We start from the raw sequence: 57,671 nt of genomic DNA on the forward strand, positions 1-57,671 counted from the left end.
TCAACTTGACTGGTGATTTTCTGTAGCTCTAAATCCAATATACCTTGCTGAGTAGAGAATAGAGAACGCTGAGCATCAAGTACGTCTAGATAGTTATCAAGACCGGCTTTGAAGCGGGCATCAGCAATTTGATAAGTCTGTTCAAAGTTATCTTGCAAGCGATACTGCGACTGTAGCTGCTCACCCAAAGTAGCACGCGTAGCCAGTACGTCTGACACTTCACGGAAGGCGGTCTGAATAGCACCCTCATAATTTGCCAATGTTTGCTTGCGTTCGATTTGGGCGACATCATAATTGGCATCCAAGCGACCAGCATCAAAAATAGGCACGCTAATGTTAGGACCAAATGACCAACCAACCGCGCTGTTTTTGAACAAATCGCTCAGGCTGCTACTACTCACACCGACACTACTGGCAAGGCTGATCGAAGGATAATAAGCAGCACGAGCCGCTTCGATATTGGCACCAGCTGCTTTTAGGTTATATTCTGCTTGTAGCACATCAGGACGATAGCGTAACAGCTCGCTTGGCAGTCCTGCGCTAAATATCTTTTGAGTAGTGATATTGCTGACCGCAGGCGTTGGGATCAGCTCATTTGGTATAGCGCCGCCCACCAAGTACTGCAAGGCATTACGTGATTGCAGAATACTGCTTTGCGCGCGTAGTACCGCTAGCTTAGCATTCTCAAGTGACGCACTGGCTTGTAGTGATGGTAGCTTGGGATCAATACCTGCTTCAAAGCGCTTATTAGCGATAAACAGTGACTGCTCACGGCTCTGTACGGTGGCTTCAGCCAATTTTAACTGTGCCAGACTGTAGCTGAGATTGGCATAGCTTTGGGCAATATTACTAATCAGGCTGATCTGGGTGGCATCTTTGGCAGCAGTGGTTGCCAAGAAGCTTTGCAGCGCTTGATCTTTTAGGCTGGCTATTCGGCCCCAAAAGTCTAGCTCGTAGCTGGCAAGACCAAGCTGTACGTTATAGCTGCTGTTTGGACTAGTGCTGACACGGTTTTGCGCCTGACGAGTATAGCCTGCGCTGCCGTTGATGGCTGGGGCGTCATTGATATCGGTGATTTGATATTGTGCACGTGCTTTTTCAATTGCCAAACGCGCACTTTCAAAGTCTTTGTTTTTCTCAAGGCCTAACGCAATCAGTCCTTTTAAGCGCTCATCGCTATAAAAGTTCTGCCAACGCTGGGCAGCAATACTTGGCTGCTCAGGAGTGCTGATTGTTTCCTCATCGAACGCACCGTAGGTTTGCTCCATGGGGATATTTGGCTCTGCTAGGACAGGACTCATATCCGCTTTTGGGATAGTGTTACAAGCTGCCATGCTCATTGCTAAGGCAGTCAGACCTAATAGGCGACTACCATTTTTGCGCAAGCGTGAGATAGCTGGCTGTGCAGCAGATACTGGTACTGCTGCTGAGTTGGTGATAAACATATTTTGAGCACTCATTATCTATTGTCTCCAAGGCTTGCAGGCTGATAGTTATCAGAAGGCATTGGGTTGTGCGAGTCAGGCGTACCGTTGCCATCATCTCTATCGTTTGGCTTATTGTTCTCATATTTGTGCGGGAACGCGCTACGCACCCAGATATAGAACATAGGAATAAAGAAGATGCCTAATAATGTGGCAGTGATAACACCACCGACAACACTGGTACCGATAGCGTTCTGACTGCCTGAACCTGGACCATTTGCCAAGAATAATGGCACAACACCCAGTCCAAAGGCAAGTGAGGTCATAATAATCGGACGCAGACGTTGACGCGCGGCTGTCATGACGGCCTCTCTGAGACTATAACCTTCCTCTTGGTGTTCTTTGGCAAACTCGATAATCAAGATGGCATTTTTGGCGGACAAACCAACGACGGTGAGTAGACCCACTTGCAAGTAAATATCGTTGGCAAAACCACGTAGCCACGTAAATATCACCGCGCCCAATACCCCAAGTGGAATAACCAATAGGACAGAGAAGGGGATAGACCAGCTCTCATATAGTGCCGCCAAGCACAAGAATACGACGAGGATTGAAAGCGCATAAAGCATCGGCGCTTGGGCACCTGATTTTTGCTCTTCCAATGACATACCCGTCCACTCGTAACTGATGCCTTCAGGTAATTTGTCTATCATGGCTTCCATTGAGCTCATGGCTTCACCAGTACTTAAGCCTGGCGCTGCGCTACCTTGGATATTCATTGATGGCAAGCTGTTATAACGAGTAAGACGTGGCGAACCTGACTGCCATTCACTGCTAGAGAATGCGTCGAATGAAATCATATCATTCGTCTCATTTCGTACATACCACTTACCAATGTCATCAGGGTTGGTACGGCTACTGGCTTCACCTTGTACATAGACACGTTTGATACGGCCGCGATCGATGAAATCGTTGACGTAGCTTGAGCCCCATGCAGTCGAGATGACGCTATTGATGTTACTCAATGATAGGCCATAAGCGGCCGCTTGCTCTTGGTTAATGTTGACTTTGAGCTGTGGTGAATCTTCTTGACCGTTAGGACGCACACCAGATACTTGATCATTCTGTGCTGCCATCCCTAAGAGCATATTACGGGCTTCAAGTAACCCGTCGTGCCCAAGGTTACCACTGTCCTGAAGCATCAAATCAAAACCACTAGCATTACCAAGCTCAGTAATTGCTGGCGGTACAATAGCGAATACTTGTGCTTCATTTATTTGAGTAAAGAAATACCCCATTGCACGACCAGCAACGGCTTGCGCTGTGTTTTCATCACCAGAACGCTCCTCCCAATCTGACAATCGAACGAATGCCAGACCCATGTTTTGACCTTGGCCGGCAAAACTAAAGCCAGCAATGGTAAAGACAGACGCAATGTTGTCAGTCTCTTGAGTATCATAATAGTTTCTAACTTTATCCAGTACGTCTTGCGTCTCATCTAATGTAGAGCCCGCAGGAAGCTGAACCAAGGTAAACATAATGCCCTGATCTTCTTCTGGTAAAAATGAGCCTGGAATACGTAAGAATACGACCGCCATGATACCGATGATGGCTGCATAGCCAATCATGTAAAGCCATTTAAAACGAATACTTTTGCCGACAAAGTTTTCATAAGAGCGGCTAAGTTTAAAGAAGCCACGGTTAAACCAACCAAAGAAACCCTTTTGCTTTTCGGTACTGCCTTTTTCGTGACTCTTACCACGTTTTAGTAAGGTGACACATAGCGCAGGAGTAAAAATAAGCGCGACCATGGCTGATAGCACCATGCTGGTAATCAGTGTGATAGAGAACTGGCGATAAATCACCCCTGTTGAGCCACCAAAGAACGCCATTGGTATGAATACGGCAGACAAAATAAGCGCGATACCAATAACGATCTTACTGATTTCACCCATCGACTGGGTAGTCGCGTCTTTGATAGAGATATGAGGATCTTCTTCCAAGATACGCTCGACGTTCTCTACCACAACGATCGCATCATCGACCAGCAGACCGATGGAGAGTACCATAGCAAACATGGTCAATACGTTGATACTAAAGCCTGCAACGTATAGCACCGCAAAGGTACCTAATAGGACAACAGGTACGGCAAGCGTTGGAATGATGGTTGCACGCCAGTTCTGTAAGAAAATGAACATGACGATAAAGACCAGCACGATCGCTTCGATAAGCGTATGCACGACTTGCTCGATAGAAAGCTTCACGAATGGCGTTGTGTCATAGGGAACAACTGATGCTAAACCTGCCGGGAAGTTTTGTTCCAGCTCTGCCATACGTGCACCAACAGCCTCACGAGTTTCAAGTGCGTTGGCACCACTAGCAAGTGAGATACCTAAACCAGCTGCTTCTTGTCCATTATATAAAGACAAAATACTATAGTTTTCACTACCGATTTCGACGTCTGCTACATCGCCCAAACGTACTTGCGCACCAGAGACATCTGTTTTCAGCAGAATATTTTTAAACTCTTCAGGCGTTTGTAGATAGCTTTGAACAGTAACGGTTGCGTTGATAACCTGTTGATCTGTATCAGCAGGTGCCTGTCCTAACTGACCAGCAGATACCTGAGCATTTTGCGCTCGTATCGCATTGACGATATCAGATGGCACCATGTTATAACTGCGTAGGCGTGAAGGGTCAAGCCAAACGCGCATGGCATAGGTAGAACCAAAGACCTGAACTTCACCCACACCTTCGACACGACTGATCGAATCGAGAACATTTGAGTTGATATAATCGGCAATATCGGCCCGATCCATACTGCCGTCTTCAGAGATGAACGCCTGCACCATCATAAAACTGCTGGATGACTTATTGACGTTAACACCTTGACGCTGTACCGATTCCGGTAGCGCACTCATCGCCGCTTGCAGTTTGTTCTGTACTTGTACCTGTGCTGTATCAGAGTCGGTACCATTTTCAAAGGTGAGCGTGACTGATGCACCACCATTCGAAGAGCTCGATGATGACATGTACATCAGGCCATCTAGACCTTTCATACGCTGTTCAATGACCTGTACAACGGAGTTTTCAACGGTTTGAGCATTAGCACCAGGATAGCTTGCACTGACCGAAATCGTCGGTGGCGCAATACGTGGATACTGTTCAATCGGTAGATTAAGAACCGATAACACCCCAATGAGCATGACCAAAACAGCCAGCACCCAAGCAAAAATAGGGCGATTAATAAAAAAACGTGACATAGTATATCCCTAAGTCTTCCTGTCTTTGAATGGAATTAGTTAGCAGCGGCTTCTGTTGATTTTTCACTAGAAGTGGCATTGCTAGCTGGCTTTTTATCCATTGTTTTTGCAGCTTGCTGCGGCGTCTTAGCATTAGGTGCACTTTGTGCAGATGGCGCTGGATTTGCGCTCTCTAGTGGCTTGGCAACCACCTCTTGCTCAGGCTTAACTTTGGCACCGCCTATCACAACTACTTTGTCACCTGCTTTTAAGCCATCAGTGACAACCCACTGACCATCATAAGTACCGTTGATAGTGACTGGACGTACTTGAATCTTGTTATTTTCATCAACAATATAAACTTGTGTCTCGCTCTTAGGCGTACGCGTGACAGCGCTTTGAGGAACTAGTGCTGCATTGGTAATGACACTTTGAGTTAAGCGAGCCGTCACGTACATACCTGGTAGCAAAATATTGTTGCTGTTTGGGAAAATCGCACGCAAGGTAACTGCACCTGTTGATTCATCCACTTTTGCTTCAGACAAAGCAAGCTTGCCACGCACGGGATAGACTGAACCATCCTCTAGCACCAACTCAACTGAGTTCATGCCTGGCTGAGCTGAGCCGTCTGCTATTTGCTGACGTAGCTTGAGCAGCTCAGAAGAAGACTGACTGATATCAACGTAGATAGGGTCTAAGCGCGAAATGGTGACCAAAGGATCCGCTTGACCGGCGCTCACTAGCGTACCAGCAGTCACGCTTGAGCGATCAGTACGACCGGTAAGAGGCGCGCGTACGATAGTACGGTTCAGATCCAATGTGCTAGCATCAAGACCAGCTTGCGCGGTTTGAATGCCTGCTTTTGCGCTTTCGATACCCGCTTGTGTCTGACCGACAGCAGCTGCGGCACTTTGCACCGCTGCCTGTGCGGTACGTACGGCAGTCTGAGCTTGCTCATACTGCTGCTGTGAGATGGCGTTGATGCTGACCAAGCCTTGCAGACGTTGCAAGTCATTTTGCGCCTGAGCCAATGACGCTTGGCGGCTGACTAGCTCAGCTTTTGCATTGGCATTATTTGCCAATGCTGTTTGATAGTTCGCCTGTGATTGCTGTACAGCTGCCTCACCACTGCTTACCGAAGAGGCATAGTTATCAGTATTAATGCGATAAAGTGGTTGACCTTTTTTGACATTGCTTCCCTCACGGAACAACACTTCGTCAATGACGCCATTTACTTGTGGGCGGACGTCGGCAGTTTGATAAGCTGCAGTACGTCCAGAAAAAGTCTGTACTTGGGGGACGGTGTCGAGAGTGACAGTCTGAACGTTGACAACTGCAGGCGGCATTTGTTGCTGTGCGGCTTGCTCACCAGCGGCGTCATCGTTTTTGTCACAGCCAACCAGTACAGCTCCAGATAGTACAGATGCTATTACAAGCGCAAGAGTAGAGTGCTTCATCAATGTCCTCGGCAATATGTAAATAAAAATAATGACAGTATAAAAAGTTAAACAATAAATTTTGGTATATAAATTATAAAATTCTACTAATTTTGCAGGTTTACACTACCGTTGCCAATACAGTCTTTAGATAAACTGACTCGGCAAAAATCTCGCTAATAGGACATTCAATAGTGAGATAAATGAAGTACTGCTGTCAGCTGATTGGGTATCAAAAGTGTAGGTAGACCACAAAATGGATTAGTAAATTTAATGAGTTATTATAAACTATTGGGGTAACCCCATAGTCAAGCGATTCATAATAGGACGGAGAGTAAAAAGCGGAAATATCATGTTTTATGAATAAACAAAATGTCGCTATAGTAAGCGTTAGGCCAATTAACAGCTGATTAAGATACATACAACCTACTATCGAAATTTATTGTAATTTTTTGTTATAACCGTAAAGCCTCAGTAGCATTAAGGTCTTAAAACAGCAAAAAACCTGCTTTGTAAACAATTCAACAAATTTAGCAACCCTTAATTACGACCATGAAGAAATCGTTATCAGTGTGCCTCTATTAAGCGTGATTAAATATCATCCAACCTTCAAAAACCCTTACATGATTATAGTACCGCAAAGATTTATGAAACTTAAAGAAAGGTAACTATTTAACTGGTACGTTGGTTTTAAAGAAAATAATTTTTTGAAGAGTGTCGCTTTTAAGTTATGGGATTGCTGTTCATTGATTGCTAAAAAATGAGTCGTCTTAATTAGCTGGTTGTTCTAATTAGCTGGTTATTTTAATTAGTCGATTGTCTTAATTAGTCGACAACACAGACGACTCATATTTGATTATACCAATCGTGCGCTAGCAAGCTCAGTCAGCTGATACAGACCTTGACGATAGCGATTGTCAGGTAGTGTGCTGAGGGCTTGTTGTGCGAGCCTAGTTTCTTCTAAAGCGCGCTGTTTGCAATAATCTAATGAGCCTGAGCTACGTACTAATTCAATCAGTTGCTCAGCATTTGGTGTTTTACCCGTTTGCACAGCGATTCGTAGCTGCTCATAACCTTCGTTGTCACTGTCTTTTAATAGTTCGAGTGCTTTGATGGTTGGCAGGGTAGGTTTGCCTTCAGCAAGATCGTCGCCTAGGTTTTTGCCCATTACGTCGCTATCGCCACTATAATCGAGCACATCATCGATAATTTGAAACGCATTACCAAAGTGCTGTCCAAAGTCGCCTAATGCGGCCATATATTCTGTTTTGTCTTGCAAAATAGCAGCACCTTGAGTCGCCATCATGAACAGGCGAGAGGTTTTGCCATCGATAATGCGTAAGTAGTCTTCTTCTGTCGCGGCAGGGTTGTGCTGATGTTGTAGCTGCAATACTTCGCCTTCAGCAATATCACAAGTCCCGTCTGAGAATACTTGTAACAATGGCAAGCTCTGAAAACCAACCAAGAGATTAAAAGCACGGGCAATCAGATAGTCACCGACCAATACAGCGGTGGCATTGTCCCATGTGGCGTTTGCCGTTGGCTTACCACGGCGCTGTCCTGACTCGTCGATCACATCGTCATGGACTAAGGTTGCGGTATGTAGCATTTCAGTAATGGCTGCTAGGTGCATCGCTTTTTCTGATGGATTGTCATCGAACATACGGGCACACAGTAGCGTAATCAGCGGGCGCATACGCTTACCACCGGCATTGATTACATGCTGAGAGACGCTCATGACGAGCTGTACTTTTGAGTTGAGACTACCAAATACTTGCTTGTCCATCACCTCAAAATCATTGGCCACGATACTTTGAATATCAGCATAGCGAGGCGTTAATTGCGGAGTGGAATCGGTGTTACTTAAAGAGGTAATAGTCATAATAAATAGTCATATTAATAAGAGTAAAGAGATTTTTTATAACCTTGACTTCATTTATCTATGGGTAAGGTATGGTTTCGCTTATCATAGCATAGCTGTCTTTGAAAATTGTTGGTTAAAGTACATCACAAGGGTAGCTCAGAGTTAGCTTGTGCGCCTATTATCATGCATAGAAGGCAGGGCAAATTGATGAAAACATTCAATAGTTTGATGGTAAGACTGTTAACGTATCACGAGGTTTTGTCGTCACATAAATGATAGATAAAAGGCTGTAAGTAACTGATTATATAAGTTATAATAGCCCCCGTTAGGCTCAAGCCATTATTTATAACCATTGCTGTGCTGGTTTTATCAGTATTGTCGTTTACGGCGGATTGGTAATTTGTAGCGTATATAACAATGCAGATGATGGTGATTTAGTGTAACCACCTTGCAAAAACAAGACGCGCGGCTTGCTTTTATAAGCAAAAAGCCGTAAAATCTTGCCTTTAATTTTTCCCTGTCGTGTTCGTCGTAAAAGCGTTGGTATAACATCAGCCACGGCACACGGGTTAAACGGAGTCATACAATGTACGCAGTAATTAAAACTGGTGGTAAACAGCACCGTGTAGTCGTCGATGAATTGCTTAAAGTTGAATTGCTAAAAGCAGAAAAAGGCGAAACAATCAAATTTGAAGACGTGTTGATGGTTGTTGACGGCGATGACGTCAAAATCGGTCAGCCTGTTGTTGATGGCGCTAGCGTAGAAGTTGAAGTTGTTGAGCATGGTCGCGGCGAAAAAATCCGTATCATCAAGCACAACCGTCGTAAGCATTATCACAAAGAGCAAGGTCACCGCCAATGGTACACCTTGTTAAAAATCAAAGCCATTAATGCCTAATTACCCGTTTAGCAATGTTTGCTAAATAGCGCACTAAATGCTTAAGAGTTGTCGCATAAGCGATAAGTCACATTAACAAGGAGATTTTCTCATGGCACATAAAAAAGCTGCCGGTTCGAGCCGTAATGGTCGTGATTCAAACCCAAAAATGCTAGGCGTAAAAATCTTTGGTGGCCAAGCTATCACAGCTGGTAACATCATCGTTCGTCAACGTGGCACAGAATTCCACGCAGGCGAAGGCGTTGGCATGGGTCGTGATCATACTTTATTTGCACTAAATGATGGTGTTGTAAAGTTTGAGACCAAAGGTAAATTTAATCGTCGTTATGTGACGGTTGAAAACGCATAATTATCCATTTAGGTCATTTTATTTTTTGAATAAAATGGTCGGATATCTAAAAAGCCCTTACTGCCTGATGGTAGTAAGGGCTTTTTGCGTCTATAAGACCTTCTTAATTAATATTGGCTTTTATTAAAGGTTTGGTCAGAAATTTTCTATAGCATAAATACTCGTCACACTTGGCTCACTGGTTTTTCATTAGCACGGTGTTAATAATTTATCATGATAAATGCAAACTTTTACCGTGTAACTGCATTGGTTACAAGTGTGTATGGCAGGCGTAGTAATGATTGCAAATCATGACTAGGCGCGTAATAAAAAAACTGGCACACTGTTGCCATTGCTGATCGATACCTGTTTTATAACAGTGAGATCGGCATCAATAGGAAAAATTTTAATAAGCTATTTTATTTTTAAGCGACTATTTTTAAAGCGATGATGCTTTTTTAGAGAGGATTACTGATGACTTTATCTACAAAAAAATCGACCAAACAAAAAATGATGACGGGTGCTTTAGCTGGTGTTCTGATGACGTCACTCGGCGTAGCAGCACCTATGATGGCATTGACTCAGTCTGCTACTGCAGCGCCTGCTGATAATATGACAGCTGCCAAGCGCCTGAACAAATTACTGACCAATACCAAAAGTATGACAGCTAATTTTAGCCAGACCACCAAAGGCGCTAGCAGTGGTACGTTTACAGGTTCTATGAGTGTCCAACGTCCCAATAACTTTCGCTGGGAAACCAAGTCACCATCAGATCAGCTGATCGTTGCCAATGGCAACTCTATGTGGATCTATGATAAGGATCTAGAGCAAGCGACTAAACAAAATGTGGACAGCCAAGTAGGTAATACGCCAGCACTGTTATTATCAGGTGATCCAAGTAAGATTGACCAAAACTTTAAAATCACTCAGCCATATAGCAATAAGAACTACTATGTGTTGTACCCAAAATCTGATAATGCCAGCTTTAAGAGCCTATCAATGAGCTTTAGTGGCGGTAAACCTGTGATGATGGTGCTAAACGATACGCTTGGACAAACGACCTCTATTAAGTTTAGTGGTATCAAAATGAACCCAAGTATTAGTAGCAGTCAGTTTAAATTTACTCCACCAAAAGGTGTTGATGTCATCAATCAATAAGGACAAGCTAATTGATGAAGCAGATCATGATGTTTTGCTATTTATCTAAGGTTGAAAGCAACTAAGATTGACAGCCCTAAGAGTGATAGCCAAATAAAAAGGACAGATCTTACGTGATCTGTCCTTTTTTATGAGCGTAATGATAGTTTGGTCAGCAGAAAAATTAAGACATAGCCCGTATGGATTCCATATCTGGCATTGGGGGCAGCTCATCTAAATGACTCAGCCCAAACGCATCTAAGAATTGCGCGGTGGTGTGAAGGAGAGCTGGGCGGCCTAAGGTCTCTTTGTAGCCTTTTTCAATGATCCACCCTTTATCAAATAGCTGGCGTAATATATTACTCGATAGCGTCACACCACGTACCTGCTCGATATCACTACGTGTTACGGGCTGTTTATACGCAATAACGCTCAAAGTTTCAAGTAAGGCTTGGCTCAAACGCTCTTGACGCTGCGGAAAAATCTGCTGAATTAAGCTGCTATAGGCATCGGAAATTTGTAGTCGGTAGCCGCTGGCTGTCTCATGTAGATTGAGCACACCAGTCTCTAACCGTCGCTCTAGCACCTCTAAGGCTTGCTTTAACGCTTTGCTAGACAATGACAAATGCTTCTTTAGTGCCTGTGCTGTCAGCGGCGCTTCTGAAGCGTGTAAGAGCACCTCGATGCGCTTACTCACATTTTCAAGAGAGGTATAATCCTCCTCAATAGAGGCAGTAGCAGCGGCACGTGTAGACTCTGCTTTATTATGCTGCTTCGGGTCGTCAATATCTACCATCTAAAGTATGCTCTTATTTTAATGTTATGTGTTCAATAACGGTCAAGCTAGGAAGTTAATTTGATGCCTGTTATGCCAACCACTGTAGTGTTAGGTCTTGGGATTGATTGTCTATATCGAATGGATCGGTATCATGTTTCATTAACGTGCTTGCATCATTATTGGGTTCTGTATAGACCACACCAACCAATTGCCGCTTGATCAGTTCAAGTACGGCGACAAAGCTTACGACCACGCCTATCTTACCTTGTGCTTTGTCTAGTAGCTCATAAAAGGAGCGGGCACCATCAGTGCTTAATTGCCTGCTAATACTAGCGATGCGATCAGAAAGTGGTACGGCATCGATTTTGATGGTATGCATTTGATAGTCTGGCTGTAGCTGCATTTTGAACAAGCTATCGATCAGCAAAGTAGGCGAGTAGCTAGGCAGCTCAGCATTCATAGCATCTTGACTGGGCATACTGACCATCGCTAAAAAAACATCGCGCTCTAAACGTACCAGATTGTCTAAGCGCTGACTGGCCACTTTGATTTGCGCGTACTCTTCTAGGCGCTCAATCAGCTCGGCTTTTGGATCGCGTTCGTCGGTAAGGGTGTCAGGTGCAGGCAATAGTAATTCGGTTTTGATCGCAATGAGCGTCGAAGCCATTAGCAAATAATCGCCTGCCAATTCAAAATGTTCGGTATCTAACTCACTGATATAGGCAAGATACTGCTCAGTGATTGGTAATATTGGCATTTGCGTCAAATCAACGTTATTTTTTTTGACCAAATACAATAAGAAATCTAACGGACCTGCAAATTGCTCTAGCCAAATCGCAAACGCTTGCGGCGGGACATAAAGATCGTCTGGTAGATGCTGTACTGGCGTCTGATAGATGCGCAGCGCAGCCGTGTTGGATGTATCCATAATACTTAATGTTCCTGGCGCACTGCCATAAATAATCCAGCACCAACATCTAACGTATGACAAATATAACGAGAATCATTGGTGAATTCTGCTAAGAACGCACAAACCTCATCACGATGAGAGATGACATTATCGACAATAAGCACACTACCTATGTCCAATGCTTTATGTAGACCTTCGATATAATCGAGATAGAATTGCCGCTCTGCATCCAAAAATATTAGGTCAAAGACATCTTCATTGCTATTTAAGAAAATAAAGGCATCTTGCACGATCAATCTAACAGAGTCAGATAGCCCCGTATTTTGCAGATGTTGGCGAGCGGCTTCACTGCGACTTTTGTCGATGTCTAGTGATATAAAGTCATATTTAGCTTGATGACGTAGACCATAAGCCAGCCATAGGGTCGAAAAACCCGTTGAAGTACCAATCTCTAGTACCTTTTTGGGCTGTCTGATCGTGGCAATATTGGCCAAAAATTCAGCAGACTCTGGCTCTACATGGCGGTGACGATTGAGTCTGTCTACTTGCTTAGAATCATACGTACTGTCAGTCTTATATAAAAACTGGCAGTACGATAAAAAATGAGTACGTTCAAAAGATTTATGTACCGACATAAATTATGTCCACCGATAACTTATGTATTACTTGAGTTTGGCAAGTGGGCGGATACCAATAGCGCGGCGCGTCTTGTCTAATTGCTTACGACTATGACGACGCGCTTTTTCTGCCCCCATTTGTAAGATTTCTTCTAGCTCTTTTGGATTGGCCATGAGCGCTTCGTAACGCGCGCGGAACGGGGCAATCTCATCATTGATTTTATCAAATAGTGTTTGCTTAGCATCACCCCAGCCAATACCTGCTGCGTATTGCGCACGCATATCAGCGATTTCTTCAGGCGTGGCGAATGCTTTATATATCTCAAACAGAGCAGAGTCATCAGGATCTTTTGGCTCATCAGGCAGCTGTGAGTTGGTGACGATTTTCATGATGGCTTTGTGCATTTGTTTTTCAGAGCTAACTTGCGGATTCGGCTCGCCAAACAATGGAATGGTGTTGCTATAACTTTTACTCATTTTGCGGCCGTCTAAGCCAGTAAGTAGTGGTATATCATTGTCTACCACTGCTGACGGTAGGGTAAAGAGCGTTTTATAACGATGGTTAAACGTACCAGCCATGTCACGTGCCATTTCAATGTGCTGGATTTGGTCGCGGCCAACAGGCACATGCGTGGCATTAAACATCAAAATATCAGCGGCCATCAATACAGGGTAGCCAAACAAACCCATGTTAATCCCTTGATCAGCATCAACGTCTTCTTTTTCCATATTGGCATCGACCGCTGCTTTGTAAGCATGAGCGCGGTTCATGAGGCCTTTGGCACATGAGGAGCTCAAAATCCATGACAATTCTAGAATCTCAGGCACATCTGACTGACGATAAAAGGTCACGCGCTCAGGATCGAGACCACAAGCGAGCCATGTCGCGGCAATGGCTTTGGTTGACTCGTGGATGATCGCAGGATCATGGCAACCAATAATGCTGTGATAGTCTGCTAAGAAGAAAAACGCATCATCATTGCTGTTTTGAATAGATTGAATGGCAGGACGAATCGCACCAACATAGTTGCCAAGGTGCGGAATGCCAGTCGGTTTGATACCAGTGAGAATGCGCTTGGCTTCGGTTGAGTTATCAGAGGTTTGGCTGTCAGAAGTACGGTTGTTACTCATGAGAAATCCGTTATTTTGTTTATCAAATTATTATAAATGTACGATCAAAGGGTCAAAATACTAATCGCAAAGTATAGCAAATTTTTCAAGCCGTTTTCTTAGCAATCATTGTCTGCTTATTTGTAAATATCAGTACGACCATTCGGCCCATGCTTAAAGCGACGATGGAACCACATCCACTGAGTCGGATCAATACGTATCAGCCCTTCTAAGACTTCATTGACCCGAGTGGCATCAGCGACTTCATCACGACTTGGATAGTTCTCAAGCTCTGGGGTGATGGTCAGGTGATAATGTGGGCGTTTACCACGTGGTAGATTGTCTGGTGTCTGCCGATAAGTATGTAGCGCCATCACAGCGGGCGGATGCGTTTTGCTGCCTAATTTTGCCATACGGCGTGATGCGGTAATCGTTGCTGCCGGCACCCCAAAAAATGGCGCCATGACCCCTTGCTTGAGACCGTAGTCCTGATCGGGAGAATACCAAATCACATGACCTGCTTTGATAGACGTGACTAAGCTACGCATATCGCGGCTAGATATTTGCTTGCCGAATATATTGGTACGACCATTATAGATAAACCAGTCCAATAAAGGATTGTTTTGTGTACGATACATACAATCGACAGGGAAGAATTGAGAACACAGTAAGCCGCCCAAATCCAGCATCGTATAATGCGCACCCAGCAAAATAACCGGACGCTGCTCGTTTTGCGCATTAACAAGATGCTGTAATCCCGAAATAGATACTGTTCTGGTAAATATATTTGGACGGAACCAAGCACATAGGGTTTCAAACACGCCAATGCCTTGATTGACAAAGACTTGCTTGGCCATCAACTCACGTTCAGCTGCTGGCTTTTCTGGAAACGCCAGCTTTAGATTAATCAGAGTGTCACGCCTACGTGAGCCTGCAGCTTTATAAATCAATATGCCGAGCTTACGACCTAGCCAAAACTGCCAACGTAGCGGCAGATATATCATGGGTAATATCATCAAGAACAATAACCAAATACCCCAATACTTCGGCAATAAAAACTGCCATTGAAAGGGCTTGTTTTTTGCTTGCGCAGTACGCTTGTGATTTTGCATAATCGTTGGGGTGCCCGCAGGTATGGCAGGTGATTTAGTAGACTGCTTGGTACTAGGCGGTACGCTACTATGGTTAGATTGTTTACTGGGATCGTATTGTTCTGGCGCTTTCATAATATCCTTCTGCCGCACCGTATATCACATTGCAGCTAATGATGAAAAGTTATTGATATGATGGGGTAGGCTCAAACGCTTTGCAAGTGAGAATGTTTATAAGGTTTTTACTTTGCAGTGTTAATATAAAGTACGTATATCGATAGCTATTGCAATGAGAGGTAGTCACACAACCTATAGGCCAATCAGCAGGCATAAAAAAACCTTACAAGCTGTGACCAGCTTATAAGGTTTTGCAAAACGCTTCTCTTACTTGAGTTTGCTACCATCGCTCCGAGAAAAAGACAACAGTAGCAAAAAGATAAGAAAGTGCTTTGATTAACGTTTTGAGAACTGTGGACGTTTACGTGCTTTACGTAGACCCAGTTTCTTACGTTCAACTTGACGTGAATCACGAGTAACAAAACCAGCTGCTTTTAGGGCAGGCTTCAAAGTTTCGTCAGCTTCGATCAATGCACGTGTGATGCCGTGGCGGATTGCGCCAGCTTGACCACTGATACCACCGCCTGCAACAGTGACATATAAGTCATACTGGTTAGCAGAGTCTAGTAGTTCTAATGGTTGACGAACAACCATGCGTGAAGTTTCACGGCTGAAGTATTCGTCTAGTGGCTTACCGTTAACAACGATACTACCAGTACCTTTTGATAAAAAGACACGAGCAGTAGACGTCTTGCGGCGACCAGTTCCGTAATTGCGTTCCATAAGTATATCCTTAGATGTCTAGTTCTTTAGGTTGCTGTGCAGTATGTGGATGTTCAGTACCCGCATATAGTTTCAGCTTCTTGATCATCGCATAGCCAAGAGGGCCCTTTGGAAGCATACCCTTAACTGCTTTGTGTAGAACATCTTCAGGCTTATGTGCAATCAGCTTTGTGAAGTTGGTTTCTTTAATACCACCTGGGTAGCCGCTGTGACGATAGTACTTTTTGTCTTGTGCTTTCTTACCCGTTACCGCGATTTTTTCTGCGTTGATGACAACAATGAAGTCACCAGTATCTACGTGCGGAGTATAAGAAGGCTTGTGCTTGCCACGTAAGCGACTAGCGATTTGAGTGGCTAAGCGACCAAGGGTTTTGCCGTCAGCATCTACGACATACCAGTCATGGGTCACTTCAGCTGGTTTTGCACTAAGTGTTTTCATGATAAAACCTTAAAATTAGAATTCGTTGAGAGTTTAGCTGGGAACGGGGCTCTCAAAAAACAGACTGCACATTATAAGCAGTAGCGCCTACGCTTGCAAGCTGCATTGGGGTTTATTTTCGCCTTTATACATTAAACTGCAGCGTTTGGCCAGTTTTTAAGCGGTTTTAAACATTTTTACAGGTATTGAATGGTTTTACTAAATATTGCTTATTACACAATAGCTAACGATGCTTTTAGATATTGCTGTGCAATTATGACGGTGACAGCTGATAAAGTCCAGCGACAACTTGTCCAACTTTGGTTTGTTTCAAGCATTCAAAGCGGATTGTCTGCTGAGTTGTCTCTAGTTGGGCGTTCTGATTTTCATTAAGCCTTTTTTCTAGTTGCTCAAGCTGAGGTGTTAGATCTTTATCCGCTTCTAAATAAATCAGCGTTGATTGATCAATCAATGCGTTGGTAATCAGCGTACTCAAAATAGGCTGCCATAAATCCTGAGCATAAGGGGGATCGATGAAGACAATGTCAAAAGGGCGCTCGATCAGTTGATTTTGACTCAGTACTTGCTCAGCAGTACCAGTGATGACTTGATAAGTAGCTGCATCGAGGCGTAGCTGCTCGGCACTCTGACGCAGCATATTACTCTGTACAGTATTCATTTCAATAAAAGTAGTATGCGCCGCACCTCGGGACAACGCCTCAAACCCTAATACGCCGCTGCCCGCACAGCTATCGAGCACGCGTGCACCATGAATATCAGCCAGTAGCCAGTTAAATAGCGTCTCTCGCAGGCGGTCGGGCGTTGGACGTAAGCCATCTGCATCGATGAATCTGACAATACGGCGCTTGAACTGCCCACCAATGATACGCACATCACCGGCTGCGGCACTTTTTGCTTTAGGGTTCTTTTTTGCTGCGCGCCCGCTCGTGGGTTTTTTCATGCTAGAGTCTCTGTTATTATCTCTTTGCTGAGGCGTCTCTACTTATTAGACATGACGTTAATGATTAGAAATGTCTATTAAAATATTAAAATGTCGCTATTCAGAGGTGGCTGCTGCTGTTTGTGCTTCTGCTGCTGCTTCCTGTTCTGCTAATGCTTTTGCTTCTTTTTCACGCAAGGCATCCTTCATGGCTTTTTCAAAAGCCTTTTGACGCTTGATGACTTTGAGCTCATCGGCTGAAGGGGGTAATATCGGATCAGTTTTGCGTTGTAGCATCCAGTAGTCAAATAGAGCACGGCCAATAGGAGCGGCAGTCGTACTACCACCGCCACCGTTTTCGACCAATACAGCAAGTGCAATCTGCGGATCTTCTACGGGCGCAAAGCCATTGAACCACGCATGATCCCAATGACGCTTATCGATTGCCGATTTATCGTAGCGTTTGCCTTGAGCGATAGACTTGACCTGAGCGGTACCGGTTTTGCCAGCGATACGATAGCGCGGGGTATAGATGCCGCGACCTGTGCCGTTTTCTACCACGCTTTCCATCGCAGCATGCATACGTAGCCAGTCAGAAGGCTGACCGTTGTATTCAATTTTGCCATCTGGTTTGGTGATCACTTTTACCTCTGCCGCGCCGTCGCTGCTTTTTAGCAAATGCGGGGTAATATGATTTCCTTTATTTGCGGTCATGGCTGTGGCGTTGGCAATCTGTAGTGGCGTTGCCAAGAAGTAGCCTTGTCCAATACTGACAGAGATGGTTTCACCCGGTAGCCAGTCTTTATCGTAAGTGTCTTTTTTCCATTTCGGTGATGGCATAATACCTGATTTTTCATTAGGAAGATCAATGCCTGTCTTGTTCCCAAAACCAAAGCGCACCATCCAGTCGTGCAAGCGCTGGATACCCATCTCATAAGCCAGTTTATAATAGTAAGTATCAACCGACATTTGGATAGATTTTTTCAAATCAACCGTACCATGACCCCCGCGCTTCCAGTCACGGAAACGATGGCTGTCTCCTGGTAAACTAAAATAGCCAGGATCATAAATAGTACTGTTCCAATCTCGCAAGCCGTAGTGAATACCGCCTAGACCCTCAAATGGTTTGATGGTCGAGCCAGGTGGATATGTCCCTTGGAGCGCACGATTATATAGTGGCTGATCAATGTCTTCCCGCAGCGCATCATAGTCTTTGAAGGAGATGCCTGAGATGAAAGGGTTTGGGTCATAGCTTGGGTTACTGACAAATGCCAGCACGTCGCCGTTTTTGGGATCTATTGCGACGATTGCACCGCGGCGTCCATCTAGTTGTTGCTGGGCGATCTTTTGTAGCCCGTAATCCAAGCTCAACGTGATATCGTTACCAGAGGTAGGCGGTTTGGTGTCCAATTGACGCAAGATATTGCCGTGAGCATCCGTTTCTACCGATTGATAACCGGGCTGGCCAAGCAAAATATCTTCGTAATAGTCCTCGATACCAATCTTACCGATCAGGTCAGTACCTGCATAGCGGTCCTTATCAATACGCTTAGACTCTTTATCGTTAATACGGCCAACGTAACCGATGACATGAGCAAATAGCTCATCATAAGGGTAATCACGCGTCAGCTTACTTTGAATAGAGACACCGCGAAAGAACGGCTTACGCTCACTAAATTGAGCCAGCTGCGCCTCTGTTAAATCGATTTTGATGGTCACAGGGTCGTTTTTGTTTTTGCTCAAGCGCGCCAAAATATCTGTGATGTCTTCTTCTGTGAGATCAAAGATGGGGGCTAACAAGTTTAAGGTGCGCTCAGGGTTGTCAATCTCGTCAGGACTCAACATCGCAGTAAAGACTGGCTGGTTATCCGCCAAAATGATTCCGTTACGATCATAAATATAACCGCGGCTAGGCGGTGCAGATATTAGCTTGATACGGTTGTTGTCTGCCTGCGTGGTGTACTTATCATGAGCGTAGACTTGCAAATAACCATAACGCGTTATCAGGCCGCCCAAACCCAGCAATATTAAAATCCCAAAGATAATAATACGGTTGGTAAAGGTACTGTTGACCTGTTCGGTATTGGGAGTTAGCGGTTTATTCATAGAAAATCAGAGCCCAATCGGTCAGTGAGTCAATAAAAGCAGGATACATGGGCGGGTTAGTTAACCAAAGTGCGGTGAGTCTAAAGGATAATACAAAGGATTTCAATCACATAGCGCTATATGATCTAAAATCAACGTGCATCGATTTGTACGTAGATGGCGTCTATCGTTTGACTACAAATTATAACAGAACAAATGAGAAGGCGCAGTACTCAGCCACTTATTTTGTTGTGGCCATACGCTATATAAGCGATGAGCTATATTGATCCCTTTATTATCAGATGCAGGGCATAAAATGTGTCATCTTTAGTCACAACTTGCCAAGGGTCTACATGTGCTAATAAATGGCAAGTATGCTAAAATCAGGCGATTTATTTATAGCAGTTATTATGGGCAGAGCGTCTTTTTGAAACGTTCTAATTTTGCTAATGGCTTGTTATCGGTAACGACAATATTAGCAACGACAATCAACCTGTCAGGAACTAGAGAAGTCATGGACGTAAATTCATTGTGGCAGACGATAACTGAGCACCCAGAGTTTTTTGCCATGCTGACCATTCCACCAGTGACGGCATTCGTGACTTGGGTACATGTGTGGATGGCGCTCAAGATGCTGTTTTATCCCATTAAGTTTTGGGGTATTCGTATTCCAAATTTCCCATTCTTTGGGTTGCCAGGTATCGGCTGGCAAGGTATTGTCCCACGTAAAGCGGGTAAAATATCGGGTGTTATCGTTGATCAGACATTGTCAAAGCTCGGCTCATTAGATGAGTTTTTTAAAGCGATGGAACCAGAGCAAATGGCGCTATTTGTCACTGATACGGTTGACAAAAACCTTGAGCCGTTGATTGATGAGATTATGCTCGATCATTCACCCGCATTATGGGGTAACCTACCTTATGCTCTAAAACGCCGTGTCTACGCTCAAGCCCATAAAGAGCTGCCTAGTATTATGCAGTCGCTGGTGACAGATTTGACCTACCATGTCGAAGATCTGGTCGATATGCGCAAGATGATCGTTAATACAATGGAGAACGATCGTCGTCTGATGGTCAATATGTTCTTAAAAGTCGGTCAAAAAGAGATCGATTTTATTTGGCATATCAGTGCATTGATCGGGTTGGTGTTCGGTATTATCCAGATGTTTATATTTTTGGTGGTGCCGCAGCACTGGACTGTACCGTTTTTTGCCGCTATTTGGGGATTTTTGACCAATTGGATTGCCATTTGGATGGTATTTAATCCAGTGGAGCCGCATTTTATCCCGTATTTGAAGCTTTTTTCGGTACAGAGCCGCTTCCCCTTTATCAAGCCAGTCATGCCGCATATCGCAAGGTATCGTCTGCAAGGCGGCTTTATGAAGCGCCAAGAGGAAGTGTCTGAAGTATTTGCTGAGATTGTGGTCAAAGATTTGGTTACTTTAGAGAACATCATGAACGAGATGATGTACGGTGATCGCTCAGCACAAACTCGTGAATTGATGAAGTCACACTTATATACGGTACTAGAGTCACCAGTAATCAGCACGACATTACGTGTAGGATTGGGCCGCCGTGATTATGGGCAGCTGAAAAATACCATTATTGATAAATCGATTGTGGCAACGATGGTACCGCTGCGTGATCCTGAGCTCAATGAAAGTCGAGCCAGTAAAATATTTGGGCTGTTTCGCGATAGAATACGTGCACTGACGCCAAATGAGTTTCAGAACCTACTGCGCCCAGCTTTTCGTGAAGATGAAATGACCTTGATTGTTTTAGGTGGTCTGACTGGATTTTTGGCAGGGTGGCTGCATCTTGTGCTGGTATTCTTTCCCTCGATGCAGTAATACTGACATCGTAAGTAACAAAAATATCTAATAAAGTTTGGACACATAAAAGAATATAGAATCAACCACAATGAAGCATTTTGTATCAACCATTCAGATTGATACGTCACAATGATAGTAGCGGGTTTTAGGTGCTTCTACAGCTATTGAAACCTCAGTTTTTGACCGTAAACTATGACCGCATAAAGGACTATTTAGCGTTTGCCAGTGGCTCACAATGCCATCGGTGAACCCTTAATGGTATCCTAGGTAAACAAGGTTAGACCGTATGTTAATCACAGAATTGGGTTATTTTGCCTTGCTGGCCGCTTTTATACTGGCGATTTTGCAGGTGGTACTACCAACCATTGGTGTCATGCGCGACCACGTCGCTTGGCAACGTCTAGCACCAAGTCTTGCATGGGCGCAGTTTGCGGCCATGATCATATCATTTGCTGCACTGATGGCAGGCTTTTATTACAACGACTTTAGCCTCGTCTACGTCACTCAGCACTCCAATACGTTGCTGCCTTGGTATTACAAGCTGTCTGCAACGTGGGGCGGGCATGAAGGGTCGCTGCTACTGTGGATGACCATTATGGCCACTTGGTGTGCGCTGGTCTCTTATTTCAGTCGTGGGTTGCCGCTGTCCATGCGTGCGCGTGTTCTTGTGATATTGGCAGGCGTACAAATGATGATGCTAGCGATGCTGATCTTTACCTCATCGCCATTTGATCGTACCTTGCCCAATTTGCCAGTTGATGGTGCGGATCTAAACCCTGTCTTGCAAGATTTTGGTTTGATTATTCATCCACCGATGCTCTACATGGGTTATGTGGGTATGGTCGTGCCATTTGCTTTTTGTATGGCAGCGTTGTGGGAAGGGCGTTTGGATGCGGTGTGGACACGCTGGTCACGTCCGTGGGCGCTGGCGGCTTGGGGTTTCTTAACGGTTGGTATCGCACTTGGCTCATGGTGGGCCTATTATGAGCTTGGCTGGGGCGGCTGGTGGTTTTGGGATCCAGTAGAGAACGCGTCACTGATGCCATGGCTGGCGGGTACGGCATTGCTACATTCGCTTGCCGTCACTGAAAAACGCGGTGTGTTCAAAGCATGGACGATCATGCTTGCCATTTTTGCCTTTGCACTTAGTTTGCTAGGCACATTCCTCGTCCGTTCAGGCGTTATTACTTCAGTCCATTCATTTGCTGCTGACCCGACGCGTGGTCTCGTTATTCTAGCCATTCTTGGCGTGATTATCGGCGGTGGTCTGCTGATGTTTGCGGTACGTGGTTGGCGTTTGACGGTTGAGAGTCAATATCGACTGATCTCACGCGAGTCGTTCTTGGTGATTAACAACGTCATTATTTTGATTTCGACCTTGGTTGTCCTACTTGGTACGCTATACCCCATTATCGCTGACTCCTTTAACCTAGGTCAGGTATCGGTCGGCCCTCCGTACTTCAATGCGCTATTTGTGCCATTGACATGGTTGCTATTAGTAGCGATGGGGATGGGATCTAATATTCGCTGGAAACAAGACAGCCGCCCATTATTGGGTGCTGGCATGGTTATCGCTGTGAGCAGTCTGGTGTTGGCGGCGATTATCGCTTATTTTACAAGTCCATCAGCGATGCTTAATATTGGCGTTACGTTGGCAGTGAGCTTTTGGGTGCTATTATGGATGGTTGTCGACTTTAGAGACAAAACCAAGAATGCACCGAGTCGTTTAAACGGACTACGCCAGCTGCGTCTAAGCTATTGGGGTCAACAAATCGCTCATATCGGGGTGCTCGTTGCAGTTATCGGTGTGGCATTTACCAGTACGCTCAGTATTGAACGTGATGTGGCGCTGGGACCAAATGATAGTGTCAATGTCCAAGGTTATGACTTTACAGTAAAAGGCTTTAGCGAAGTAAAAGGCAGTAACTTTGACGCCACCCAAGCCGAGGTATCGGTGAGCAAAGACGGTCAAGAGGTGGCTACGTTATATCCTGAAAAGCGTAACTATATTATCAGTATGATGCCAATGACCGAGGCGGCGATTGATGCCAGCCTTATGCGCGATGTATATGTCGCACTTGGTGAGCCAATTGCTGAGGACAGCAACGAGTGGGCGTTCCGTATCTATGTTAAACCACTGATTCGCTGGATATGGCTAGGTGCGCTTATTATGGCGTTTGGCGCATTGCTCAGCATGCTAGACAATCGTTACCGTATTAAGAAAACCAGAACACCTGCGCAAATTGCCGCCAAAAAATCAGGCTTTGCTACGGTGGCAGATTTGGAATCGCAAGCTATTAAGACAGGGGGTCAGTAACATGACGACCTCAAACAATGCACCTGATAAACAGACTCAGCAAAGCAATAAGAATACCAAACGCAAAAAGTCGCTTAAGTTAGGGTTTTTGATTCCTCTAGTGATTTTTATTGGTCTGGTTGCCATGCTGTATATGCGCTTGGGTAAACCGACGGATATCGTGACGAACACAGCACTTGAGCGTCCAGTACCCGCTTTTGAGCTGCCATTGTTATCCGATACCAGTCGCATCATGACTAATGGTAACCTGCCTGATGAGCCATTTTTGATGAATATCTGGGGATCATGGTGTCCTACTTGTATCATCGAGCATCCTTTCTTAATGAAATTGGAGGAGCGCGGTGTGAACTTGGTAGGTGTCAACTACAAAGATGACATTGGTGATGCACTCGGATACCTGAACAAAGGCGGCGATCCTTTTTCGATGTCTATTCAGGATCTATCGGGGCAGTTTGCTTTAGATTTGGGCCTGACTGGCGCGCCTGAGACTTTTGTGGTCGATGGTGAAGGGGTTATTCGTCAGCATATTATCGGTGAGGTCAATGAGAGCAACTGGCAAAGCCGTATCGCGCCTTGCTTGATGGTGCTTAATGACGCCAATAATAATGGCGTCAGTTTAGAGCCAAGTCAGGTTGAGGAGGCGTGTCAATGATAGCCTATCAAATAAAATCCGTTACGATAAAATTAGCAAGCTTGCTTATCGCTTGTCTACTCAGTATGGCTAGTTTTGCTGCTATCGACGTCTATGATTTTGACTCTGTACAGCAAGAGGCACAGTATCGTGGCCTTATCGAAGAGCTACGTTGTCCAAAATGTCAAAACCAAAATCTAGCAGGCTCTGATGCCCCAATTGCCCAAGACTTAAAGCAAAAAACCTACGATTTGGTCAAAGATGGTCGTAGCGATGGTGAGATTCGTGCCTACATGCAGGAACGTTATGGCGACTTTATCAGCTACAAGCCACCAGTGCGTCCTTCAACGTGGATTTTATGGTTTTTCCCACCATTGTTGCTCATCATCTTGTTAGTAGGTTGGTTTTGGCAAAGCAAACGACGTCAGCTTGTTGCCAGTGGTGCAAGCGGCATGACAGCAGACAGTACCGCTGAGGCGCTGACTGTTGCCGAAAAAGCGGAGCTTGAGCGCTTATTATCACGTGCTGATAATAAAGACGATCACGATATTACAAGCCTTGGGGGCAAAAAATGACCATATTTTCTACGGTTGGCTTATTTATTGCGCTGAGCCTACTTACCGCCTTATTGCTTGCTGTTATAGCTATCAAACCATGGTTGAGAGCACCGCGTACGCATAGTAAGCCTTTGGACAATCAGCTATTAGATATCAACGTTGCCGTATTTCGTGAGCGACTAGCAGAGCTGAAAACAGATAAAGACAACGGCATCATTGATGACCATCATTATCAAAACCAAAAACTTGAGCTTGAACGCCAGCTTTTGGATGCTCAGCGTGAAGTCGCACCTATGGTCACGCCTGGTATCAAGAGCCGACTGATTATTGTCGTCTGGGTGCCCGTATTAGCCGCTATGGCGTACTTGATGGTCGGAGATCGCACGCCTGTATTTGAGCTTTGGGCGAGCGAAGACAAAGTTGGTCAAGTGGCGGATGATTTATTAACTGGCAAGATTGACCAGCCGCCTGCTTGGGCGATCGAAGATGGCAATCAGCTGATTAGTGCCATGCAGACCAATGTCTATCGCCATGCGTATGATTACAACCGTTGGATGCGCCTATCAGAGTTGTTCTTATCATTAGAGGCGACCGATTCAGCACTAGAGGCCTTATCACGTGCTTATCGTTTGTCACCTGATAATGAAGAGATTGCGATTACTTACGCGCAGATTAATTTCTTTGCTAATAAGGGTCAGCTAGACGAAAATAGTCGCCGAGTGCTAGAAACGGTATTGGCCAAAAACCCACAGCATGAAGGCGCGCAAATGCTCATGGCAATGGGTGAAGCACGAGCGAATAACTTTGATCAAGCACAAGGCTGGATTAAGCGTTTGCGTGATAGCATCTCGGCCAAACCAGGCGATCATACGCAGGCGCTATCAAGCCTAGATGAGCTCAGTGCCAATGTGACCATGCAGCAGCAACAAGCCTCTGAAGGCATTGAGGTGAACGTTAAGATCAACTCAAGCCTACTGCCACTGGTCAAAGCGGATGACGTGCTGTTTGTGGCGATTCGTGATGTGAATGGTGGCCCGCCATTTGCAGCTAAACGTTTACCAATTACTGCCATCAAACAAGGTGAAGCTACTATTAGCCTAAGTGATCTTGATGCCATGATGCCAGGGCGTACCCTAGGATCTGCTCGATCTGACAAAGTACAGTTAGCTGTCATCGCTCGTATTAGCCATAGTGGTACAGCAATCGCAGAATCAGGAGACCTATCAGGCAATCCTGTGGTGATTAGTGCCGATCAAAACCAGGCTAATGTAGAAATCAATCAACAAATCCCCTAGTATTGGGATATGTTATTGTCAGCATTTGTCGTATCAATGCTGTTGCCCACAAAATGGTGCAACAGCGTTGTATGAACAGCTAAGTCATGGCAACTTATGACCATAATCATGAAAATACTTGAGGTTTGCAAGGTCACAAGGTAAGGTATCTCTGCAATCCGCCAATCCCTAAGTTTTATTAATTCTAAAATCCCACTCAATTCAGGAGAGTCGTGTAATGATGCGTATTATTTTGCTAGGTCCACCAGGCGCCGGTAAAGGTACTCAAGCCCAGTTTATTTCTAAAGAATATGATATTCCGCAGATATCAACGGGTGATATGCTACGTGCTGCAATCAAAGAAGGCAGCGAGCTTGGCAAAAAAGCCAAAGATATCATGAATGCTGGTGGTCTGGTTTCTGATGACCTCATTATCAACCTAGTGAAAGAGCGTATTGCTAAGCCTGATTGTGCCAACGGTTGTATCTTTGATGGTTTTCCACGTACTATTCCACAAGCGCAAGCACTTGCTGATGCTGATGTTGCCATCGATCACGTGGTAGAGATCAGTGTGCCTGATGATGAAATCGTAAACCGTTTGTCTGGCCGTCGTCAGCATCCAGGTTCAGGCCGCGTTTATCATGTTGATTACAATCCGCCAAAGCAGGAAGGTATCGACGACGTGACTGGTGAAGCGCTTATCCAGCGTGAAGACGATCAAGAAGCGACCATTCGCGACCGTCTATCGACTTACCATGAGCAAACATCTGCATTGGTTGGTTTTTATCAAGAAAAAGCCGCCGAGGGCGCAGATTCGCCAAACTACGATAAGTTTGATGGCACGCAAGACATCGAAGCGGTTAAGCAGCAAATTTTGTCTGCACTAAAAGGCTAAGATATCCTCAATATTTAGTCCATTTGTATAAAAAAGACCTCGACTTTGAATAGTCGGGGTTTTTTTATTTGAAAGTCACAGCTTTTAGTCAATATTTGCGTAGCGCGAGATAAAATAACCAGTGTATAGTTAAATATAAATCGTCAATTTATTATTAATGGAACAGATGTGACATGGATAAACCAACACTAAATATCATATTTCATCCTGATCTCATAAAGCCACCCTTTGCATCTGAAGTCTTTTCAATATTAAAAGAGACAGTGATTTGGAACAAGCAAATGACTTCTAGGTATACAGAAAGCTTTGGTCTTTCTTATCATTATTCAGGAATGAGTTATGATGAGAAAAAGATGCCAAAGATTATTCAAGAGATAGCTTTGATCATAGCAGGGGTAGTTGGTTATTTACCGAATAATTGCTTAGTGAATTACTATCTAGATGGTAGTAGTAAGATGGGCTTTCATTCAGACGATACGAATCAGTTAGCTGATGGAACAGGTGTCGCTATTTTGTCGTTGGGGGTGACTCGAGATATGCTCTTTAAGCACAAATATTTTGAAGATATTACGGAGTCTTTTCATCTTACGAATGGAACGTTAATATATATGAATGATAGTATTCAAAAAGAGTGGTTACACTCGATTCCTAAAAGTGACACTCAGTCAGGCAGAATCAGTCTTACCTTTAGAAAGTTAATAAGGTGATGACTAAAAACTAATTATATCTTAAAAATAAAAAAGCCACTTACTCATTATGAGTAAACGGCCTTTTATCAAATATACGACTCGTAGAGCTCATATATTTTTGGTTAGCGCTTAAGCATTACCTTGGGCATCAACTTGTGCTTGTTGCTGGCTTTGTGCATACGCTTGATCAAAGTTCACAGGGGCAAGCAATAGCTGCGGGAAGCTACCGCGCGTCACGATGTCACTGATAACTTCACGGGCATATGGGAACAGCACGTTAGGGCAGTATGCACCTAAGATTTGACCAATTTGATCTTCTGGAATATTTTTTAGCAAAAAGATACCTGCCTGATGTACTTCAGCGATGAATGCTGCTTCTTCCGCATTTTTTGCGGTTACGCTTACAGTCAAGATGATTTGATAATGATCATCATCTAATTTTTCAGCGTTGCTAGACAGGTTGATATCAAGCTCTGGGTTCCACTCTTTGGTGAATACGCTAGCACCTGGGACTTCAAGTGACATGTCCTTTACATAGATACGTTCTAGTGCCAATTGTGGTTGTGCTTGTTCTTCAGCCATGATAAATCCTCTAAAATTAAATCAAGTGATGGGGCAAACGATCATATTAATAAAAAGTCATTGTAATATAAATCGAAACGCAATCTCGATATTTTTTAGCATTGCTTTTTATTGATATGCTTTAAGCTAAGATTGTCTATCTTCACACAAGTAAAGACAGACAGTAAAGCAAGGTAGCAGATTAACCCGCTAATAGCTCGTCAAGTTTGCCTTGTTGGTTCATTTGGTTAAGCTCATCAAAACCGCCGACAAAGGTTTCACCAACGAAAATTTGTGGCACAGTACGGTAGTTATTGGTTTTTTTCATGAGTGCTTGACGATCTTCGCTGCTCATGTCGTGCATGCCGATTTCTTCGTAATCAACGCCTTTGGTTTTTAGTAGTTGTTTGGCGTTTGAGCAGTATGGGCAGATAGGGGTTGTATAAACTTTAACAGATACAGTCATGGTAAGTCCTTATTTATAAATTTATGAGATAACAAACTTATTATAGATAGCCTGATAAATTATCATAGTCTAAGTATTGGTAGAATCTGTTATCAATGAGTAAAGTGCACATGTATTCGATTATGCTCATACTAAAGTGGGGATGAGCATGACAAATTCAAGCCGTCTTAGTTTAAAACCCTTGGTAGCAGTATAGACAGGATATAAAAAAAGACACCTATTGCTAAGGTGTCTTTTTATTTTGCTATCGTTAATCAGATGCTGTTTTTAGTCAGAAGCTATATTTCAGCCAATCTACTATTTGCTTAAACTAGGCTTGGTCTTAGCTTTGTTTTTTGACTTGGCATCTTTGACACCAACCAATGGCATACCAGCGCCTTGCCAGCCGCCAATACCGCCTTCTAAGCGATACACACTGTCTTTACCAATCATCTGAATCGCAGCGCCTGCTTGTACGCCCATGTCGCAGATGATAATCACTGGCTGCTCAATCGCACGAATCTCTGCTAAGCGGTCTTTGAGGTCAGTGAACGGTATGTTGCGGCTGCCTTGAATATAGCCTGATTCAAACTTCTTCTTGGCGCGAATATCGATCAGCTGCGCATTTTGAGAGTTGACCATCATGCCAAGGGTGTTGGGCGATATTTTCCTACCGCTACGTTTGTTTTCAATGGTAAAAAACAGGATAGCAAGTACGGCTAATATACCAAATAAAAACGGGTGGTTGCCCACAAATTCCAGCGCACGATCCAAACCATACCTCCAAAAAAATAAGTGTTCTATTGAGCTGAGAAGCCAGCCCAATGATATTGAACAAGGCGCTATTATACCGATAAGGTCATCTATAGTAAACGGGCGATGACACGGTCAATAATCAAGCTATCATTTTGCCTTTGAAATGATGCTAACTGAACCTAGTAAGGCTTAGTATCAGCTTCCTCTCGTAGCGTCACGAGGTTTTCGACGCGGCGCTGTAATACCTTGCCATCCGCCACGGCTTGCCACAGCGCGCAGCCTTTGCTGTTATGCGTGTGACGACAGTCACGGAACTGACAACCGCCGGCCAGTGGTGCCAGCTCAATAAAGCCTGAGATGATATCGTCAGGCGTCAGATGCCAGATACCATATTCACGAATACCTGGTGTATCGACGATACCGCCTTCGGTCAGATCATCTGGATTAAATGGCAACAGTCGACTGGTCGTGGTGGTATGTTGACCAAGCTTAGAGTTTTGCGAGATGATATTGACGCTTTGACCAGATTCTGGGAGTAGGGCATTGATTAAGCTGCTTTTGCCAACACCAGACTGCCCTGCAAAGATCACCAGTTTTTTATCTATGTAGCGTTTTAACTCATCGAGGCCTTCTTGTTCATCACTCTCGGCGATGTTTTCAGGACAATCAACTGAGGTGAGCACGCTCTCATAGCCAAGCGCAGCATACTGTGCCAACAACTCATTGGTGTCTACGCCGTTTTCTTGTGCCAACAGATCGGCTTTGTTGAGGACCAGTAATGGTTTAACACCCGCGTGATGGCATACCACCAGATAGCGATCGATCAGCGTTGGCGCAGCAGCAGGCAATGGGGCAAAAACAATCGCCAAAATATCGACATTGGCGGCAACAGGTTTGAGCTTATGATAGCGGTCAGGGCGAGAGACCAATGAGGTACGCGGTTTGACAGCTTCGATACGCCCAAAGCCTGTGTTGGAGTCGGCACTCCAGCGCACTTGGTCACCAGCGGCTAGCATCGGCAAGTTAGTGCGTACATGGCAGCGCCAGATATCGCCGAGCTCAAGCGTTTGCCAAAACGGCTCCGGATCATCAGGTGCAATCTCTGGCTGCTCAGGTATCACCGCAGGTAGGCTGGTGACTTGTACTTCTAGTTGCTTACCGTAATGCGCCATGACCACACCATCCATCAAGCTATCATCTATGCTGTCTTGATTGGACAATTGCTGCTTGTCGATGCGACGAATCTGTTGTTTGGTCAGTTTGCGTTGCCGGATTAATGCCATGGGTTTTGACCTATTATAAAAATATTGCTAAGTGTAGCGTGAAAATTTGCTAACATACAGCCTAAAGCGTCTGCGGCAGACAGTGGTTTTGTAATATTGTACGACCCTATAGGTTTTCTGAATCAAATAGCGCGTTGCAATACTGTCTGAGCACGAGTGTTTGCGTGTAATACGTTTTTTAAAATTGTTTTTCCAAAATTATGAATGATAGGATATTTTATGGCTACCGGTGACCATCCCAATAAGATTAAGATCAAAAACCAAGGCAAAAAAGGGTTGGTGTGGATTGATTTAGAAATGACCGGACTTGATACCTTAAACGATGAGATTATCGAGATTGCCACTGTCGTGACTGACGAAGATTTGAATGTACTTGCCGAAGGACCTGTGTTTGCGATCAAAGTATCGGATCAAGTCCTAAATAAAATGGATGACTGGAATACCAAGCAACATGGTCAGTCAGGGCTAATAGATCGTGTGCGTCGTAGTACCGTGACATTGGCAGAAGCGGAAGCTGAGACCATCAAGTTTCTAAATAAATGGGTCGATAGTGGCAAATCACCAATGTGCGGCAACTCTATCTGCCAAGATCGTCGATTTATGGCGCGCCAAATGCCAGAGCTTGAGCGTTTCTTCCATTATCGTAACCTTGATGTGTCGTCAATCAAAGAGCTTTGTTTCCGCTGGCGTCCTGACATTCTAAAGAACTTTGAAAAAGGGGGCAGTCACTTAGCCCTAGATGATATTCGAGACTCTATCCGTGAGCTAAAGCATTACCGTCAGCATTTCTTTAAATTAATGGATTAGATAGCGAGCGATAAGCAGTTCAAGATTGTAGTGAACGTAAAAAGGGTCTGTTGAACTATCAACAGACCCTTTTCGTATTGAAAAGAGGTTTTTTAAGGTGCATTGTTTAAAATGCCATTAAGTTTAAAACGCCATTAAACGCGCTTTAGCGAACAAGAAATTCAAACTCGTACAACTCAAACTCAGTATTATCACCGCTTAAATCGTTACTATTGACACGGTCATTTGAATGCTCGTCGTCTGTCACTGCACCAATCACTGCGCTAACCTTTGGTTGACGTTTGTCTTTGTCAAGCAGTCGCCAGTCGCCAAGTACATAGCGTTTTTTATCAGCAGTGACCTGATGTATTTCTGGTCGATGGGTATGACCATGCAGTAAGGCGTCGCTATTATTGATAGCTTGACGTACGGCTTTATCATTGACATCCATGATATAAGCGGCTTTATTAGCATTATTCTGCTGGCTTCTTTTGCGCATATTGTCTGCGATAGCCAAGCGTTTTTCTAATGATTTATTAAGCAAATACCACTGAGTTAAGCGGTTGCGCATAATTTTGCGAAAGAACTGATATTTTTTATCATCAGTGCAGAGTGCGTCACCGTGTTCTAATCGGTAATTCTGCTGACCGACAGTCAAGTTATACGGCTCGTTGATAAGCTCACCACCGAACAGATTGCAAAACGGCTGACCCAATAAAAAATCACGGTTACCGTGCATGACCAATATTTCACAGCCATTGATACGTAGCTGTTTTAGCTTTGCAATCAACGGGGTTAGCCAATGCGTTATTTGTTCATCCTGTGACAATGATAAATACGTATCATCGCCTAGCCACACCTCAAACCAGTCGCCCAATATAAAGAGGCGTTTGAGCGCTGGCAGGGCAAGACAGTCATCGAGCAGCGCCAAAAAAGCCTGCACTAAGGCAGGCTCCTGAGGCGATAAATGCAAATCGCTAATCAATACTTGCCGCACTTGATGAGGGCGGGTCGTGATTAAGTGAGTAAAACGTTGCATTTATCTTGGTCCTCGTGACTTATCGTATAGCGAGCATGACTTAATAATTTCTATTAAAGAAGGCTCGCTCATTCACAGCTATCGCTAAGTAACTATTACAGAGTAGCTGCTGTTGAGTGGCTACTACTGAGTAATGATGGTCGCTGAGTTGATGACAACTGGCTCTTTTGGCACATCAGCATGCATGCCGAAACGACCAGTTGGGACGCCTTTCATTTTTTCGATTACATCCATACCGCTTGTTACTTTACCAAATACAGTATAACCCCAACCTTGCATGTTTTTGCCAGAGTGGTTTAGGAAATCGTTGTCTTTTACGTTGATGAAGAACTGGCTAGTTGCTGAATGCGGATCTTGGGTACGCGCCATTGCGATAGTACCTTTGTCGTTTTTCAAACCATTATCCGCTTCGTTTTCGATAGGCGCATTGGTTGGTTTTTCATTCATCTCAGCGTCCATTCCGCCGCCTTGAATCATGAAACCATCAATAATGCGATGGAAAATCGTACCGTCATATTGACCAGATTTTACGTAGTTTAAGAAGTTTTCTACAGTCTTTGGTGCTTTTTCTTCGTTGAGTTCGATAACGATCGCACCCATATTGGTGTCAAGTTCTACTACTGGTGGCATGTCTACCATGGGATATTCCTTTTTGATTGCAGCGCCTTAAATGACGCTGTCAAGTGGTGGTTAAAAATTGGTGGTTAAAAAGTTACGGGTAGTCTAACGGCTTTTTTATCCCGTGTCATGTATCAGGCTGTTAATGCGTTTGCAAAAGCTGATAGAATAACGCAACTTTAGCCATTTTTGATCAGCTTTGACAAATTTTGATAATGCGGTCGCGTTATCTGAGTTTTTATATCCCAATTTATTTTAATAATTTATTTTGAACGTTTTGTGATGCGTGATGGCACGTACCACAAATTGACAATTTGCGTTAGGAGCACTACCCGATGAGTGAGCACTCAAGCAACAATGCACAAAAAGACGAAGTAAAAAACGACTTTATTCGTAATATCATTCGTGACGATGTCAATGCGCAAAAATACCAGCAAATTGTCACACGTTTTCCGCCTGAGCCAAATGGCTACTTGCATTTAGGTCACGTAAAATCTATCTGCTTAAACTTTGGTGTGGCCAAAGAGTTTGGCGGTGTGTGCAACTTGCGTTTTGATGACACCAACCCAACTGCTGAAAAACAAGATTTTATTGATAACATCGAAAATGATGTGAAGTGGCTCGGTTTTGAGTGGGCAGGCGAGGCGTACCACGCGTCAAGTTATTTTGACCAGTTACATGCATGGGCAATACAGTTAATCGAGCAAGGCGATGCGTATGTCGATTTGCAAACGCCTGAGCAGATTCGCGATAACCGTGGTTCATTCAATGAAGCAGGCAAACCATCTCCGCAGCGTGATGCTAGCGTCGAGGAAAACCTAGCCCTTTTCAATGATATGAAAGACGGTAAGTACGCTGAAGGTAAGGCGGTATTGCGCGCCAAGATTGATATGGCTAGCCCAAATATGAACCTGCGTGACCCTGTCATCTATCGTGTGATGCATCAATCTCATCATCAGACTGGTGATAAATGGTGCATTTATCCAATGTATGACTTTGCGCATCCACTTTCTGATGCACTTGAAGGTATTACTCATTCATTGTGTACGCTTGAGTTTGAAGACCATCGTCCATTCTATGATTGGGTCATCGCCAAGATTGGCTTTGACGTGCCGCCACATCAGTACGAGTTTAGCCGCTTAAACGTGGATCATACATTGACCAGTAAGCGTAAGCTTAAGCAGCTCGTCGATGAAGGTATCGTAAGCGGTTGGGATGATCCCCGTATGCCGACCGTCGCTGGTATGCGCCGCCGTGGTTATACGCCAGAGGGCTTGCGTGATTTTTGCGAGCGTGTGGGTGTGACCAAAGCCGATAGCGTGGTTGATTTCCGTTTACTAGAGTTTAGCGTTCGTCAGTCATTAGAGACGACAACTGGTCGCGGCATGGCGGTACTAAAGCCATTAAAAGTGACCATTACTAACTTTAGTGAAGCGGTCAGCAGTTGGGAGTCGCAAAAAGCCGATAGCGTTAATGCGCGTTTTGACGATGCGACGCAGACGCTTTGGTTGACTCAGCCGAACCATCCTAACGTCGATATGGGTGAGCGTGAGATTCCGTTTACCGAGACTTTATATATCGATCAAGGTGATTATGAAATTGAACCACCAGCAGGCTATAAGCGTCTCTCTCCAGAAAAGCCAGAGATTCGGCTGCGTAACACTTACGTGCTAGCCGTCACTGAGCATATCACTGATGAAAATGGCAATGTTGTTGAGCTAAAAGCGACGATTGATCCTACTACGTTGGGTAATAATCCTGAAGGCCGTAAGGTCAAAGGCGTGATTCATTGGGTATCAGCCAGTCAAGGTGTACCAGCGACCGTGCGCATGTATGAGCAGCTATTCAGTGCTGAAGACCCAAGTGGTGTCGCTGATGTCCATCAAGCGCTAAACCCTGACTCGCTCACTGAGCTAAATGCCGTGGTTGAGCCATCTTTAGCCAGTGCTGACGCTGGTACGCGTTTCCAGTTTGAGCGTGAAGGGTACTTTATCACCGATAGCAAAGATCACAGCACGGATAAGCCAGTATTTAACCAAATTGTCAGCTTGCGCGACAGCTATAAGCCCGCTTAATCTGATACTGACTAAATATATAAAAGACATTACTGCTAAAGCTGATGTGTTGAAATAATACTGAACAATAGTAGTTTGCAAGCAAGCCCATTTCTAGTACGCTAGGGATGGGCTTTTTTTTGAATAATTATAAAGTTTTTGACAGTCATATCTAAGGAAGTGAGCATGGCAAAATTTTTGAATAGCAGTGGGACGACTTATCATTTAGAAGAATTGATTAAAAACGCGTCTGATCGGTTGATTATTATTAGCCCATATTTGAAGCTGAATGAACGCATTAAAGAGCTGCTAGAAGATCGCAACCGTCTAAAAATCGATATTCGCATTGTCTATGGCAAAAATGACTTACATCCAGAAGAAATAAACTGGTTAAAAAACTTAACGTTTATTCGTACCAGCTTTTGCAAAAACTTGCATGCGAAATGCTACCTGAATGAAAACGAGTGCATTATTACCAGTTTGAACCTGTACGAATTTAGCCAAGTCAATAATAATGAGATGGGCGTACTGATTTATCGTAATGATGATGCTAAGCTTTACGCTGATACTTATGAAGAAGCGCAACGCATTATTCGTATCAGTGATGAAGTTAGGATGTCTCTTGAGAAAGTCACCGAAACTGAGAACCAGCCTGAACCTAGCACCAAAACAATGAGCGCTACTACCAACGCAACCGTCACATCTACAACAGACGCCGCACCTAGTTATTCTAAACTGACCACTGCCAAGCTTGCTAAAGAATTAGGTCTCAAGACCCAAGAGTTAAATGATAAGTTGCTTGCAGCAGGTTATTTAGAAGCGCAAGATGGTGAATTGGTATTGACTGATGCTGGGCGTGTGGCTGGAGGCGTGAGCAAAAAAGGCAAGTTTGGTGAGTTTTGCTTATGGGATGCAGGGATGGTGGTTTAATAAATAATTGATATATCTACTTAGAGTTAAATGGAATAACCGCATTACAATCCGTCACAAGACATTCATAACCAGTTTGTTACTATAAAGTCAGTTTTTACGGATGTGCTTTGCATTTTTATAGCGAGCGCATCGAGGATAATAATAGAGCGCGCGGCCGATGGGTCAATACAAGCGTTCATCAACATAGCTAAGGAATAAAGCATGGCACATTTACGTTTAGGCGATACCGCACCCAATTTTGATGCTACAACCACAGAAGGTGATATCAATTTTCACGAGTGGGCAGGCGACCACTGGGTCGTTTTTTTCTCGCATCCAGCAGACTTTACGCCAGTATGTACCACTGAGCTTGGTCGTGCAGCAGCACTGAATGGCGAATTTCAAAAGCGCAATGTGAAACCGATCTGTATCTCTGTCGATAGCTTAGAAGATCATAAGGCGTGGGCGAGTGATATTGGTGAGACTCAAGGCACAGAGATGAACTTCCCAATCATTGCTGATCCTAATAAAGAAGTCGCTGAGCTATATGACATGATGCACCCAAATGCAGATAGCACGCATACGGTACGCAGCGTTTTTATCATTGATCCAAACAAAAAGGTGCGTCTAACGCTGACATATCCTGCCAGCTGTGGTCGTAACTTTGATGAAATTATCCGTGTTATTGATGCGCTACAACTATCGGATGAGTACAATATCGCAACGCCCGTAGACTGGAAAGATGGTGATGACGTGATCATTCCACCAAGTGTCAAAAACGAAGATATTGCTGCCAAATATCCAAAAGGTCATATAGAGATCAAGCCGTACCTACGTACGACACCAGCCCCTAATAAATAACTGGACTGGTTGCATAAATATGATTAAATAAAGCCCCGTGACTTAAAGTTATGGGGCTTTTGCTATTTTCGGTTCATGAGTAATAAGCCTTTGCCATGACGGTCAGAGTAAGCTATAACTATGGTATGGAGTATCAATAGATAGGTGCTCATTAGTACCACCATCATAATAAAGCGTATCAGCGCTAAATTTCTATTCAATTATTCTTACAAGGAGTTCACTATGAAAAAATTATACGTCACCCGTACAGCACCTAACCCGCGCAAAGCCCTTATCTTATTGGCATCAAAAGGAATTGATGTTGATGACATGGATGACATCGATGTGATTGATATTGATTTTGCCAAAAATGAGCAGATGTCAGATGAATTTACCAAAATTAATCCGATGCAGACAGTCCCCGTCTTAACATTAGACGATGGCACCGTGCTCAATGACTCACAAGCAGTTTGCGAGTATCTGGATCGCGTCTATGGTGAGCGTTCCGTTATGGGCAATGACGTGATACAGCGTGCCCAAGTGTGCTCGATGCGCCGTATTGCTGAGTTTGAGGTGATGTATAATTTGATGCTAGCGTTTCAGCACAGTCATCCATCCAAAGCGCAGCGGGTCGAACAAGTGCCAGAATTTGTTGCGCCATCAATTGCCCGCGCTGTCAAAGCCATGGGGTATTTTGAGACAATCCTAGAAGGTCGTGAGTATCTGGTGGGGGAGCAATTGAGCTTTGCTGACATCGTGCTGTATTTGGGCTTAGATTTTGGTAAAGTGCTCAAAGTTGATCCTAATGAGCAGGGCAAAAACCTAGCCCGTTTTTATCAAATGATGAATGAGCGCTTCAGTATTAAGAACATGGCTAAAGCTAAGCCTGCAGAAGTCAATGATTAGATAAAGAGATACATCGCAAGTTTTGTTGCTTTTAGATGCTTGCTCATTAAAGATAATATCGGGGATAGCTAATATGTATTAGCTATCCTTTTTTTGTCCATGAAATTAACGACATTAGATAGCAAAATAATAAAAGAATTTAAAACATAATAAAAATCAACATTTTATTACATAAGCTAATAATGCTCGGTCTATAGTGGTTAATCTAACGTGATTATAATAACGATATTCCAGAATAGTTAATTAAATGTTTCTTTAGAAGGTGCAAGACCAGCAAGTATATAGAAATAAGTAATAGAGAAAATTGAGATACGCTTACTAAGAGGTTCGTAATATGGTAGGTAGAGACAAAAAATCAGCACTGACAACGTTTTTATTGCCCAGTATAGTGGCGGCAAGCTTGATGCTGAGCGCTTGTCAAAAAGAAGACGCTTCTAATGAAAACGAGATATCAGACACATCTGACATTAGTGAAACTACAGACGCATTATCTAGCGCAAACCTTTTAACAGATAACGAGCCAGCAATGGATAAACCTGGCTCGACTAAATTAAGTGCTGAAGAAAAGCTCATAACCACCTTATCCCGTCATCGCTGGACATTAATGAGTGCAACGGATGCCAATGAACAGCCTATGCCTGAGTTTGCGGATATCAATAGTCAGGTAACTTTAGTGTTTAATCAAGACACACTCAGCTACAGCGTTGGCTGCAATATGGTGAGCGCTGCTTATGAGCTACAGGGACATGCTTTGAGCACTGAGGAAGTCATGAGCACCAAAATGTCTTGCAGCAATCTTGATATGGCAGAAAACACATTAAATACATTAATGCTTGGCAGCAGTGAATTGAAAATGGAGCAAGGTGAAAGTCCAGTATTAACCCAATTTACTGACGACGATGTCACTTTGGTTTGGAGTGGCAAACTCACACCTCAAGCGAAATACAATAGTAAGGGCGAGACGTTATTTTGGGCAGTGAATGCCAAAGAAGTCAATTGTGATATGAATGGTGAAAAGCAGTGTCTCCAAGTTAGGCCCGTCACTTACAACGACCAAGGTGTCAAAGTTCGTGAAGGGAAGTGGAGAGTATTTGCAGGAGAGATAGATGGCTACCAGCATGACGGTATGCACGAAGAGATACTACGGTTACAGCGCTACCGATTAGAGACTAACGAATTAATAGAGGCAGATGAGACAACAGAAAATAATAATGATGATGAAAAGTATGCATATGTACTCGACGCTGTCATTGAAAGTGCAGTCGTAGAGTAGTCCGCTATAATCTCGTCTTTTAAATGATAAAAGTGACAGTGCTTGTACTCATAAAAAACACGCGTCCAATGACGCGTGTTTTTTTATTGTCTCACTACTTTAATGTTTATTGGTTTTAAAGCTTGTCTGCTTTAACGCCTATCTTTAACGCAAGTTACCCAAATCTTCCTCGGTCAAACGCCAACGACCCTTTTTCTTAGAGCCACCGCGTCCTCGCATAGAGCTATTAAGTAGTATTTTATTCATAGAATGGCTGGAGTGCGCATGACAAATAGCGCAGGCAAGACCATCGGCGGCATCCTGCTGTGGTACGACTTCTAACTGTAATATGCGGCAAACCATCTCCTGCACTTGCTCTTTAGCAGCAGCGCCATAGCCGCACACCGCTTGTTTGATCTGCCGAGCAGTATACTCTGATACTTCTAAATCCAAGGCGACCATCGCTGCAATCGCTGCGCCTCGTGCTTGCCCAAGCTTGAGTGCAGAATCAGGGTTTTCTGCCATAAAGACTTGTTCGATAGCTGTATAAATAGGCTCGTCAGCGTATTTTAAGTGATGCTGCGTGATGCGGGTCAATCCATTAAAAATACGCTTAAGGCGTTCAGGCATCTCTTTGGTGTCTGTGCGAATCGTGCCTGCATCGATATAAGTGAGCTTATCACCCGTCTGCTGGACTATTCCATAACCCGTCATGCGTGACCCTGGGTCGATCCCGATAATAATTGCCATAGTATTCCGTCTTGCTTACATTTTGTTTTATGGCTTAAAAATCAGCCGTAAGTTTGATAGTATAGCAACCAATCCCCATATACATCATATGTTAGCCATTTTAATTTGCATGGCGCTCAATTTATTGGTTTTTATTTTATAGGACGACACTTTATGGGTCAGATAGTTGGTATAGCCATCGTTTGGTTTATTATCGAGATGCTACTGTGGTATTTGCTTGCTCAATTCATGAGCGGCTGGTGGGTATTCATGTGGTTTATTGTCGCAGCAGTGATCGGTATTTCTCTTGTGCGTAAAGGTATGGCTTCTTTGAATCCAATGGCTCAGCAGATGAAAGCAGGTGGTATGATGAACCCTGCAATGCGTCCACCAGAGTCCACTATGATTAAGAGCATTGCCATGGCAGTCGCTGGTATTTTGTTACTTATTCCAGGTGTGTTGAGTGATGTGCTCGCGCTACTCGTGATCTTGCCACCAGTACAAAAGAAACTCAAAGATTTTGCCAATAACTACGTCATGAACAATCAGCAAAAAATGATGGAAATGATGGCAAAACAGATGGGTGGTCAAATGGGCGGCGGCCAAAACCCGTTTGGTGGTATGGGTGGTCAGAATCCATTCGGTGGCGCAGGCGGTATGAATAACCAAAATCCATTTGGTCAACAACAGCAAAACCCGTTTGGTGACGTGTTTAAACAACATACGACTGTTGATGGTACGGCCAAGAACATCCCTAAAGATGTGAAAAAAATTACCAAATCTGCTAATGATGAGTAATGGTGATTCGCTCACTCATTAAGCATAGAAAAAGCCCCTTTCGTCATTAACGAAAGGGGCTTTTTGGTGGTAGTAAATACATTAATTATGAAAAATATATTTACAAGCCGAATAAAACAACCGAAGTGCCGCTGTAAGATGGTGACCCATGAACCGTGAAGTTCAGGGCGGATGCGTCATCATCTCTGCAGGTTTCCTGATACACTGCAAGCAGTGCAGGCATACACAATGAGACGATAGGTACCACATCCTGGTAAAGCATTATCGGCTCAGGGAATAAACATCTACTAGCCAACACTTCAGAATAGATTCATCTTAACCAATGAGATGAATGATTGCAAGTATGATTTACAGATTGATACGCAGTATTCTTACCTAATATCTGTGGTGGGTTTTAGGCTTTTGATAACGATACAAACTCCATCATTTTTTAGTGAAAAATTGTCAGTTTTTCAGCTATTTTAAGATATGTGTTAATATAGATGGCTTTCCATACCCTAACACAGCATTAAAGGCGTTCATTCACTCGAGGAGCGGTAATATATGACCAGTACCCAGCAAGCATCAGAATCTATTGACGACAATCAGGCGCAGCAGCTCAGCAGTAAACAAGAAGACGGCGCACAGAATAAAAAAAAGCCGCATATCTTAATGATATTAGACGGCTTCGGTCATCGTGAAGAAGGTGAAGATAACGCCATTGCTGCGGCAAATATGCCAAATCTAGACAGAATTTACCAAAAATACCCTCATGGGCTGATTTCTGCTTCAGGAGAAGATGTGGGTCTGCCAGATGGTCAGTTTGGTAACTCGGAAGTTGGCCACATGAATTTGGGTGCTGGCCGTGTTCTTTATCAAGACTCGACTCGCATCTCAAGTGAACTTGCTAATCGCGAATTCTACAAAAACGAAGCATTGGTTGATGCAGTAAAAGCGGCTAATGAGCTTGGCGGTAATGTACATATTATGGGTCTGCTCTCTGATGGCGGTGTTCACTCACATCAAGACCATATCGAGGGCATGTGTCATTCAGCATTAGTTCATGGTGCCAAAAACGTCTTTATCCATTGCTTCTTAGACGGCCGTGATACTCCGCCTAAATCCGCTGATAAATACATCAATCGTCTACGTGATTACATTGATAAGCTTAATGCTCATTATGAAGGCGGGCGCGTACAGATTGCTAGCATCATCGGTCGCTACTATGCAATGGATCGAGACAACCGCTGGGACCGCGTACAAAAAGCTTATGAGCTGATCACTGAAGGTAAGGCAGATCGCTTGTCGACACGTGCGGATGGTGCTGTCCAAGCGGCTTACAAGGCACGTGAGACTGACGAATTTATCAGTCCGACGACTGTTATTGGGCGTGATGAAGTACCTTATACCGTCGAAGACAATGATGCGCTGATCTTTATGAACTTTCGTGCTGATCGTGCTCGTGAGCTTGCTCAAGCCTTTGTACTGCCGGATCATGAGTTTTCGGGGTTTGCTCGTCAAAAGCAGCCAAAACTTGCCGCATTTGTGATGTTGACCAAATACTCAGACGTTTTGGCGGACAACGCAAAAACCAGTATTGCTTACTATCCAACGTCTTTGGCCAATACCTTGGGAGAATATCTGCAGGATCAAGGCAAAACCCAGCTACGTATCGCGGAAACTGAGAAATATGCGCATGTGACGTTTTTCTTTAGCGGTGGCCGTGAAGAAGAGTATGAAGGTGAGACGCGTATTTTGGTACCCTCTCCAGATGTCGCGACTTATGACTTGAAGCCTGAGATGAGCGCACCCGAAGTCACGGATAAGTTAGTAGAAGCGATTGAATCTGGCAAATATGATGTGCTAGTAGTCAATTATGCCAATGGTGATATGGTGGGCCATACAGGTGTCTTTGACGCTGCGGTAAAAGCCGTAGAAGCCTTGGATGTCTGTGTGGGCCGTGTCGAGTCGGCAGTAAAAGCTGCTGGCGGTGATATGCTTATTACGGCTGACCACGGTAACTGTGAGCAAATGCAAGACTACGAAAGTGGTCAAGTACATACTCAGCATACGACAGAGCATGTACCGCTGATTTATGTGGGCGCACAAAAACTACAGGTACGTCGTGGCGGTAAGCTCAGTGATGTGGCACCGACTATTTTGGCACTAATGAATGTTGATGCACCCACTGAAATGACTGGTGAGAGTTTATTGGTTCCAGCATCGTAAGCCAGTTGTCTCAAATTATCCGTACATCGGATAATCTGTAAAGACATGGCTTATTAGATAAATGATATAAACGAGAAAAGGGAAGGGTAGCTATTACCTTTCCCTTTTTTATGATGTATTTTGCTTGATGATTTGCAAAACTGCCCTAGTTTGAGAGAGGCCTTTGGTGTTAACTTATACGGTAATACATAACAATAACTTTATACATTCTATTATTTAAATGAGTTTTTTATGCATCCTATCTCTTTTGTGCGCTCATCTTTGTCTAAACAATTAGACCAACGAGTGATGAAGTCGTCGCTAGCGACGATTGTGTCTAAATCTGCATTTTTTAAACCTACATACTTTAAGCCCACTCTAGCAATAGGTTTACTTGGATTATGTGTGGTCAGTATGGACGCGCAAGCAGCAGTGACCTCAGCCGATGATGCTAGTCCGACATCAAGCCTACAGCTTATCAGTTTGAATGCCGATGATGTAGTGGCTGAAGATGACACTGAGATGTTGAATGCTGCAGACGAATCAGATGACTCAATAGATAGTATTCCAGATGAGAGTGCGTTAATAGACGATGATGACAATATCGATACCAGTATTCCATCAGAGGTTGCGCAAGTATCATTGAATGCAATTTCTCCTGAGACATTAAAGACCTTTGTTGCTGTTGTTGACTTGGTGCGCCGTCAGTATGTTGATGCGGTCAATGATGAGGAGTTATTTAATAATGCAATGAGCGGTATGCTAACTAAGCTTGATAGCCATGCCGAGTTTTTGAATGCTGAAGCCTATGAAAACCTACGCGCTTTTACCGAAGGGGATGTAGGTGATATCGGTATCCAAGTGACTTATCAGCCAGAGGTGGGCTATTGGGTCATCACAGAAGTTATCGATGATTCGCCTGCAGATAAAAAAGGCATCGCGGTAGGCGATTATTTACACCAAGTTGGTGAGTTCAAACTTGACGAAAATCGTCAAAGTAATGACGTTGAGCAGCTATTAACAGGGATTGCTGGTACCCAAGTAGATATCGTCACTTCTAAAGCGGGTCGCCGCAAGCACACGACGACATTACAGCGGAATAATAGTCACCCTCAAATTGTTGAGACAAAACTCGTCGATGGCATTGCGATTGTTAAACTACCTGCGTTCCAGAACAATAGCCGTGAAAAGCTGTTGGAAGGTTTGATTAATTTAGATGCGCCGATCTCAGGCATTCTACTAGATATGCGTGACAATCCGGGCGGTGTTCTTACATCAGCAGTGAGTGTTGCCAGTTTATTTATGAATGATACCGATGTGGTACAAGTACAAGCACGTCAAGACAAATCGCGCGTACTAACGACCCAAGGGGATGCAATACTCAAGCCTCTGCCTATGGTTGTTTTACAAAATCGCTACTCGGCATCTGCGGCAGAGGTTTTGGCCAGTAGTTTACAGGCACAAAAACGCGCTACTATCATCGGTGAAGTGAGCTATGGTAAAGGCTCAGTACAGTCAGTCATACCACTCAATGACGAGCAAGCAGTCAAGTTGACAGTAGCGAACTATATGACAGCATCAGGCAGACAGATCGATGGCATCGGTGTTGAGCCTGACATTACTTTGTCAGGAAATGAGAGCTCATGGGAGCAGCAGGCGCTGGATTTACTAAAACCCCGCGCGCTCGATTCCGGCATCCGCTTCATTCGAAAGGCGACTGCAAATTAGTATATTGTTGATAGACTAAGACTTAACAATATACCGTCAGACAGCCATTGAATCTCTGAAATAAACATTCAATGGCTCGATAGAAGACTTATTCAGATTGGTCTTCTGCAATTTCTAATTTTTTCATACGATAACGTAATGAGCGAAAAGTCGTTCCAAGCAGTTCTGCTGCTTGGGTTTTATTCCAGCCAGTTTGTTTGAGGGCTGTGATGATTAATTGCTTTTCTTGTTCTTGTAGATAATGTTCCAGCCCTTGGGCTGGCAGTTGACCATCAAGCGGTTCTTGCAGGCTTGTAGTCTCATTCTCTTTTGGTTGCATAGAACGATTGAACGGTGCTTCCTCATTCGTAACACTTGAGCTGGTTGATGGTTCTGTATTATTAGGCACTGAGCGCTGTATCATTGAAGGGTAATGTTGGGTATTAGTACGATAAGGGTGCAAATTAGTTGTTTCTTGCTTGTGCTTTACAGCCGTTATCTCACGGTCAGATTGAAGCGCCTGTGCACGGCTTTCTGTGGCTGTAGACATTGTTTGGGTGCTTGGTTGAGATTGGTTTTGCTCATTTGCGTAATGGCCAGATTGTTGCGCATTGCTGTGAGCTTGCGTATCTTCAAGGTCGTGATTAACATCAGGTAGGCCTAAATGACTGATCTCAATGTCCGAAGTTTCCGCCAACGTCACTGCACGCTCAAGTAGATTACGTAGTTCCCGAACGTTACCTGCAAAGTCATGACGCTGCAAACGCTCGCTGGCTTCACGCGTTAGAGATGGGGCTGTCTCTAACTGCCACTCAGCAGAAATCATGGCTAAAAAGTGCTCTGCTAATACAGGGATGTCATCACGTCGATCATTCAATGTCGGCAGCTTAAGCTCAATCACATTGATACGATAATACAAGTCTTGTCGAAACGCGCCATCCTGCACCAAGCGGCTCAAATCTTTATGAGTGGCAGATAAAATGCGGATATCTACCGGTACTTCTTTTGTGTCACCAATGGCCCTCACGGTCTTTTCTTGGATGGCACGCAATAGCTTCACCTGCATCGCTAATGGTAAGTCTGCCACCTCATCTAAAAATAAAGTACCGCCATTGGCTTGCTGAAACAATCCCTGCTTGTCGGCCACAGCCCCTGTAAAACTGCCTTTTTTATGACCAAAAAACTCTGACTCCATTAGCTCAGAAGGTATTGCACCGCAGTTCACTGGTACAAAGCTGCCATCTCGTCGTGGACTTAAATCATGAATCAGTCTAGCGACGACCTCTTTACCTGTACCAGACGCACCAGATAAAAAAACAGGCGCTTGTGAGCGTGCCAATTTTAAGATGGTGCTTTTAAGAGGGTGCATGACCGCAGAATTACCGATTAGCCTAGCGTCCAGCATTTTTTGCTCAGGTGAGGATTCAGGTGTGGCTTTTGCCTCATTGTCTTGATGAACAACCTTTAAAGCGTTTTCTACCAATTGACGTAATCTTGGTAGCTCAAGTGGTTTATTGACAAAATCAAAAGCACCAAGCTTCAGTGCTTCAATGGCCAGATCCATACTTCCATGAGCAGTGATGACAGCTATCGGCGTATGCGAGCTGTTACTGATTTCTTTGACCAGCTCCAACCCTGAGCCATCAGGTAGTTTCAAGTCAGTGAGGCAAAAATCATAAGTATTGTCTTGCCAATATGATCTTGCTTGCGCCAAAGTATAGGCTACATCACTTTTGATGCCCATCTTAGTTAAAGTGATTTGCATCAATCGGCATAGATCCACTTCGTCATCAACGACTAGCGCGCTTGTTGTCATACATTATCTCGTCAAGTTCAATGGCTACAAAGTATTGATAGCTAGGTCTAAATAGGGGTAAACTTCTTTTAAAAAGAAATGTGTAAATCAATCAGGTATGGTGGCTATTAGCTACCAATATATAAGGTTTAAACATTTGTGATTAGGTAGTGTTTTGATTTATATCTAGGATTGATAAAGATTCTCTTCAACGGCCTGAAAGATATTTTCAGAGTCAATAGCAGGCGAAATTAAACGAAAACATGTTTTTTCATGTTCAGGAATATAGAGCAAACGTGCCTGATTGGCTTCACAAAAGGCTTGCGATAAATATAGTCCCAAGCCAGTACCAGCTTTGTCTGTTGTAAAAAAGGGATTAAACAAATGTTTTAAATCTTCAGTCTTAATACCATCGCCATCATCTAATATATCAATTATAACATCGTTGTCTGCACAGTAAATCTCGATTTCTACATAAGCATGAGGGTGGCTATAACTACTATAACGCAAGCCATTGTTGATCAAATTAATCAAAATTTGTTCTAACTGGTGAGGATCAAATGATATGGTTGGTTGGGTTTTTACATGTAGAAAAATGTCGTGCCCTTGAAAATAGTTATCCAAAAATGCTGGCATCCAATCAGCCAAAACAATGGCTTGCTGAGAGGCCGCTTGCTGGCGAGACAGTTTTAAAATATCTTCAATAATACGGTTGACGCGTTTGGTTTGCGAAAATATCATTTCATAGAGCTCATGATTGCCAGTCGTATCGATATTTGATGCATTGTCGTTTGCCTCAATTTCGGTCAAGTCTTCCATCAGTAGTTGGCTGGCTTGTGAGATAGCGGCTAGAGGATTTCTAATTTCATGAGCAATACTGGCAGTGAGTTGCCCTAACGACGCCAGTTTTAATTGTTGGGCGCTAGCCTGCTCACGGCGTAAGTCTTCTAATAGGATTAATTTGCTATCATCTTTTAGCGGGATGATTTGTACACGTAGCTTACCAAATATCGAAGCGTTTGCCACCTCAGGCACATCGTACGTAAACGTACGCGATTGTCCTGTAGCGACTGACAAGCAAGCTTGAAGTAGCTGACAATGCTGTTTGCTAAGTTGTTTTTTAAAGTTAGATAGAATGGCATGAGGCGTATTGCCTCTCATCTCTTCTATATCAGTTGAAGTGCTAGAGGCACGCAACGATGAATCCTGTGTGATACTGAGCAGTTGGTGGGCTGCTAGATTTGCAAGGACGATATCCTGTTTATCAATGACAATCACACCATTGACCATTTGTGTAATCACTTCTTGATTGATGACATTGAGTCGTTCAACCTCTTTGGCATGAATTTGTGCAACTTTCTCAAGCTGTACCAAGCGTTGCGAGATAGACCAACTCAAACCACCTACTGCCAAAAAGCTTGCTGACATCAGCAAGGCGTCGCCTAAATTGGCCAAATTCATACTATTGGCAATGGCATAAAAAAACTGCTGATAGATAACAAAGATAATAGCCAATAAGGTGATAACTAGCGCTTGTGAACCATTCAATAGCATAAAGCTAGCGGCGACAACGACCATATAGAGCATGGTCAACTGTAAGTCAGGCTCACCTGCTGTATACAGCAATAAGCTTAATATAATAACGTCTAATACTAGCCCAAATGCTAGCTGTCGGCGCATCTGCTTTGTGACAACGTAAAACAACCCGAGCAAAATCAAGCTCAGTATCACATAAAAGCTCAGGGCTGTCTGCTGCAAAAAACTGGGGAGAGAGGTGCTATCACCATCGCGTGCAGATATATATATCATCAGCATAGAAAATATACTGATGACAAAACGATAACTACTATAAATAATGCCTAGTCTGCGCAATTGCGGCAAAGAAAGCGTATCATCGTGGTGTACATAACGACTGATGGCAGAAATGATGGTGGTAGCAGGTTTCATAAATTGACCGTGATGACAAATAAGATACTAAGCAACTTATGGTTGAATCAAACCATGGCGAATGGCCAAATGCGTTAATTTTACATCACTATCAACCCCGACTTTTTCATAAATACGGTAGCGATAAGTGTTTATAGTTTTGACGCTGACAAATAACTGATCAGCAATTTGCTGCGGGCTTTGGCAATTGACCACCATCATAGCCACTTGCTTTTCTCTATCACTCAACAAATCAAAAGGCGAGCTGGCATTGTCAGACAATAAGACGTCCGCCAATTGTTCAGCAACGTCTTGGCTAAAATAACGACCACCTTGATAGATTTTTTTGACCGCGCGTATCATCTCATCAAGTGGCGTACCTTTTGTGATATAACCATTCACACCAGCTTTGATGAGCATTGAGGGGTAGGGCTGTGCAGACATACTACTAACCGCTAAAATCTTGATTCCCATATCGAGCTGAATCAAGCGTTTGGTGGCTTCAAGACCACCAATATTAGGCATGTTGACGTCTAGCAATACCACGTCAGGACGTAACTGCTTGGCCTGCTTAATTGCCATATCACCGCTATCTGCTTCGCCTACTACTTCGATATCGGGGCTGTCTGACAACATACGGCTAATACCCATCCGTACTAAATCATGATCATCGACCACCAACACTTTAATCATAACCATACTCTTTATCGTTTGTCAGAATGAATGTTTTTATAAAAGTTAAATAACAGAAAAAACAAAGTTAACATAAGCCGTTTTTTGATTTTAAATACATAGGATACGGCTAATATGCTGTATCAATATCTTCATTTAATATAATAAAGTACAAAGAATCATAACATTCTAAGTTAAGTTATATTGCTGTATTGTTAATCAGTGTTTCCAAAATATAAATCAGTTGTATCAAAGTTTGAATGAAGCTAAAAAAAACCATTAAATCAGTTTGATAGATTAAACTTAAATGTAAACCATGATACACTAAAAATACAAAAGCTCTATGTGAGTACTTACAAACACATCTATAAACGCTACGTACGTTCTTGGCGTCAGACAGTATGTAACTGGCGTGATAGCGACAGCAGGAGGCATAATGAAGCAACTACCATTAACCAAACAGCAATTGATCGCTGCTATGATTTCATTGAGTTTGGGCAGTGTTGCACAAGCCGCACTTACGATTAATGGTAGCACTGAGACAACTTCTAGTGCACGCCTGAGTTGGGGCGGTGCTGATAGTTTGTCTGAAGCGCGTAACATCATGTACAAGTCTAATGGCTCTGCTATCAAAAAAGTCGACAACGGCTATGGTACGACCAATATCACGAACAGCAACAGTTTTGCTAGCAGTAACAATACCGCTCGATACAATACGACTTATCGCGGCGCGTTTGGTAGCAGTGACATGATCCCAATCAGTACGGACTCGCGCAGTGTTGCGGTGATTGATGCTGAAACAGGCGAATCTATCTACGAAAAAGACGCCGATATTGCACGTCCTATGGCTAGTATTACTAAAATAATGACAGCCATGGTTGTGCTAGATGCAGGTCTCGATATGCGTGAAGAAATCACGCTTGATCCAGAAGACTTTGTCGGCCCCAAGCGCGCCAGCTCACGCCTAAAGTCAGGCGATCGTATGAACCGTGCCGAGATGCTATTGATGGCTTTGATGAAGTCTGAAAACCCAGCTGCAAAAAGCTTGGCGCGTAACTATCCGGGCGGCTACAATGCCTTTATCCGTGCGATGAACAGAAAAGCACAAGATCTAGGTATGACTACTGCGTTTTTCGGTGATCCAACAGGTCTTGATAAGCGTAACGTCGCCTCATCAAATGATTTGGTAAAAATGGTTCGTGCTGCTGGCAACTACGATGTGATTCGTCGCTTCTCTACTACCAAGAGCTATGACTTCTTTGTTTCAAACTACTCAAGTGGCAATCGCACTTATAAAGCCAACAACACTAGTAGCTTGGTTCGTGCAGGTGATTACCCAATCGGTATCTCAAAAACAGGTTTTATTAACGAAGCTGGGCGCTGTGTTGTGATGGAAACGCGAGTTAACAATCGTCCTGCAATTATCGTTATACTAGGGGCAAACAGCTCAGCAACACGTTGGGGCGATGCTAAAAACATTCTAAACAGCTTGGCGACTCGCCGCACTGTATAAGTTCACAGACTCAACGTTAATAAAAAGGCTGTTATAGGATATAACGGCTTTTTTATTGCGCCAAGATTAAGGATGCATTATATGACTCAAATCACGCCTACTGTGCCAAAGCTGTATCTACTGACCAATGATGATGAGTTTGAACTTCTCTATCAGAAGTTAGAAGCAGCGCTGGCAACAGGTCTTATCGCATTACTACAAGTTCGGCGCAAACAGGTATTGGCATTGCCAGATGGCAAGTCGAGGCTCTATGAGGAAGCTTCTAAGATTGTTGATTTGGCGCGCGCTTATAACGTCGCAGTCGTGATCAATGACGATATTGAGTTGGCGTCAACCCTTGGCGTTGGGGTGCATCTTGGTCAGCAAGATGGCAATATTAATGATGCCAAACGGCAATTAGCTCCGAATCAAGTCATCGGTCGTACTTGTCATGGTGATGTAGATCTTGTTAAAGAAGCGCGAAACGATGGCGCGACTTATGCAGCAATGGGAGCAATATTTGCCTCTACCACCAAACCAAACGCAAATGTTATCTCACGTCAGAACCTAATTGAAGGTTGTCAACAAGACATACCTATATGTGTGATAGGCGGATTGACTGCAGAAAATATTTCAGAGCTGGCAGGCATACCAATTGCGCTTGTGGCGGTAGTAGGCGATATCATGGATTGGCCTGTAGAAAAAATCGCCGAGCGTTGCTGTCAATGGCAGCAGGCATTTTCTAAATGGAAAACACCTGCTGTATAAAATGCGTTCTAGATAAAATTTATTAGCTATTCAGCATGTTCCATACATAAAGTAGCGTAGGGCAGCGCTTCTAAACGTTGCTCTTCGATTGGCTCACCGCAAACCTCGCACTCGCCATAAGTACCGTTTTCGATACGACTTAAGGCATTTTCGACATAGATTAGACTCTGACGTGCCTCGCTCATTAAATTTTTGCGCATATCATTTTGACGATAGGATATAGCCTGATCTTCCCAGTGCTCATTGAGATCATCTTGTGGGTTTTGGATATGATCTTCGATTTTGTCAATGCGAGACTCGTACTCATCTTTTAATTTCAATAGATTTTGCTTGGCAGTGTCTAAGTCGATACTCATTGTGTTCTCCTAAAAAGTTATTGTTATTGTCAACGCTTCCATCATAAAGAGCCTGACTACTGAGTACCACCACGAAATGTTACTGATTATTGAATGAGTTCAAAGCCAGCAGTTACAACCGTTTCCTATCGATGTTGTAGTAAAATTACTCACTCAATATTTTCATGTTTTTAAAAATCGTAAAAGTTTGCTTGTGAGCATCTCATAGAAAACTGATAGAATACACCACCACTGATTTCTACTCACTTATCTGTTCCAGTAACTTGGTGTGATAGTTAGTATAAAGGCTCAGTAATAAAGACAGAGAAGATAGCAAGCGTGCAGCCTGATAAGCTTCATTGTTAGAGCGCATATAGTAGATGATAGTTAAAAAATTATTAGTCATATCAATCATGATAGTAATCGTAAATTAATAGATATATTGATGCATAGGAGCAGGTAATGAATTTTTTGCGTATGAGCGAGCTGAACTTAACCGATAAAGTGGTATTGATCCGAGAAGATTTAAATGTACCTATTAAAGACGGTAAAGTCACAAGTGATGCTCGCTTACAAGCAAGTCTACCTACTATTAAGATGGCACTAGAGAAGGGTGCCGCTGTTATTGTTTGTTCACATCTGGGACGCCCAACAGAAGGCAATCCTGAGTCTATTTATTCATTGGCACCAGTTGCTGATTATTTGACAGACAAATTGGGCTCGCAATTAGCGTCACCGGTGCACCTTAATAATGACTACCTGACTCAAGGCGCTGCTGTAAAATCTGGCGAAGTTGTACTACTAGAGAATGTGCGTTTTAACGATGGTGAAAAGAAAAACGATGCGACGTTAGCGAAGAAGTACGCGGATTTATGTGACATCTTTGTCATGGATGCATTTGGTACCGCGCACCGTGCGCAAGCATCAACAGAAGGCGTGACGCAAGCGATGCGTCAAGCAGATAAACCTGTTTGTGCAGGGCCCTTGTTGGCAGCTGAGCTTGATGCCTTGAGCCTGGCGCTTGAAACACCAGCTCAGCCTATGCTTGCCATCGTTGGCGGCTCAAAAGTATCTACTAAATTAGAAGTTTTACATAGCTTGGCTGAAGTCTGTACACAGATTATCGTTGGTGGCGGTATTGCCAATACTTTCTTAGCGGCGCAGGGACATAGTGTAGGCGCGTCGCTGTATGAAGCAGATTTGATCGATACTGCGCGCGATATCATGACCAAGACTGAGATATTACTGCCTGAGTATGTGGTTGTTGCTGATAAAGACGACATCGATTTTGCTGACTTTACTGGTTCATTGCAAAAGGCAGTTGCGACAATCAAATCTGTTGATGCCATTGGCGAAAATGACATGATATTGGATATCGCGCCACAAAGCGCAAAGCAACTTGCCGATGCCATTATTCGTGCAAAAACGATCTTGTGGAATGGCCCAGTGGGTGTTTTTGAAGTTGATGCTTTTGGTCAAGGGACACAGATACTGGCAACAGCCGTAAGAGATAGTGACGGTTTTTCAATTGCGGGTGGTGGTGATACCTTGGCTGCTATTGATAAATATCAAGTCGCTAATGGCGTCAGTTATATGTCAACAGGCGGCGGTGCATTTTTAGAATTTGTAGAAGGTAAAGTGCTCCCAGCAGTTGCTGCGTTACAAATTAACGCTTAACTAATTAACGTTACTTAGTATTTTAGTAACACTAGACGTACAACTAATAGTAAACATCTAAGGTAGTCTGTGAAAATAATATTTTGACTTTCATTTTGCTTGTTTATATTGGTATAGCTAAAATTTATAGTCATTGATTATTAAGCAGTAATTATTTGTTTCTACACTGAAAATTATTATTGCATGTCTCATTCGTACTCTATAAAATAGCGCGACCATGTATCTTGACATGCATTATTTACGAGAGGTTTATTATGTTAAAACGTCATTTGTTACTTGCTAGCATACTTGCTGGTACTTTTGCAGTTACTGCATGTAGCCAACAAACAGAAGAGAACACTGAAGCTGCTGTTGAATCAGCTGGCGATGATGCTGCTGCAAACGCTGATGCTGCTGCTGCCGAAACAGACGCTGCTGCTGCTGAAGCTGAAGCTGCTGCTCAGAACACTGGTGCTGAAGTTGCTGAAAGTGCAGATACTGCTGGTGCAGCTGCAACAGACGCTCTAGAGAACACTGGTGATGCTATCGCTGAAGGTACTAACACAGCAGTTGAAAATACTGCTGAAGCAGTTGCTGACGGTGCCAATGCTGTTGCTGATGGTGCTAACGATGTTGCAGTTGATGCAGAGCAACAGTACTAAGCTACGCAATAACTAAGCGATATAATGGCTGAAATTTTTGAATACTATCCACTGGTAAGTCATTCACTATAATAGCTATTGCTTTATAAGCCTCGAAATATTAAAAAAGCCTTGGTGATTGCCAAGGCTTTTTGCGTTCTATGCTATGAGTATAATAGATAAAACGGTTCAGTTGTCGTAGACACCAATAAGAGAAAGAAACTGATTAGACTGACAAATAGTCAGGCAACTGCTACGAAGACAGCACAATTTTTGCTATAATCACCGCGTGATAATCATATCTCAAATAAGTCAGACTTTGACTGATATATATACAGTCAGTATGGTTTAATAGATAGTGGAATGGTTGTTACAAAGCTGCATTTAAAATACTATTCAAAATCAATCAGAGAGCGTCTTATGGCCCTAATATCCTTACGTCAACTTCTAGATCATGCCGCTGAACACAACTACGGTGTTCCTGCCTTTAACGTCAATAACTTAGAGCAAATGCGCGCAATCATGATGGCTGCGGATGCTTGTGATTCACCTGTTATTGTTCAAGCCAGTGCGGGCGCACGTAATTATGCAGGGTCGGCATTTTTGCGTCATTTGATTATTGCTGCTATCGAAGAATGGCCGCATATTCCAGTGGTTATGCATCAAGATCACGGTATGTCACCAGCTATCTGCCAGCGCTCGATTCAGCTTGGTTTCTCATCTGTTATGATGGACGGCTCGCTCGGTGAAGATGGCAAGACGCCAATGGATTATGATTACAATGCCAGCGTCACTCGTGAAGTGGTTAAGATGGCACACGCGTGCGGTGTCTCTGTAGAAGGCGAAATCGGTTGTCTAGGTAGTCTTGAGACGGGTATGGCTGGCGAAGAAGATGGCTCTGGCGCTGAAGGCGTATTAGATCACGAGCAGCTTTTGACCAGTGCCGACGAAGCTGAGCAGTTTGTCAAAGACACCAATGTTGATGCGCTAGCGATTGCTATTGGTACGAGTCACGGTGCTTATAAGTTCACGCGTCCACCGACAGGTGATATCTTGTCAATTGAGCGTGTAAAAGAGATTCATGCTCGTATTCCTAACACCCATCTTGTCATGCATGGTTCTTCATCAGTGCCGCAAGAATGGCTAAAGGTCATTAATGAAAATGGCGGTGATATTGGCGAAACGTATGGTGTGCCCGTCGAGCAGATCGTAGAAGCGATCAAGCATGGCGTGCGTAAAGTAAATATCGATACTGATTTGCGTCTAGCCTCAACAGGCGCTATTCGTGAGTTCTTGGCAAATAATCCAAGCGAGTTTGATCCACGTAAATACTTCAAAGCGTCTATGGTCGCGATGTCAGATATCTGCACCAATCGTTTTGAAGCGTTTGGTTCTGCTGGTCAAGCTCATAAAATCCGTCCAATTAGCCTCGAAGGCATGGTCGATTTTTATCAGTAAGGCTAGGCGTATATAAGCAATAGACTATGCTAGTGAAAGATGGTCTTGCATAATAAATGGCAGCGGATTTAACTTTATAATAACCAACAGAGGTGAGTGATGATTGGGTTGATTACCGGACAGGTACAATACTTAATGGCGCCAACGGCCTGTATCATGACAACCTCTGGTGTGGGTTATGATATCGAGCTGCCATTGCCGTCATTCTGTCAATTGCATCTCAACGAGCAGGCGAGTATTTGGACACATTTTCATGTACGTGAAGATGCGCAACTGCTCTATGGTTTTATTGACCGTAAAGAGCGCGATGTCTTTCGCCAATTGATTAAGATCAATGGCGTTGGGGCAAAAATGGCATTGGCGATGCTGTCTGCAATGTCAGCGGCTGAGTTAAAAATGCATGTTGAGCAAGAGTCGGAAACGGCATTAACTCGCATCCCCGGTATTGGTAAGAAGACGGCTCAACGTTTACTTATCGAACTCAAAGATAAGCTAAAAAATATCGAAGTGGATAACGGTTCGTTTGAGCTCATGCCTCAGCAAACCGCCGTTTCTCACGAAGGCAGTATTATTGCTGAGGTAGAAGGGGCGCTGATTAGCTTGGGCTACAAGGAAAAAGAGGCTCAGCTAGCCATAAAGGCAGCTAAAAGTAAGGGTGACACCTTTGCGGACACTCAGGGGTTGTTAAAAGCCACATTACAGCAGTTGTCTGGTTTCTAAGCTCACGTTTCAAAGTTATCTATCGATAACAACAAAATAGTATATTTAACAGATAAGCGACATTGAGTGTCGCTTATTTTTGTTTTGGCGCCTATTTAATGAGGTTTTGCATGACTTATGCGTAGCGTTTGTTTATGCTATTTATTACCTAATTTTTTAATATAATGATAAATTCTATGATGCAAGATCGCTTAATCAATCCGCTAGAAGGCGCGAACGACGCTCCTGACGCTAATATCCGACCAACATTATTGGCTGAGTATATTGGTCAGCCAGTGGTGCGTGAGCAAATGGAGGTGTTCATCGGTGCGGCTCGTGGCCGTGATGAGGCCTTAGATCACACGCTGATATTTGGTCCCCCAGGACTGGGTAAAACGACCCTTGCCAATATTATTGCTCGGGAGATGGGTGGTAATCTGCGCTCTACTTCAGGGCCTGTGCTTGAACGTCCAGGGGATTTGGCCGCTATGCTGACCAATCTAGAAGCGGGTGACGTGTTATTTATTGATGAGATTCACCGTTTGAGCTCGGTTATTGAAGAGATACTCTATCCAGCGATGGAAGATTTTCAGCTGGATATTATGATTGGTGAAGGGCCTGCCGCACGTTCTATTAAACTTGATCTACCTCCTTTCACATTGGTGGCAGCAACTACCAGAGCAGGGCTATTGACCTCACCGTTGCGTGATCGTTTTGGTATCGTACAGCGTTTAGAGTTCTATAATATTGCTGATCTCACAACGATTGTGAGCCGGGCAGCACGTCTGATGCGGGTACCTATGAGTGAAGATGGTGCGATTGAGATTGCTCGCCGTGCCCGCGGTACACCAAGGATTGCTAACCGCCTGCTACGCCGTGTGCGCGATTATGCTGAGGTAAAAGGCGATGGCAGCATCAATGGTGCGATTGCAGGTAGTGCGCTAGATATGTTGGCAGTGGACAGACGAGGACTCGATCATCTAGACAGACGCTATATAGAGATATTACACGAGCGCTTTGATGGTGGTCCTGCTGGGGTAGAAGCCGTGGCAGCGGCAATGGCAGAGGATAGAGGTACGTTAGAGGACGTGATTGAGCCTTACCTCATTCAACAAGGATATGTCCTTCGTACCGCTCGTGGACGGGTGCTGACACAGATGGCAATTGATCAAATGCTATAAAGATAAATATTAAAAAGTCGCCTACCTCCAATCAAAAGTAGGCGATTTTTTTTTGGCTATAGATTTAATAAGGCGATTAGGAAGGAGATAAAGCCTCAGGCCATATTTTTCCTGGGTTTAGAATATTTTTGGGATCGAGGGCTGACTTGACAGCTTGCATAAGTATTAGCGCATTTCCATGCTCTTGCTGCATATACTTCTGTTTCCCTTGCCCAATACCATGTTCGCCCGTACAGGTGCCATCCATCTCGATAGCTCGCGTAGCGAGACGACTGATAATCCCCTCAGCGGTGGCGACTTCTTCAGGATTTTTGGTATCGACCAGCAACAGAACATGAAAATTTCCATCACCAACGTGACCGACAATCGGTCCAATCATCCCCGATGCTTCGATATCTTTTGCAGTCTCACTGACGCATTCAGCCAGTCGTGAGATAGGCACGCAGGCATCAGTCGATAACGCGCTGGCTTCAGGCCTTAAGGCGGAACTGGCATGATACGCATTGTGCCTCGCTTGCCAAAGGCGCTTGCGCTCAGCCTCATTGGTATCCCAAGCAAAATCATGCCCACCAAATTCTTCGATGATATCGCTAAAGAGTTGCGCTTGCTCAGCAACGCCTGCTTCTGTACCGTGAAACTCCACAAATAGGGTAGGCGTCTCGGTGAGATTCAGATTGGCATATTGGTTACAAGCTTTGATTTGCATCGCGTCAAGTAGTTCAATACGAGCAATAGGTAAGCACATCTGAATAGTCAGCATCACTGCCTGACAAGCATCTTCAATGGTCGAAAAATGACAAATGCCACTACCTATACATTCGCTAATGCCAAACAGTTTCAGCGTGATTTCAGTGACAATTCCC

At 43.9% G+C, this 57,671-nt stretch carries 51 protein-coding genes and 1 other RNA gene (2 of these 52 cut by a window edge); 26 read left to right on the forward strand and 26 right to left on the reverse strand.

From position 1 onward, the window contains the following. From I3255_RS03115 to I3255_RS03130, 4 genes are all read right to left on the reverse strand, one after another. Positions 1 to 1,460 carry the 5' portion of an efflux transporter outer membrane subunit gene (locus tag I3255_RS03115; RefSeq protein WP_238036748.1) on the reverse strand. It extends 349 nt beyond the left edge of the window, so 1,460 of the gene's 1,809 nt are visible here — the first part of the coding sequence; it begins with the start codon at positions 1,458 to 1,460; the stop codon falls past the left edge of the window. Next, positions 1,460 to 4,687, reverse strand: coding sequence for an efflux RND transporter permease subunit (locus I3255_RS03120; RefSeq protein WP_238036749.1), 3,228 nt, complete (start codon positions 4,685 to 4,687; stop codon positions 1,460 to 1,462). The genes I3255_RS03115 and I3255_RS03120 overlap by 1 nt, the downstream gene beginning before the upstream one ends. A 35-nt stretch (positions 4,688 to 4,722) precedes the next feature. Beyond that, positions 4,723 to 6,123 (reverse strand): efflux RND transporter periplasmic adaptor subunit, encoded by a 1,401-nt coding sequence (locus I3255_RS03125; RefSeq protein WP_238036750.1) that lies wholly within the window; start codon positions 6,121 to 6,123, stop codon positions 4,723 to 4,725. A gap of 835 nt (positions 6,124 to 6,958) precedes the next feature. Then, positions 6,959 to 7,984 carry a polyprenyl synthetase family protein gene (locus tag I3255_RS03130; RefSeq protein ID WP_238036751.1) on the reverse strand — a complete coding sequence of 342 codons (1,026 nt, stop codon included), beginning with the start codon at positions 7,982 to 7,984 and terminating at the stop codon, positions 6,959 to 6,961. Between the two features lie 568 nt (positions 7,985 to 8,552). Between I3255_RS03130 and rplU the strand changes: the two genes are divergently transcribed. The 3 genes from rplU (at position 8,553) to lolA (ending at position 10,350) form a co-directional block, all read left to right on the forward strand. Continuing rightward, positions 8,553 to 8,864 carry a 50S ribosomal protein L21 gene (gene rplU, locus I3255_RS03135; RefSeq protein ID WP_058025937.1) on the forward strand — a complete coding sequence of 104 codons (312 nt, stop codon included), beginning with the start codon at positions 8,553 to 8,555 and terminating at the stop codon, positions 8,862 to 8,864. Positions 8,865 to 8,955: 91 nt separating this feature from the next. After that, positions 8,956 to 9,213 carry a 50S ribosomal protein L27 gene (rpmA, locus tag I3255_RS03140; RefSeq protein WP_058025936.1) on the forward strand — a complete coding sequence of 86 codons (258 nt, stop codon included), beginning with the start codon at positions 8,956 to 8,958 and terminating at the stop codon, positions 9,211 to 9,213. Positions 9,214 to 9,666: 453 nt separating this feature from the next. Continuing rightward, positions 9,667 to 10,350 carry an outer membrane lipoprotein chaperone LolA gene (gene lolA / locus I3255_RS03145; RefSeq protein WP_238036752.1) on the forward strand — a complete coding sequence of 228 codons (684 nt, stop codon included), beginning with the start codon at positions 9,667 to 9,669 and terminating at the stop codon, positions 10,348 to 10,350. Positions 10,351 to 10,513: 163 nt separating this feature from the next. Here lolA and scpB read toward each other — a convergent pair whose 3' ends face one another. The 9 genes from scpB to mrdA all read right to left on the reverse strand — a co-directional run bounded on the left by scpB (position 10,514) and on the right by mrdA (position 19,139). Further along, a complete protein-coding gene (gene scpB, locus I3255_RS03150; protein WP_238036753.1) occupies positions 10,514 to 11,125 on the reverse strand; it encodes an SMC-Scp complex subunit ScpB in 612 nt (203 codons plus the stop codon). Positions 11,126 to 11,195: 70 nt separating this feature from the next. Then, positions 11,196 to 12,035, reverse strand: coding sequence for a segregation/condensation protein A (locus tag I3255_RS03155; RefSeq protein ID WP_238036754.1), 840 nt, complete (start codon positions 12,033 to 12,035; stop codon positions 11,196 to 11,198). 5 nt (positions 12,036 to 12,040) lie between these two features. Continuing rightward, positions 12,041 to 12,652, reverse strand: a complete 612-nt coding sequence (locus tag I3255_RS03160) for a class I SAM-dependent methyltransferase (protein ID WP_238036755.1) — start codon at positions 12,650 to 12,652, stop codon at positions 12,041 to 12,043. Between the two features lie 27 nt (positions 12,653 to 12,679). Beyond that, positions 12,680 to 13,765 carry a tryptophan--tRNA ligase gene (locus tag I3255_RS03165; RefSeq protein ID WP_238036757.1) on the reverse strand — a complete coding sequence of 362 codons (1,086 nt, stop codon included), beginning with the start codon at positions 13,763 to 13,765 and terminating at the stop codon, positions 12,680 to 12,682. 116 nt (positions 13,766 to 13,881) lie between these two features. Next, positions 13,882 to 14,970: a lipid A biosynthesis acyltransferase gene (locus I3255_RS03170; RefSeq protein ID WP_238036760.1), complete on the reverse strand. Its 1,089-nt coding sequence runs from the start codon at positions 14,968 to 14,970 to the stop codon at positions 13,882 to 13,884. 318 nt (positions 14,971 to 15,288) lie between these two features. Beyond that, entirely contained in the window at positions 15,289 to 15,675 is a 387-nt protein-coding gene (rpsI, locus tag I3255_RS03175) for a 30S ribosomal protein S9 (protein WP_058025929.1), read from the reverse strand. Positions 15,676 to 15,685: 10 nt separating this feature from the next. Further along, positions 15,686 to 16,114, reverse strand: coding sequence for a 50S ribosomal protein L13 (gene rplM / locus I3255_RS03180; RefSeq protein WP_201598506.1), 429 nt, complete (start codon positions 16,112 to 16,114; stop codon positions 15,686 to 15,688). A gap of 253 nt (positions 16,115 to 16,367) precedes the next feature. Beyond that, on the reverse strand, positions 16,368 to 17,054 hold the full coding sequence (gene rsmD / locus I3255_RS03185) for a 16S rRNA (guanine(966)-N(2))-methyltransferase RsmD (protein WP_238036763.1): 687 nt from the start codon (positions 17,052 to 17,054) through the stop codon (positions 16,368 to 16,370). 96 nt (positions 17,055 to 17,150) lie between these two features. After that, positions 17,151 to 19,139 carry a penicillin-binding protein 2 gene (mrdA, locus tag I3255_RS03190; protein WP_238036767.1) on the reverse strand — a complete coding sequence of 663 codons (1,989 nt, stop codon included), beginning with the start codon at positions 19,137 to 19,139 and terminating at the stop codon, positions 17,151 to 17,153. Positions 19,140 to 19,632: 493 nt separating this feature from the next. Between mrdA and I3255_RS03195 the strand changes: the two genes are divergently transcribed. The 7 genes from I3255_RS03195 to I3255_RS03225 all read left to right on the forward strand — a co-directional run bounded on the left by I3255_RS03195 (position 19,633) and on the right by I3255_RS03225 (position 27,330). Further along, complete coding sequence (locus tag I3255_RS03195) at positions 19,633 to 20,967, forward strand: hypothetical protein (protein WP_238037220.1); 1,335 nt, start codon at positions 19,633 to 19,635, stop codon at positions 20,965 to 20,967. A gap of 268 nt (positions 20,968 to 21,235) precedes the next feature. Beyond that, positions 21,236 to 23,266, forward strand: coding sequence for a heme lyase CcmF/NrfE family subunit (locus I3255_RS03200; RefSeq protein WP_238036769.1), 2,031 nt, complete (start codon positions 21,236 to 21,238; stop codon positions 23,264 to 23,266). Position 23,267: 1 nt separating this feature from the next. Beyond that, complete coding sequence (locus I3255_RS03205; protein WP_238036771.1) at positions 23,268 to 23,918, forward strand: DsbE family thiol:disulfide interchange protein; 651 nt, start codon at positions 23,268 to 23,270, stop codon at positions 23,916 to 23,918. Beyond that, positions 23,915 to 24,472, forward strand: coding sequence for a cytochrome c-type biogenesis protein (locus I3255_RS03210; protein WP_238036773.1), 558 nt, complete (start codon positions 23,915 to 23,917; stop codon positions 24,470 to 24,472). Before I3255_RS03205 ends, I3255_RS03210 begins: the two co-directional genes overlap by 4 nt. Next, a complete protein-coding gene (ccmI, locus tag I3255_RS03215; RefSeq protein ID WP_238036775.1) occupies positions 24,469 to 25,749 on the forward strand; it encodes a c-type cytochrome biogenesis protein CcmI in 1,281 nt (426 codons plus the stop codon). The genes I3255_RS03210 and ccmI overlap by 4 nt, the downstream gene beginning before the upstream one ends. A 217-nt stretch (positions 25,750 to 25,966) precedes the next feature. After that, on the forward strand, positions 25,967 to 26,623 hold the full coding sequence (gene adk, locus I3255_RS03220) for an adenylate kinase (RefSeq protein WP_238036777.1): 657 nt from the start codon (positions 25,967 to 25,969) through the stop codon (positions 26,621 to 26,623). A 173-nt stretch (positions 26,624 to 26,796) separates the two neighbouring features. Further along, entirely contained in the window at positions 26,797 to 27,330 is a 534-nt protein-coding gene (locus I3255_RS03225) for an alpha-ketoglutarate-dependent dioxygenase AlkB (RefSeq protein WP_238036778.1), read from the forward strand. A 111-nt stretch (positions 27,331 to 27,441) separates the two neighbouring features. On the opposite strand, the gene secB is transcribed toward I3255_RS03225, so the two are convergent. The 4 genes from secB to rsgA all read right to left on the reverse strand — a co-directional run bounded on the left by secB (position 27,442) and on the right by rsgA (position 30,357). Beyond that, positions 27,442 to 27,894: a protein-export chaperone SecB gene (gene secB, locus I3255_RS03230; RefSeq protein ID WP_238036780.1), complete on the reverse strand. Its 453-nt coding sequence runs from the start codon at positions 27,892 to 27,894 to the stop codon at positions 27,442 to 27,444. Positions 27,895 to 28,075: 181 nt separating this feature from the next. Continuing rightward, a complete protein-coding gene (gene grxC, locus I3255_RS03235) occupies positions 28,076 to 28,339 on the reverse strand; it encodes a glutaredoxin 3 (RefSeq protein ID WP_238036782.1) in 264 nt (87 codons plus the stop codon). 297 nt (positions 28,340 to 28,636) lie between these two features. Continuing rightward, complete coding sequence (locus tag I3255_RS03240; protein ID WP_223333057.1) at positions 28,637 to 29,092, reverse strand: rhodanese-like domain-containing protein; 456 nt, start codon at positions 29,090 to 29,092, stop codon at positions 28,637 to 28,639. Positions 29,093 to 29,253: 161 nt separating this feature from the next. Next, positions 29,254 to 30,357, reverse strand: a complete 1,104-nt coding sequence (gene rsgA, locus I3255_RS03245) for a ribosome small subunit-dependent GTPase A (protein WP_238036784.1) — start codon at positions 30,355 to 30,357, stop codon at positions 29,254 to 29,256. A gap of 219 nt (positions 30,358 to 30,576) precedes the next feature. Between rsgA and orn the strand changes: the two genes are divergently transcribed. Then, complete coding sequence (gene orn, locus I3255_RS03250; RefSeq protein ID WP_238036787.1) at positions 30,577 to 31,164, forward strand: oligoribonuclease; 588 nt, start codon at positions 30,577 to 30,579, stop codon at positions 31,162 to 31,164. Positions 31,165 to 31,309: 145 nt separating this feature from the next. Here orn and I3255_RS03255 read toward each other — a convergent pair whose 3' ends face one another. After that, positions 31,310 to 32,182, reverse strand: coding sequence for a UDP-2,3-diacylglucosamine diphosphatase (locus tag I3255_RS03255; RefSeq protein WP_238036788.1), 873 nt, complete (start codon positions 32,180 to 32,182; stop codon positions 31,310 to 31,312). Between the two features lie 123 nt (positions 32,183 to 32,305). Further along, a complete protein-coding gene (locus tag I3255_RS03260; RefSeq protein WP_058025915.1) occupies positions 32,306 to 32,821 on the reverse strand; it encodes a peptidylprolyl isomerase in 516 nt (171 codons plus the stop codon). Positions 32,822 to 33,135: 314 nt separating this feature from the next. Here I3255_RS03260 and I3255_RS03265 point away from each other — a divergent pair, with 314 nt between their 5' ends. The 5 genes from I3255_RS03265 to I3255_RS03285 all read left to right on the forward strand — a co-directional run bounded on the left by I3255_RS03265 (position 33,136) and on the right by I3255_RS03285 (position 38,785). Beyond that, positions 33,136 to 34,875: a glutamine--tRNA ligase/YqeY domain fusion protein gene (locus I3255_RS03265; RefSeq protein WP_238036790.1), complete on the forward strand. Its 1,740-nt coding sequence runs from the start codon at positions 33,136 to 33,138 to the stop codon at positions 34,873 to 34,875. A 165-nt stretch (positions 34,876 to 35,040) separates the two neighbouring features. Then, entirely contained in the window at positions 35,041 to 35,784 is a 744-nt protein-coding gene (locus I3255_RS03270) for a phospholipase D family protein (RefSeq protein ID WP_238036791.1), read from the forward strand. A 204-nt stretch (positions 35,785 to 35,988) separates the two neighbouring features. Next, positions 35,989 to 36,627 (forward strand): peroxiredoxin, encoded by a 639-nt coding sequence (locus I3255_RS03275; RefSeq protein WP_238036793.1) that lies wholly within the window; start codon positions 35,989 to 35,991, stop codon positions 36,625 to 36,627. Positions 36,628 to 36,849: 222 nt separating this feature from the next. Further along, on the forward strand, positions 36,850 to 37,512 hold the full coding sequence (locus tag I3255_RS03280; protein ID WP_238036795.1) for a glutathione S-transferase family protein: 663 nt from the start codon (positions 36,850 to 36,852) through the stop codon (positions 37,510 to 37,512). A 334-nt stretch (positions 37,513 to 37,846) separates the two neighbouring features. Beyond that, the gene (locus I3255_RS03285; protein WP_238036797.1) at positions 37,847 to 38,785 is read left to right on the forward strand and encodes an META domain-containing protein; all 939 of its coding nucleotides are present in this window, start codon (positions 37,847 to 37,849) and stop codon (positions 38,783 to 38,785) included. Between the two features lie 144 nt (positions 38,786 to 38,929). Here I3255_RS03285 and ruvC read toward each other — a convergent pair whose 3' ends face one another. Further along, entirely contained in the window at positions 38,930 to 39,514 is a 585-nt protein-coding gene (gene ruvC / locus I3255_RS03290) for a crossover junction endodeoxyribonuclease RuvC (protein ID WP_071001968.1), read from the reverse strand. A gap of 153 nt (positions 39,515 to 39,667) precedes the next feature. Here ruvC and I3255_RS03295 point away from each other — a divergent pair, with 153 nt between their 5' ends. Beyond that, positions 39,668 to 40,291: an FxsA family protein gene (locus I3255_RS03295; RefSeq protein WP_238036799.1), complete on the forward strand. Its 624-nt coding sequence runs from the start codon at positions 39,668 to 39,670 to the stop codon at positions 40,289 to 40,291. A 113-nt stretch (positions 40,292 to 40,404) separates the two neighbouring features. Here I3255_RS03295 and ssrS read toward each other — a convergent pair. Further along, a non-coding RNA gene (ssrS, locus tag I3255_RS03300) (6S RNA) lies at positions 40,405 to 40,600 on the reverse strand. A 234-nt stretch (positions 40,601 to 40,834) separates the two neighbouring features. Between ssrS and gpmI the strand changes: the two genes are divergently transcribed. Then, positions 40,835 to 42,499 carry a 2,3-bisphosphoglycerate-independent phosphoglycerate mutase gene (gene gpmI / locus I3255_RS03305; protein ID WP_269117257.1) on the forward strand — a complete coding sequence of 555 codons (1,665 nt, stop codon included), beginning with the start codon at positions 40,835 to 40,837 and terminating at the stop codon, positions 42,497 to 42,499. A 231-nt stretch (positions 42,500 to 42,730) separates the two neighbouring features. Continuing rightward, positions 42,731 to 44,206 (forward strand): S41 family peptidase, encoded by a 1,476-nt coding sequence (locus I3255_RS03310; RefSeq protein WP_238036800.1) that lies wholly within the window; start codon positions 42,731 to 42,733, stop codon positions 44,204 to 44,206. Positions 44,207 to 44,294: 88 nt separating this feature from the next. On the opposite strand, the gene I3255_RS03315 is transcribed toward I3255_RS03310, so the two are convergent. The 3 genes from I3255_RS03315 to I3255_RS03325 all read right to left on the reverse strand — a co-directional run bounded on the left by I3255_RS03315 (position 44,295) and on the right by I3255_RS03325 (position 48,599). Beyond that, positions 44,295 to 46,001, reverse strand: a complete 1,707-nt coding sequence (locus I3255_RS03315) for a sigma-54 dependent transcriptional regulator (RefSeq protein WP_275950124.1) — start codon at positions 45,999 to 46,001, stop codon at positions 44,295 to 44,297. Positions 46,002 to 46,166: 165 nt separating this feature from the next. Then, positions 46,167 to 47,927, reverse strand: a complete 1,761-nt coding sequence (locus tag I3255_RS03320; RefSeq protein WP_238036803.1) for an ATP-binding protein — start codon at positions 47,925 to 47,927, stop codon at positions 46,167 to 46,169. A 36-nt stretch (positions 47,928 to 47,963) separates the two neighbouring features. Further along, a complete protein-coding gene (locus tag I3255_RS03325; RefSeq protein WP_058025905.1) occupies positions 47,964 to 48,599 on the reverse strand; it encodes a response regulator in 636 nt (211 codons plus the stop codon). A 415-nt stretch (positions 48,600 to 49,014) separates the two neighbouring features. Between I3255_RS03325 and I3255_RS03330 the strand changes: the two genes are divergently transcribed. Together I3255_RS03330 and I3255_RS03335 are read left to right on the forward strand one after the other, a co-directional pair. Beyond that, entirely contained in the window at positions 49,015 to 50,091 is a 1,077-nt protein-coding gene (locus tag I3255_RS03330; RefSeq protein ID WP_238036805.1) for a serine hydrolase, read from the forward strand. Positions 50,092 to 50,172: 81 nt separating this feature from the next. Further along, entirely contained in the window at positions 50,173 to 50,838 is a 666-nt protein-coding gene (locus tag I3255_RS03335; RefSeq protein ID WP_238036808.1) for a thiamine phosphate synthase, read from the forward strand. Between the two features lie 26 nt (positions 50,839 to 50,864). Here the strand turns inward: I3255_RS03335 and I3255_RS03340 are convergent, their stop codons facing one another. Next, positions 50,865 to 51,194: a TraR/DksA C4-type zinc finger protein gene (locus tag I3255_RS03340; RefSeq protein WP_058025902.1), complete on the reverse strand. Its 330-nt coding sequence runs from the start codon at positions 51,192 to 51,194 to the stop codon at positions 50,865 to 50,867. Positions 51,195 to 51,635: 441 nt separating this feature from the next. Here I3255_RS03340 and I3255_RS03345 point away from each other — a divergent pair, with 441 nt between their 5' ends. The 5 genes from I3255_RS03345 to ruvB all read left to right on the forward strand — a co-directional run bounded on the left by I3255_RS03345 (position 51,636) and on the right by ruvB (position 56,808). After that, on the forward strand, positions 51,636 to 52,850 hold the full coding sequence (locus I3255_RS03345) for a phosphoglycerate kinase (protein ID WP_238036810.1): 1,215 nt from the start codon (positions 51,636 to 51,638) through the stop codon (positions 52,848 to 52,850). A 254-nt stretch (positions 52,851 to 53,104) separates the two neighbouring features. Continuing rightward, positions 53,105 to 53,491, forward strand: coding sequence for a hypothetical protein (locus I3255_RS03350; protein ID WP_238036813.1), 387 nt, complete (start codon positions 53,105 to 53,107; stop codon positions 53,489 to 53,491). A gap of 399 nt (positions 53,492 to 53,890) precedes the next feature. Further along, positions 53,891 to 54,928, forward strand: coding sequence for a class II fructose-bisphosphate aldolase (gene fba, locus I3255_RS03355; RefSeq protein WP_071001960.1), 1,038 nt, complete (start codon positions 53,891 to 53,893; stop codon positions 54,926 to 54,928). A 99-nt stretch (positions 54,929 to 55,027) separates the two neighbouring features. After that, positions 55,028 to 55,648, forward strand: a complete 621-nt coding sequence (gene ruvA / locus I3255_RS03360; RefSeq protein ID WP_238036816.1) for a Holliday junction branch migration protein RuvA — start codon at positions 55,028 to 55,030, stop codon at positions 55,646 to 55,648. Positions 55,649 to 55,827: 179 nt separating this feature from the next. Then, positions 55,828 to 56,808: a Holliday junction branch migration DNA helicase RuvB gene (gene ruvB / locus I3255_RS03365; RefSeq protein ID WP_238037224.1), complete on the forward strand. Its 981-nt coding sequence runs from the start codon at positions 55,828 to 55,830 to the stop codon at positions 56,806 to 56,808. Between the two features lie 76 nt (positions 56,809 to 56,884). Here ruvB and I3255_RS03370 read toward each other — a convergent pair whose 3' ends face one another. Then, positions 56,885 to 57,671 carry the 3' portion of an FAD-linked oxidase C-terminal domain-containing protein gene (locus I3255_RS03370; protein ID WP_238036819.1) on the reverse strand. The gene runs 641 nt beyond the window's last position, so 787 of the gene's 1,428 nt are visible here — the last part of the coding sequence; its start codon lies off the right edge, out of view; it ends in the stop codon at positions 56,885 to 56,887.

It is taken from the genome of Psychrobacter sp. Ps6, assembly GCF_022129235.1.
Lineage (GTDB): Bacteria > Pseudomonadota > Gammaproteobacteria > Pseudomonadales > Moraxellaceae > Psychrobacter.

Bases quoted from the DNA above. Each gene is read 5' to 3' on its own strand.
- secB (WP_238036780.1), bottom strand. From the start codon at position 27,894: ATGGCTGAAGAACAAGCACAACCACAATTGGCACTAGAACGTATCTAT.
- I3255_RS03125 (WP_238036750.1), bottom strand. From the start codon at position 6,123: ATGAAGCACTCTACTCTTGCGCTTGTAATAGCATCTGTACTATCTGGA.
- I3255_RS03310 (WP_238036800.1), top strand. From the start codon at position 42,731: ATGCATCCTATCTCTTTTGTGCGCTCATCTTTGTCTAAACAATTAGAC.
- I3255_RS03200 (WP_238036769.1), top strand. From the start codon at position 21,236: ATGTTAATCACAGAATTGGGTTATTTTGCCTTGCTGGCCGCTTTTATA.
- I3255_RS03255 (WP_238036788.1), bottom strand. From the start codon at position 32,182: ATGCAACGTTTTACTCACTTAATCACGACCCGCCCTCATCAAGTGCGG.
- ccmI (WP_238036775.1), top strand. From the start codon at position 24,469: ATGACCATATTTTCTACGGTTGGCTTATTTATTGCGCTGAGCCTACTT.
- I3255_RS03270 (WP_238036791.1), top strand. From the start codon at position 35,041: ATGGCAAAATTTTTGAATAGCAGTGGGACGACTTATCATTTAGAAGAA.
- I3255_RS03205 (WP_238036771.1), top strand. From the start codon at position 23,268: ATGACGACCTCAAACAATGCACCTGATAAACAGACTCAGCAAAGCAAT.
- orn (WP_238036787.1), top strand. From the start codon at position 30,577: ATGGCTACCGGTGACCATCCCAATAAGATTAAGATCAAAAACCAAGGC.
- I3255_RS03170 (WP_238036760.1), bottom strand. From the start codon at position 14,970: ATGAAAGCGCCAGAACAATACGATCCCAGTAAACAATCTAACCATAGT.
- lolA (WP_238036752.1), top strand. From the start codon at position 9,667: ATGACTTTATCTACAAAAAAATCGACCAAACAAAAAATGATGACGGGT.
- I3255_RS03280 (WP_238036795.1), top strand. From the start codon at position 36,850: ATGAAAAAATTATACGTCACCCGTACAGCACCTAACCCGCGCAAAGCC.
- I3255_RS03315 (WP_275950124.1), bottom strand. From the start codon at position 46,001: ATGACAACAAGCGCGCTAGTCGTTGATGACGAAGTGGATCTATGCCGA.
- scpB (WP_238036753.1), bottom strand. From the start codon at position 11,125: ATGGTAGATATTGACGACCCGAAGCAGCATAATAAAGCAGAGTCTACA.
- I3255_RS03260 (WP_058025915.1), bottom strand. From the start codon at position 32,821: ATGGTAGACATGCCACCAGTAGTAGAACTTGACACCAATATGGGTGCG.
- I3255_RS03155 (WP_238036754.1), bottom strand. From the start codon at position 12,035: ATGGATACATCCAACACGGCTGCGCTGCGCATCTATCAGACGCCAGTA.
- I3255_RS03195 (WP_238037220.1), top strand. From the start codon at position 19,633: ATGGACGTAAATTCATTGTGGCAGACGATAACTGAGCACCCAGAGTTT.
- rsgA (WP_238036784.1), bottom strand. From the start codon at position 30,357: ATGGCATTAATCCGGCAACGCAAACTGACCAAACAACAGATTCGTCGC.
- I3255_RS03330 (WP_238036805.1), top strand. From the start codon at position 49,015: ATGAAGCAACTACCATTAACCAAACAGCAATTGATCGCTGCTATGATT.
- I3255_RS03130 (WP_238036751.1), bottom strand. From the start codon at position 7,984: ATGACTATTACCTCTTTAAGTAACACCGATTCCACTCCGCAATTAACG.
- gpmI (WP_269117257.1), top strand. From the start codon at position 40,835: ATGACCAGTACCCAGCAAGCATCAGAATCTATTGACGACAATCAGGCG.
- I3255_RS03265 (WP_238036790.1), top strand. From the start codon at position 33,136: ATGAGTGAGCACTCAAGCAACAATGCACAAAAAGACGAAGTAAAAAAC.
- rplM (WP_201598506.1), bottom strand. From the start codon at position 16,114: ATGAAAACACTTAGTGCAAAACCAGCTGAAGTGACCCATGACTGGTAT.
- I3255_RS03340 (WP_058025902.1), bottom strand. From the start codon at position 51,194: ATGAGTATCGACTTAGACACTGCCAAGCAAAATCTATTGAAATTAAAA.
- ruvA (WP_238036816.1), top strand. From the start codon at position 55,028: ATGATTGGGTTGATTACCGGACAGGTACAATACTTAATGGCGCCAACG.
- I3255_RS03225 (WP_238036778.1), top strand. From the start codon at position 26,797: ATGGATAAACCAACACTAAATATCATATTTCATCCTGATCTCATAAAG.
- I3255_RS03285 (WP_238036797.1), top strand. From the start codon at position 37,847: ATGGTAGGTAGAGACAAAAAATCAGCACTGACAACGTTTTTATTGCCC.
- mrdA (WP_238036767.1), bottom strand. From the start codon at position 19,139: ATGAATAAACCGCTAACTCCCAATACCGAACAGGTCAACAGTACCTTT.
- ruvC (WP_071001968.1), bottom strand. From the start codon at position 39,514: ATGGCAATTATTATCGGGATCGACCCAGGGTCACGCATGACGGGTTAT.
- rpsI (WP_058025929.1), bottom strand. From the start codon at position 15,675: ATGGAACGCAATTACGGAACTGGTCGCCGCAAGACGTCTACTGCTCGT.
- I3255_RS03275 (WP_238036793.1), top strand. From the start codon at position 35,989: ATGGCACATTTACGTTTAGGCGATACCGCACCCAATTTTGATGCTACA.
- I3255_RS03120 (WP_238036749.1), bottom strand. From the start codon at position 4,687: ATGTCACGTTTTTTTATTAATCGCCCTATTTTTGCTTGGGTGCTGGCT.
- I3255_RS03320 (WP_238036803.1), bottom strand. From the start codon at position 47,927: ATGAAACCTGCTACCACCATCATTTCTGCCATCAGTCGTTATGTACAC.
- I3255_RS03165 (WP_238036757.1), bottom strand. From the start codon at position 13,765: ATGAGTAACAACCGTACTTCTGACAGCCAAACCTCTGATAACTCAACC.
- I3255_RS03325 (WP_058025905.1), bottom strand. From the start codon at position 48,599: ATGATTAAAGTGTTGGTGGTCGATGATCATGATTTAGTACGGATGGGT.
- grxC (WP_238036782.1), bottom strand. From the start codon at position 28,339: ATGACTGTATCTGTTAAAGTTTATACAACCCCTATCTGCCCATACTGC.
- rsmD (WP_238036763.1), bottom strand. From the start codon at position 17,054: ATGAAAAAACCCACGAGCGGGCGCGCAGCAAAAAAGAACCCTAAAGCA.
- I3255_RS03345 (WP_238036810.1), top strand. From the start codon at position 51,636: ATGAATTTTTTGCGTATGAGCGAGCTGAACTTAACCGATAAAGTGGTA.
- fba (WP_071001960.1), top strand. From the start codon at position 53,891: ATGGCCCTAATATCCTTACGTCAACTTCTAGATCATGCCGCTGAACAC.
- rpmA (WP_058025936.1), top strand. From the start codon at position 8,956: ATGGCACATAAAAAAGCTGCCGGTTCGAGCCGTAATGGTCGTGATTCA.
- I3255_RS03335 (WP_238036808.1), top strand. From the start codon at position 50,173: ATGACTCAAATCACGCCTACTGTGCCAAAGCTGTATCTACTGACCAAT.
- adk (WP_238036777.1), top strand. From the start codon at position 25,967: ATGATGCGTATTATTTTGCTAGGTCCACCAGGCGCCGGTAAAGGTACT.
- I3255_RS03160 (WP_238036755.1), bottom strand. From the start codon at position 12,652: ATGTCGGTACATAAATCTTTTGAACGTACTCATTTTTTATCGTACTGC.
- ruvB (WP_238037224.1), top strand. From the start codon at position 55,828: ATGCAAGATCGCTTAATCAATCCGCTAGAAGGCGCGAACGACGCTCCT.
- I3255_RS03350 (WP_238036813.1), top strand. From the start codon at position 53,105: ATGTTAAAACGTCATTTGTTACTTGCTAGCATACTTGCTGGTACTTTT.
- I3255_RS03210 (WP_238036773.1), top strand. From the start codon at position 23,915: ATGATAGCCTATCAAATAAAATCCGTTACGATAAAATTAGCAAGCTTG.
- rplU (WP_058025937.1), top strand. From the start codon at position 8,553: ATGTACGCAGTAATTAAAACTGGTGGTAAACAGCACCGTGTAGTCGTC.
- I3255_RS03295 (WP_238036799.1), top strand. From the start codon at position 39,668: ATGGGTCAGATAGTTGGTATAGCCATCGTTTGGTTTATTATCGAGATG.